Below are 57671 nucleotides of genomic sequence, written 5' to 3' on the forward strand. Positions count from 1 at the left end.
CACCCAGACATCTTCGATCCGCCCGTGCAGCCCTTCGCCGTTGACCCCGAACTGCAGAAACGCCGGTTGGCTGAGCAGGCTTTCTATATCGAAATCCGGGTGTTCGCTGACCAGCTCAATCTGGATCGCGTACAAGGCGCTGATCGCCTCGGTGCCGGCAAACGCCAGCACCTTTAAATCATGACGAACCGCGGGAATGTGCAACGAGAAATGCGCCGCATTGGCCGGCCGGAACATACGCTTATCCTTAAGCAAAGAGGAAATGAGCGCGATATCCAAACCGTCCGTGGTCTGTGCACGCGAAAACTGGCGGGCACGTTATCAACGGGGAAAAAGTATTGATGTAGGAAGGATCGTCAACCTCAGTCAGACCCTTCCTATATTGAAAAACCTACGACAGCCAAATCACGAATCAGAAGTCGTAGCGACCGGTCAGGCCGAGGGTGCGCGGGGTTCCGAGCAGGCCTTCATAACCGCCGTTGCCGCCGGTCCAGAGGGTCGTGTAATAGGTTTTGTCGAAGGCGTTTTTCAGCCACAGCGAGACGTCCCACTGGCCTTGGTTGAAGTCGCCGCGCAGGCCGGTGGAGAGGTTGACCACGGCGTAACTCGGGATCTGCCCGTAGTCGGAATCTTCCACGGTGCCGACGGCTTTGGAGCGGAACGCGTAGCTGGCGGTGACGTATTCTTCGAGGCCGCTGCTCAGGTTCCATTTGTATTCGCCGTTGGCGTTGCCGATCCATTTCGACGCGCCCACCACCTGGTGGCCGCTGAGGTCGCACGACGCCGGGGCGCCCGGTGCCTGGCTGATTTCCGGCGGGCATGGCGCGTCTTTGTACGAGAGGTAACTGACGTCGTTGTACGAGCCATTGATGTTCAGCGTCAGGCCCCGCAGCGGCACCAGGGTGCTTTCGAATTCGACGCCGCGTGAGCGCACCGAGCCGGCGTTGGTCAGGTATTGCACGCGATTGTCGGCGTCATAGGCGTTGGTCTGGTAGGCGTTGACCTGGGTCCAGAACACGTTGGCGTTGAGTTGCAGACGGCGGTCCCACAGGGTGCTTTTGAAACCGAGTTCGGCGTTGTTCGCGCGCTCGGTGCCGATCAGCAGCGAGTCGGCGCCCGCCGTCGGGGCAGAGCCGACCGCGAGGTTGACCCCGCCGGCCTTCTCGCCGTGAGACAAGGTGGCGTAGCCGAGCACGTCATCGGTGAAGCGATAACTGAGGTTCAACAAGCCTGAAGGGCTGGCGCTGTACTGATTCAAATCACCGGAGTCGTAAGCGCCGGTACGCCCACGTCGCGCCGTCGCCGCTGCGCCGGTCACTGCGGCGCCACCGACCGGTGCCGCGCGGGTCACCGAGGCGTTTTTCTCTTCATAAGTGCCGCGCACGCCGGCAGTGAAATCCAGGCGTGGCGTGAGGTGCCAGGTGCCTTGGGCAAACAGCGCAAAACTGTCGGTCTTGATGTGGCCCTTGCCGACGCTGTCGACGTTGGCCAGTGCGCCCGCCGGGGTGCCGTTCCAGATGTCCGCTTGCGGGCCGTAATTGGCGAAGGATTTGTTGTCCAGATCGTTGCCGAAGTAGTACGCGCCGAGCACGTAATCGAAGAATTCACCCTTGGGCGAAGCCAAGCGAAATTCCTGCGAATACTGTTTGTCTTCCACCGAAACCCCGGCGTTGTAGCTCGCCGGCACGTTCAAGCCATCGTCGTTGCGCGGGGTGAAATTCCACCAGCGGTAGGAGCTGATCGAGGTCAGGGTAAAGTCGCTCGGCAAGCTCCAGTTTGCCTCCAGCGAGGTGCCGCCCTGATGCACGGTGACGTGTTGATCGTTGTCCAGATTGACCTTGCGATGCGAGCCGTTGACCAGCGTCGCGCCCGCCGCAGCGGCGCGTGATTCATAAAGGTTGACGCCATTGATGGTCGGCCCGGTGTTGTACAACACGCGGGTGCCGGCGCTGGAATCCTCTTCGTTGTAATCGCCGATCCAGCGCAGGTTGAACGACTCGTTGGGCTTGTACAGCAACTGTCCACGAAAGCCTTCGCGCGAGCCGCCGTTCAAGTCGTGGCCATTGAATTCGTTTTTGATGTCGCCGTCGCTGCGCGTGCGATAGGCCGAAAATCGTCCGGCGAGTTCATCGTTGAGCGGTCCGGAAATCGTCCCTTTGGTCTGGAAATAACCGTCCTCGCCGACCGACGTTTCGATGCTGCGCTCCGGGGTGAACGACGGCGCGCGCGTGCTGATGTTGATCACCCCCGCCGTGGTGTTCTTGCCGAACAGCGTGCCTTGCGGACCGCGCAGCACTTCGAGCTGTTCGATGTCCATCAAGTCGAACACCGCCATGCCCGGCCGCCCGAGGTAAACGTTGTCGATGTAGAGCCCGACGCTGCCCTCCAGACCGTCGCTGGCCGGGTTGTTGCCGAGCCCGCGAATCGACACGCTGGATTGCCGCGCATGCATGTAGGCAACGTTGACGCTGGGCACCAGTTGCTGCAGATCCTGAATGCGATAAACCCGCTGGGTTTCCAGCGCCTGGCCGCTGACCACGCTCATGGGTGTCGGCACATCCTGCGAACTTTCTTCGCGGCGGCGCGTGGTGACAGTGACGGTTTCCAGTTGCGCACTGTCGGCGGCGGTTTTGCCGGCAGGCGCTGCGGCGGTAGTTGCCGGCTGCGCTGCGTAAGCCTGGGCGCTGCTCGCCAGTAATAGCGCCAAGGGCAGGCGTTTGAGCCGTCGGGGGGATACGGGTGAAGCGAGGTTCAACGGACTCATGAGGCGGCTCCTGATCAAAAAACACGCAACGACGTTCAGCACTGCATATTCTTTTAAGTTATTTATTTATGTTTTTACAAAGATTTACTGCATAAGAGATTGCCTTTATAAGGAGTCCACCTGATGCATATCCAATGCATTCGCCCGATATTTTTTATGTGAAAAATGCATATCGATCTGCGCCAACTCCGACACTTCATCGCCCTCGCTGACCAGCGCAGCTTCGTCGCGGGGGCGTTGGCGGTGAACCTCTCGCAATCGGCCTTCAGCCGCAGCATCCAGGCGCTGGAGCACAGCGTCGGCTGTCAGTTGGTCGATCGCGGCCGCAAGGATCTGGCGCCGACCAAGCAGGGGCAGATGCTGCTCGAACATGCGCGGCGACTGGTCAGCGGCGCGCAGCAAATGGCCAACGAGATCAGCCAGTTCAATGGCCTCGAGGCTGGGGAGTTGCGCTTCGGTTGCGGCCCGGCACCGGCGGCGGGCTTGATCCCGCGCGCGATCGCCAGTTTTATCGGGCGCTACCCGAAAGCGCGGGTGCAGTTTCAAGTCGATGACTGGCAGAGTCTGAGCAAGCGGCTGCTGAGTGAGGAGTTCGAATTTTTCGTCGCCGACACGCGTTATTTCGAGGCCGATCCGGACTACCTGACCCAGCGTCTGCGCCCGCGCAAATGGCATTTCTGCTGCCGCGCCGGACACCCGCTGGCGGCGCGCGAACGTATCAGCGCGGCGGAGTTGATGAGCTATCCGATGGCCGTGAGCATCCGTCCGCCGAACCTGCGCAAAGTCATCGTCGACTTGAGCGGCCGCCCGGATTTCACCCCGAATGTGGAATGCGAAAACAGCTATAGCTTGCTCAGTGTGGTGATGCGCTCTGACGCCATCGGCATCGTCGGCGCGTACTCGGACGCGCTGCATCACGCGAAGGGTGAATTGGTCTGTTTGAGGATTGACGGGCTGGCCGATGACCTGGAGGAGCTGTATACGCGCTACGGGATTGTCAGCCGCGCGGGGTATCGTTTATCGCCGCTGGCCGAGGCGATGATTGCGCAGATCAAAGAAGTGGATGCGCGGGATGAAGAGGTGTGTTCGCTGGAGAATCTGGCTGTCTGACATACCGCTATCGCGAGCAAGCTTTGCTCCTACGGTTTTGTGTCGTGCTCGGACCTGTAGGAGCAAGGCTTGCCCGCGATGGCGATTTTCTGGCCGCCGATGCAATCCCTGCATAAAACTCATTCCCCAAATGCACTTGCCTCAACCCCACCGCAACAGCGAAAAACCTCGCCTGTCTTCTGATTGGTGAACCCCATGTCCAACCCCGAAAAACCCGTGCGTAACGTGCTGTACATCATGTGCGACCAGCTGCGCCGCGATTACCTGTCGTGCTACGGCCATCCGCATTTGCACACGCCTAACATCGATCGCCTGGCCGCGGCCGGCGTGCGTTTCAGCCGTGCCTACACCCAAGGCACGATCTGCGGACCCTCGCGCATGTCCGCCTACACCGGCCGTTACGTCAGCAGCCATCAAGTGGCGTGGAACGCGGTGCCGTTGCCCCTCGAAGAATTGACCATCGGCGACTATCTGCGCCCGCACGGCATCCGCACCGCGCTGGTCGGCAAGACCCACGCCACGCCCAATCTGGAGGCGTTGCAACGCCTGGCCATCGACCCTGACAGCGCGCAAGCGGAGGATTTGAACGAGGTCGGCTTCGAGGCGTTCTTGCGCCACGACGGGATCTTTCCCGACGACCCGATTTTCGCCGACAAACGCGAGTCCGCGCCCTACACGCATTACCTGCGCGAACACGGTTTTGACGGGCTCAACCCATGGCACGACTGGGCGAATGCCGCCGAAGGAGATAACGGCGAAATCCTCAGCGGCTGGCAAATGCGCAACGCCCATCTGCCCGCGCGCGTCCCCGAGCAGCATTCGGAAACGGTCTACACCACCGACCGCGCCATCGACTTTATCGCCGAGCAAGGCGCGCAGCCGTGGTGCCTGCACCTGTCGTACATCAAGCCGCACTGGCCATACATCGCCCCGGCGCCGTATCACGCGCTGTACGGCGCCGATCAAGTGATTGCGCCGGTGCGCGCGGCGGCCGGTGAAACCAGCGATCACCCGGTGTACGAGGCGTTTCGCCAACATGAGGAGAGCCTGAATTTTTCCCGCGACGAGGTGCGGTTGAACGTGGTGCCGACCTACATGGGTTTGATCAAACAGGTGGATGATCAGCTCGGGCGCCTGTTCGATTTTCTCCAGAGCAACGGGCGCTGGGACGACACGCTGATTGTCTTCACCAGCGACCACGGCGACTTCCTCGGCGATCACTATTTGGGCGAGAAAGAGTTTTTGCTCGAGCCCGCGGTGGGCATTCCGCTGATCGTGCGCGACCCGAGGGCGGCGGCGGATGTCACCCGTGGTTCGGTGGATGATCGACTGGTGGAAACCATCGATGCCTTGCCGACATTTCTTCAGGCCCTCGGTTTGCCCAGCGCCGATCACCGGCTCGAAGGCCGTTCGCTGATCCCGTTGCTGCACGGCGTCGAAACCGATTGGCGGCGCTATGCGATCAGTGAATACGACTACGCGTTTCAGGCGCCGGCGCGCGAGCGACTGGCGCAACCGATCGACCGCTGCCGCATGACCATGGTCCGCAGCGAGCGCTGGAAATACCTGGCGTATGACGGCTTTCGCCCACAGTTGTTTGACCTGCTGAATGATCCGCAGGAATTGCACGATCTGGGCGCGGACCCGGCGTTCGCGGCCGTGCGCGAGGAGCATGCGGGGTATTTGTTCGAGTGGCTGCGCGGGTTGAAACGCCGGACCACGATCAGCCATCAGGAGATTGACCTGCGCGGGCAGCGCTTCCGTTATGGCGAGCCGGAAACCGAGAAAATGGTCCAGATCGGCGTGTGGTAAGCCGATCAACTGTGGGAGCGAGCTTGATCGCGATGGCGCAGTGTCAGTCGATAAACAGGTTGATGGATACGCCGCTTTCGCGAGCAAGCTCGCTCCCACAGGGTTTGTGCCTATTCACTGATGTTGTGGCACACACCAATCCACTGTGAGAGCGAGCCTGCTCGCGATGGCGACGGATCAGACGCCGGCGATTTCCGCTCCTTTGATCGTCTGGCTACGCTGCCCCGCGACGCCCACCGGCACTTCACCTTTCAACGTCACCCGGCGCACCACGCGGTCCTGAGTTCCGTAATCATCCACCGCGTAATGCTGGGTCGAACGGTTATCCCAGATCGCCACATCACCGGCCTGCCAGCGCCAGCGAACGGTGTTTTCCAGACGAGTGACATGGCTTTGCAGCAGCCCGAACAAGTGCGCCGAATCCGCTTGCGAGTAACCCTTGATGCGCTTCACAAAATGCCCCAGCAGCAAGCTCTTTTCGCCGCTGATCGGGTGCACACGAACCACCGGGTGCTCGGTCTCGTAAACGGTGGAGGTGAAGACTTTGCGGTAGCGCTCAAGCTTCTCCGCCGACACGTCGGGCTTGGCGCTGGCGTAGTCATATTCGTTGCTGTGCACCGCGGTCAGCTTGTCGGCGAGCTCACGCAGTTCCGGCGCCAGTTCGTTGTAAGCGGTCGCGGTGTTGGCCCACACGGTGTCGCCGCCGTAAGCCGGGGCGACCACCGAGCGCAGGATCGAGGCTTTCGGGTACGCGTCAACGAAGGTCACGTCGGTGTGCCAGGAGTTGGCGCGCTGACCTTCAGCGCCGTCGAGTTCGAGCAGGTAACGGGTGCCGTCGCGCACCGGCACGGTCGGGTGCGCCACCGGCTCGCCGAGCAAGTGCGCAAAGGCTTCCTGACGTTGATCGTCGAGGTGCGTCTGTTCGCGGAAGAACACTACTTTGTACTCGACCAGCGCTTGCTGAATGGCTTCGACGGTGGCGGCGTCCAGTTCACCGGAGAGGTGCACGCCGCGAATCTCGGCGCCGATACGACCGGCTACCGGGTGGATTTCGAGTGCGTGGACAGCGGGTTTTACAGCTAAAGCGGCATTGCTCATGGGTAGACCCTCGATCGGACTGCTGACGGTTGAGCGCCAGCGAAACAACGCTCTATCTATATTCAATTTAGATCTAACAGATATTTGCATGCTTCGTTGACGGAATAAGAGCTTGCATTTAAAACCTCATGCAACCCTCGTCGCAAATGCCTTCGAGCTATTTTTAGGATGCCGGAAAAGCATATGGATCTTCGCCAGTTGCGCTACTTCATCGCCCTCAACGAACACCGCAGTTTTGTCCGCGCGGCCGACGCCATGGGCATCACTCAACCGGCGTTCAGCCGCAGTATTCAAGGGCTGGAGCAAGAGTTCGGCTGTGTGCTGGTGGACCGTGGCAACAAGGATTTGCGCCCCACGCCCGAGGGTCAGGTGGTGCTGCAACACGCCTTGACCCTGGTGCAAGGCGCGGCGCTGCTCAGCGCGGAAGTGACGCAGATGACCAAGCTCGATGCCGGCGAATTGCGCTTCGGTTGCGGCCCGGCGCCGGCGGTGAAACTGGTGCCGGATGCAGTGGCGCAATTCATCAACGCGCACCCGAAAGTGCGCACCTGTTTTCAAGTGGATAACTGGGAAAAACTCAGCCGCGCGTTAAGCCGCGAAGAGATCGAATTCTTCATCGCCGACATCCGCCATTTCGAGGCTGACCCGAACTTCCAGACTCAGGCACTGACGCCCAAGCGCGGCGTATTTTTTTGCCGGCCGGGGCATCCATTGCTGGTCAAGGACAGCCTCTCGACCAACGACATGTTCGACTATCCGCTGGCGACCACGCTGATCCCGCCGGGCATCCGCAAACTGCTGGCGAACCTCAGTGGACGGATGGATTTTTCACCGACCATCGAGACTGAACACTTCCCGGCGCTGGTGAAGATCGTGTTGCAGTCGAACGCGATTGGGATTGGCACCGAAGAGGCGTTTATCGAGGACGTGGCGCAGGGTTCGCTGGTGCTGCTGCACTGGCGCAATTTGCCGCAGAACATCGAAAGCATGAACGCGCGATGCGGGATTGTCAGCCGCACCGGGTTCAGACTGTCGCCGGCCGCAAGGGCGATGATCGAGACGTTGGTGGCTGTGGATAAACAGCAGATCAGCGTCGCGGTTTAGGGCCTCTTCGCGGGCAAGCCTCGCTCCCACAGTGCTTGCGCAAGCCCTGTAGGAGCGAGGCTTGCCCGCGAAGATGTGAGAACAGACGCTTAAAATCTCAGAGCTTCGCGGCTGCCAACTCCGGCGCCACCCAGTCGCTCACTTTGAACGGCTTGCGGATCAGCCGCTGCTGCGCCGCCAAGTCCACCGAATCCTGCAATTTGCCGAGGAACACCGGGTCCAGCGTCGAGGGGAAAACTTCGCTGAGTTTCTGATCCTCCAAATCCTGCTGAAGAATGATCGGTGGATAACTCGCCAGCCCCGAAACCAGCTGAATGTAGGCGTCCTTGTTGGCGTCCTGGGTCAGCCAGTCCACCGCTTGCTGCTGCGCCTTGAGCAATTTCGCAACCGCTTCCGGGTGTTCGTCGACAAACTTGCCACTGCCGACCAGCACCGCTTGCACACTGCCGGCGCCGCCGAGGTCCTTGGTGTTGAGCGGCAACTCGGCCAGCCCTTTGGCCTGCAACGCGGTCAGCCCGGAGCTGCCCCACGACGCGTCGATCTGCTTGGCCGCCAACGCCGCTACCGCGCCGCTGAAATCGAGGTTGATGACCTTCACATCCTTCTCGCTCAAACCCTGACTGGCCAACGCCGCATCGAACGACAACTGCGTGGCGGTGCCACGGAAGATCGCCACGCGTTTGCCTTTGAGGTCTTGCAGCGTCTTGATCCCCGAACCGGGGACCACGCCCAGATACTGTTTGACCCCGCGAGCGGTGGCGCTGAGCAGCCGGGTGTCGAGGCCGTTGGACCTGCCGATAATCGCCGCCAGATCGCCGAGGTAGGCGAGGTCAACCTGGCCGTTGGCGAATGCCTCGTTGATCACCGGGCCGGCGCCCTTGAAGAAGCTCCACTGAATCTTGATGCCTTGATCGGCGAAGGCCTTTTCGAAGATCTGCTGGTCACGCAAAACATCGGTAATCCCGCCGCCGCTGTTCTGCGTACCGGCGCTAAGGTCGGGCACAGCGATGCGAATTTCCTTGAGTTCAGCGGCCTGCGCGCTGAGTGCGATTAACCCTGCCAGCGCCGGTGCGGCAAACAGATTGATGACACGTTTGAAGGGACGATTCATGGGTGCGGCTCCTGGTGACGACGGCGTTGAGGAGCAGAACGTAGGCTGAATCGGTCGCGACACTTAAATACTATAAATTCACATTTTTAGATCATCTGGATCTATGCGGGGGAGAGCGTGGCTCTGCGGAGGGTATGCATAAACAGCATCGAAAATATTCTTCGAATGCATTGGATGCGGGTGGGCTGGAAGCCTTAAATGGTCTCGCTTATCTCCCAATAGCATTGATTCAATTTTTTATAGATCAATTTTGCATACATCGAAGCCCTGTAGGAGCGAGGCTTGCCCGCGAAGAGGCCGTCACATTCAACATTGATGCTGGACCGTCACATCGCCTTCGCGGGCAAGCCTCGCTCCTACACAAGGTCAAAAACGGAGGTCACCCATGGCCCGTGTTTCCCTTCTCAGCCTGCCGCTGGCCGCGCCGCCGCTCAATCGTCGGCGCTTGTGGCCCAGCGTCAGCCAACGCCTGCTGCCATGGTTACTGCCCATCAGCCTGTTTGCCCTTTGGTGGCTGGCCAGCCGCAATCACTGGATGAGCGAGCAAATCCTCCCGGCGCCATCGCTGGTGTGGAGCAGCGCAGTCGAACTGGCCCAAGGTGAAATTTGGGGGCACTTGTGGATCAGCCTGCAACGGCTGTTCTGGGGTTTGCTCGCCGGGGTCAGCGCGGGCGCCGCGTTGGGTGCAGCGCTGGGTTTCAGCCGACGTCTGGAGCGTCTGGTGTTTCCGTCATTTGCCGGGTTGGCGCAGGTGCCGACGCTGGCGTGGATTCCGCTGTTCATGGTGTTTTTCGGCATTGGCGAAACGCTGAAACTGGTGGTGCTGGTGAAGGCGATTGTGGTGCCCGTGACCCTGCACACGCTGGTCGGCGTACGCGATGCACAACCGAAATTGCGCGAAGCCTCTGCCGTCCTGCGCCTGCCGACTCACGTGTTGATCCGGCGCCTGGTGCTGCCCGCCGCGCTGCCGGCATTCATGGCTGGCGTGCGTTTGGCGTTGGCTGCCGGTTGGACGTCGTTGCTCGCGGTGGAGTTGCTGGCCTCCAGCGAAGGCATCGGTTTTCTGATGGTGTGGGCGCGGCAGTTGTTCATGCTCGACATCGTTTTTGTGGTGATCGTGGTCATCGGTTTGATCGGCGTGACGATGGATCGCGGCATCGGTTGGCTCGACAAAAAACTGGTGCACTGGCCACACCCGGCGACCGCAGAGATTCGTCGCGGCCCGCGTTATGCCGGTTGGCAACGGCTGCAACCGTGGCTGCTGCCGTTAGCGCTGCTGGCGCTGTGGCAAGTGGCGTCGGATCAGCAATGGGTCGACGCGAACATTTTGGTCAGCCCACTGGTGGTGCTGGAAACCACTGGGCATGGCTTGCTCGATGGCACGTTGATCGGCGGCATGGCCCTGAGCCTGGGACGCACGCTCGGCGGTTTGCTGCTCGGTGGCGGTCTCGGATTTGCCGTCGGTTTGCTGCTCGGGTTGTCGCGCAGCAGTGAACGGGTGCTCGGCCCGACGCTCGCGGCGATCCGCCAGATTGCGATTTTCGCCTGGGTGCCGCTGCTGACCGCGTGGTTCGGTCTGGGCGAATTGGCCAAGTGGGTGTTCGTCGCGCTCGCGGCGTTTTTCCCGCTGTTCATCGCCACCCAACGCAGCGTCGCCAACCTCTCGCCGCAACTCAATGAAGCGGCGCAAGTGCTGCGCCTGACCTTGGCACAACGTTTGCGCCGCTTGGTCTTGCCGGGCGCCGCGCCAGGGATTTTCGCCGGCCTGCGCCTGAGCCTGATCTACGCCTGGCTCGGCAACATCGGCGCCGAATATTTCATGCCGTCCAACGGCGGCATCGGTAGCCAGATGATCGGCGCGCAACAACTGCTGCGCATGGACCTGATCATGGCCGGCATGCTGCTGGTCGGCCTCACCGGCGCGCTCCTCAACCTTATTGGCCAACGCCTGGAAATCCGCGCCACTCGCTGGAGACACGCATGAACGCACCGATTGTCAGCTTCAACCATGTCGGCAAATCCTTCGACGTCGACGGCTTCGAACTGGAAGCGATTCGCGAATTCAACCTGGACATTGCCGAGGGCGAATTCGTCGCCATCGTCGGTTCCAGCGGCTGCGGCAAATCGACTTTGCTGCGATTGCTGGTCGGGCTCGACACCGAATTTCGCGGGCACATCAGCGTGGACGGCAAAGCCGTCAGCGGCATCGGCAGCGAACGCGGGATCGTCTTCCAGGAACACCGCTTGTTCCCGTGGCTGACGGTCGCCGACAACATCGGTTTGGGCCTGGTCAACGAGCCATTGAGCGCCGAGCAAAAACACCAGCGCGTGAACGATTTCATCGAACTGGTGGGCCTCACCGACTTCACCCGCGCCTATCCGCATCAGCTCTCCGGCGGCATGGCGCAAAGGGTGGCAATCGCCCGCGGACTGGTCGCCAGCCCACGGATCCTGCTGCTCGACGAACCGTTCGGCGCCCTCGACGCGCTGACCCGCCAGCAGATGCAGGACGAGCTGCTGGCGATCCGCGCGCGGGCGAAAATCACCACCATTCTGGTCACTCACGATGTCGAAGAAGCCATCTTCCTCGCCGACCGCGTGGTGGTCATGGAGCCGCGCCCCGGCCGGATCAAACAAGTGGTCGACATCGCCCTGCCCCACCCGCGCCAGCGCAGCAGTTTCGACTTCCACCAACGGCGCGAAGAACTGCTGCACGAACTCACCAGCGACGACCATTACCAACCGAGCGCAGCGGTGCAGATCCGGGATCTGCCGCTGTCGTTTATTGCTTGCTGAAGGATCGGACGCCTTCGCGGGCTAGCCTCGCTCCTACAGGTGATGGAGGTTCACGTGGGAGCGAGGCTTGCCCGCGAAGAGGCCATCAGACCCGCACACCGTCTAGCGGTTGCGACTGTGTTTCTTCCTTGCGCACAAAGCGGTTCGCCCGGGCAAAGGTGCCGAAGTCATTGAACCGAACGCCCATCTCGCGCATGACTTTATGCGCCACCGGCACGGTCATCTGGCGGATGTAGAAGGGTTCTTTCACCACGAAATGATGAATCCCGTGGCTGCTGCCGAAGTTGAAGCAGAACGCCTGCAGCGGCCACATCCACCATGGGTTCAGCACTTGGGTTTGCTGGATCACATTGCCCGGCTCGATATCGCCGTAGTAGTGCATGTTGGAGCTGACAAAGTGCAGGCAAAAAGTGCGCAGCACGTTCGGGCCGATGATCACCACTACCGCGATGTCGATGACGTGCATCACTGACAACGTGGTCGCCGACCATTCGATCGGTGCGCCGAGCAAGTGGGCGACGCCGTTGGCCGCATGGAAGCCCAGAAACACGTACCACGCGCCCCAATGCAGCAACGCCAACGGCGCGTAAACCTTGAGCACGCGCTCCAAAATACTCAGCTTGTGCGCCAAGGTTTTCGCCCGCAGCAGGCGGATGAACGCCGACATCATGTTGTCGCCGACCATCAATAATCGCGCGATGCCCCACGGCTCGCCGTTGGTGATGGCGCGTTCTTCCATGTCGCTTTCAGTGCCGGAGACTTTGTGATGGTTGAGGTGCAGATGCCGCCGAATCCACGGGTTGATCGTGCTCGGCCGCGCCAGCCACACCAGGCCCATCATCAGGTTGTGCGGCACGCGTTGTTTGCGGAAATACATGCTGTGGATCAGGTCGTGCTCGAGCTCGTGGGTCAACGACGCGAAAAACGCGTTGAGCAGCAGGCACACCCACCACGCCATGTGGCCGTTGATGTAGAGCGCCGCCGAACCGATCATCCCGGCCAGCGCGAAGGCCAGAATGCCGGCGCCCAAGGCGTCCTGATGATCAAGAATCGGGTAGCGTTTGCGCAGTTCAACGCCTCTGGCCAGCACCACTTCGCGAATATGCGCTGATCGCTGGCCTGCATTCAGTCGCTGGGGACTTGCAGAAGTACCGTCCATGCTTCCATCCTCTGGTTATTGATGCTCACATCCTCGCTTGTGAACTCTGCAAGTGTAGTAGCTGTGAGCGCCAACCTGTTGACCGGAAGCGCCAATCAACATGACTGAACCGACCTCCCTCGCCAGTTGGACCCGCGCCCTGCGCAAGCAGCTCGATGCGCTGGGCCTGGACAGCACCGCTCTGTGCCAACAGGCGGGGCTCGACCCGCAGTTGATGGACGACCCTAACGCCCGTTATCCGTTGTCCAACACCACGCGCCTGTGGGAAATCGCCGTGCAAGTCAGCGGCGATCCGGCAATCGGCCTGCGCGTGTCGCGTTTCGTCAGCCCGACCACCTTCCATGCACTCGGTTATGCGCTGGTGGCCAGCGCCAGTTTGCGTGAGGTGTTCGAGCGCATCGTGCGTTATCACCAGGTGGTCAGCGATGCGCTGGAACTGGAACTGATTCGCGCCGAGGACCGCTACCGTTTTCATCTGAAAGTTCCGTCAGGCAATCCCGCGCCAGCGTTTGAAGCCATCGATGCTTTCGCCGCGATCTACGTGCGCACCTGCCGCAATCGACTGGGCCGCGAATATGCGCCGCTGGCGGTGTATTTGCGCCGGCCGGAACCGGCGGACCCGCACCAATGGCACAAGGTGTTCCGCTCGCCGGTGCATTTTGCTGCCGAGGAGGATCGCCTGGAATTCGCCCTCATCGACTTCGAAAGTCACCTCGACGACGCCAACCCGGAACTCGCCGAACACAACGAAACCGTGCTCAAACGCACCCTCGCCCAGCTCAAACCGCTGACCTGGGAACGTAAAGTGCGCGACGCGATTGAAGAGCAACTGCCCGAAGGCGAACCCAGCGCCGAACGCATCGCCCAGACCCTGCACCTGAGCCTGCGCAGCCTGCAACGGCACTTGGCCGACGAAGGTTGCCGGTTCGACACGCTGCTCAACGAAAGCCGCGAAAACCTCGCGCTGCTGCACCTGCGCGATCCGCAATGCTCATTGAGTGAAGTGAGTTATTTGCTCGGGTTTGCCGATACCAGCAGCTTCAGCCGGGCGTTCAAGCGCTGGACGGGGATGACGCCGGGGCAGTTTCGGGATGGGTTGCGGTGAGGGATCCAGAAGGTGTGTTATTGATTGACCCCTTCGCGAGCAGGCTCGCTCCCACATTTGATCTTCAGTGGAAGCAAAATCCACTGACCTCGCAAAGCCACTGTGTGAGCGAACCTGCCCGCGAAGGCAATTTTTTGCAAACTGAAGCCATTACTCAACAACAAAAAAACTAAGTTCCGGTGTGTACTCGGAGCGCTGGCGATTGTACTCCTGGAGTGCACGGACAGTGTATCGACCGGGAGGCAGTGTCACCGTTCCTTCCCATCTCACTTCAGGCCGTACGGGCTCGTAAATATTGGCTGTCTCAGAAAATTTGATCCATACCCACCATTCGTTCATACCCGTGCCCCCAAATTTCACGGGGCTTTTAACAACAGCATCGTTCTTTGGAAACTCAATGACGGGAGCAGGCGGAATCTGATTATTTCCTTGTTCAGTGCTCATGATGAAATCTCCGAGAAATGTCGTATCGACATTTGGATTTTTGCATCGTCGCTCTGAGGTTATCTACTGTCAGATCTGACAGTAGGCACAGCGCTAGCACAGAAAATGTTGGCTTTTCGTCGTCCCACGAGCCGCGTTACGAGCGCGCAGCCTTTCGATCTTTGTATCTCTCACCGCCCGCGATCACGCCGCAGCAACTTGCGCACTCGCGCCACCAGAGCACTCATTGCGAACGGTTTGAGCAGGTAATCATCCTCGTGCAATTCCAAGCCGCGCAGGCGATCTTCGATGCCGTCGGTGGTGGTGAGGAACAGCACCGGGGTTTCGCCGAGTTTGCGGATTTGCTGCTGCAGCTGCCAGCCGTTGAGGCCCGGGAGCATGACGTCGAGGATGATCAGGTCGTATTCGCCCGACTCGATCAGGCGTCGGGCATGCATGCCGTCGTTGGCTATGTCCACCGAATAGCTCGCCTCGCCCAAGGCATTGGCCAGTTGTTTGGCGACGGCTGGTTTGTCTTCCACTAACAGGACACGCATGGCACACCTCGATTGATCAGAGCAACAGGCTAGGCGCCTTCGGCGATATTTCCCATTACAAACTTGTAATCATGCTGACGGAGTTGTGCAAAAAAGCCTGGATAAGGTGGCCTCCTGATTTTCTGGAGCTGCCCCCCCATGCTGTTGAGAACCCTTGTCTTGAGCCTCGCCACCGGGCTGACCGGCAGCGCATTTGCCGCCGCCGAACTGCCGCGCCACGCCGACCTTGATCTGCGCACCGCGCGCCAATTGGCCGATGCCACGTTGGCCAGTTGCACCGGCACGGTGTCGGTGCTGGACCGTGGCGGCAACCTGCTGGTGACCTTGCGCGCTGACGGTATCGGCCCGCACAACACCGCCGCCAGCCAACGCAAAGCCTACACCGCGCTGTCGACAAAAAACCCGACACGATTGTTCGCCGAACGCGCGCGCAGCAATCCTGAAGCGGCCAACCTCAATACCCTCGACGAATTGCTGCTGCTGGGCGGCGGTGTGCCGCTGTTTGCCGGCGATGAGCTGGTCGGCGCGCTCGGCGTAGCCGGTTCCGGTGGCGGCGAGCAAGACGAAAACTGCGCAATCAAAGCGGCGACAGTCGCCGGCCTGCAGATCAAACCTTCAAACCAAGGAGCTTCAAAATGAACCTGTTCCGCATGACTTTCGCCGCCCTCGCCCTCGGCAGCCTGTCGAGCCTGGCCCTGGCGGCCGGCAATCCGTTGAGCGTGCATGTGCTCAATCTGGAAAACGGTCTGCCGTCACCGGGCGTCAACGTGACGCTGGAAAAACACGTTGGGCAGAATTGGCAGCCACTGGCTCAGGGCACCACTAACGAACAGGGGCGTATTGGCGAACTGTTTCCGGCGGACAAACCGTTCGAGAAGGGCGAATACCGGGTGGTGTTCAAGACTGGCGAGTATTTCCAGAAGACTAAACACGAGACGTTTTTCCCGGAGATTCCGGTGATTTTCGAGGTCAAGCAGACGGACCAGCATTACCACATTCCGTTGCTGCTGAGCCCGTATGGCTTCTCGACGTATCGCGGTTCGTAGGTCAACCGAAAACCGACTTCAACTCAAACTCTCCCCGAACCCTGTAGGAGCTGAGCTTGCTCGCGAAGGCGTAGTGTCAGTCACCTTCAACGTTGGCTGACCCGACGCCATCGCGAGCAAGCTCAGCTCCCACAGGGGCGGGGTTGGCAGTGAGATTTGAGGCAAGGGCCGGTTTGTTGATCAGATCGCAGTCAACGCGCGCAGTCGCTCGGCGTCGAGGATTTCGATCTCGCCATACCTCAGGCCAATAATGCCCTGTGCCTGCAGCTCTCTGAGCAGTTGATTGGTGGTCTGGCGCGACAGCGACAGCATCGACGCCAGTTGCTCCTGCGGCAGTTGCAAAACCCGGCGCGGCGGATCGATTTCGCCGTAGCCCTCGGCGATCATCAGCAAGCGATGGGCCAGGCGGGCCGGGGCCGGCATCAGGCTCAGCTGTTCGAGGTTGATGAACGTCAGGCGCAGTTTGTGGCTCATCAGCAGCGCCAGTTGCCGCCAGTACAACGGTTGCTCATCGAGCAATTTCAGCAGCGTGGTTTGCGGGATGTGCAGCAAGGTGCACGGCCCCGCGCTGAAGGCATCGTGAGTACGTGGCTGGCCATCGAACAGGCAGATTTCGCCGAACCAGTGCGGCGCCTCGACCAGACTCAGCAACGCCTCTTTGCCCTGCTCGCTGACCGTGCCGATGCGCACCGAACCTTCAAGCACCGCGTACAAACCACACGGCGCATCCCCGCGTTTGAACAGCAACTGCCCCGCCGTCAGGCGCCGCAACCGCGCCGCCGCCAGCAGACTATCCTGTAACAGAACAGGTAAATGGCTGAACCACTGCCCACTCATCAGGCGCGCACGCCAAACCTGCATGTCCATTGAATCTCCTGGAAATTGTCGCCTGGCTGACAGAGCGAGCACTGAACCCGGCGCATGATCCCTCACCCTACAGGAGGAATAACAATGAAAAGCCTCGTTGACCATCTCAGTCAATACGCCGCCTACCACCGCGACCCGCGCAACATCGTCACGCACTTTATCGGCATTCCGCTGATTGTGCTGGCCGTCGCGGTGTTGCTCTCGCGGCCGCAATGGGCCGGCGGCTGGCTGTCGCCGGCGATGCTGGTGGCGCTGGCATCAGCATGGTTTTACCTGCGCCTGGAGTTGCGCCTCGGCGTATTGATGACGTTTTTGCTGGGGCTGTGCGTGTGGGCCGGACAAGCGCTGGCGCAGCAAAGCACCCTGCTCTGGCTGAGCAGCGGCGTGGCGATGTTTGTGATTGGCTGGGTGATCCAGTTTGTCGGGCACCACTACGAAGGACGCAAACCGGCGTTTGTCGATGACGTGACGGGGCTGATTGTCGGGCCGTTGTTCGTGGTGGTTGAACTGGCGTTTTTGCTGGGGTTACGGCATGACCTCAAAGAGCAGATCGAGGCGCGGGTGGGGGGTGTGCGGGTCAATCCGAAGCGTGCTGCTGTTTAGATCGCTTTCGCGGGCAAGCCTCGCTCCTACAGGTTTTTTGTCGGTCGTGATGACAACGCTGACCTGTAGGAGCGAGGCTTGCCCGCGAAGCTTTTGATCTTAGATATTGGCAACTTTCTGCCAGACCTTGGGTTTGAAAAACAGTGTCTCACCCTTGGCCAGACCGACCAGGCTGTCGTGGTCCTTCACCACTTCGGCCTCGATCAATTCGCTCTGCCCTTCGACTTTCAACGTCACGCGCGTGGTCGCGCCCAGCGGCCGGATGTCGCGCACTTCGGCGGCGTGGTGGTCTTCGATCTCATGGCGCGACAGCGACACTTCGTGCGGGCGGAACAGCACGTGTTTGTCGTCGCCCAGGTGCAGCCGGTTCGAGTCGCCGAGGAAGTGGTAAACAAAATCACTGGCCGGGTTCTCGTAGACTTCACCCGGCGAGCCGATCTGCTCGATCACGCCTTTGTTCATCACGACGATGCGATCCGCGACTTCCATCGCTTCTTCCTGGTCGTGGGTGACAAACACCGAGGTCAGGTTGATGTCTTCGTGCAGGCGCGCCAACCAGCGACGCAGCTCTTTACGGACCTTGGCATCCAGCGCGCCGAAAGGCTCGTCGAGCAGCAGCACTTTCGGCTCGACCGCCAAGGCACGGGCCAACGCGATGCGCTGACGCTGGCCACCGGACAGTTGCTCCGGGTAGCGATCCGACAGCCAATCGAGTTGCACCATGTTCAGCAGTTCATGGACTTTCACCGCGATCTGGCTTTCGCTCGGGCGCTGGTTTTTCGGTTTCATGCGCAGGCCGAATGCGACGTTGTCGAATACGGTCATGTGGCGGAACAAGGCGTAATGCTGGAACACAAAACCGACGTTGCGATCACGCACGTCGTGGCCGGAAACGTCTTCACCGTGGAACACGATGTTGCCCTGATCCGGCGTTTCCAGCCCGGCAATGATCCGCAACAGCGTGGTTTTTCCGCAACCGGACGGGCCGAGCAGCGCCACGAGTTCGCCGCTCTGAATGTCCAGGCTGATGTTGTCCAGCGCTTTGAACGCATTGAAATTCTTGCTGACGTTACGCACTTCGATCGACATGAGTTATTCCTCCGCGGCGCTGGCGCGCAGGCGGTTAATGCGGTTTTCGCTCCACTGCTTCAGCAGCAGGATGAAGAGCGCCATGATCAGCAACAGGCTCGCCACAGCGAACGCGGCCACGTGGTTGTATTCGTTGTAGAGGATCTCGACGTGCAGCGGCAAGGTGTTGGTCACCCCGCGAATGTGCCCGGAAACCACCGACACCGCACCGAACTCACCCATCGCCCGCGCGGTACACAGCACCACGCCGTAGATCAGGCCCCATTTGATATTGGGTACGGTGACGTGCCAGAACATCTGCCAGCCATTGGCACCGAGCAGGCGCGCGGCCTCTTCTTCCTGCGTGCCTTGTTCCTGCATCAGCGGGATCAATTCACGCGCCACGAACGGCACGGTAACGAAAATCGTCGCCAGGACGATGCCCGGCAGGGCGAAGACGATCTGGATGTCATGGTCCTGCAACCACGGCCCGAACAGGCCCTGAGCGCCGAACATCAACACGTAGACCAGACCGGCGATCACTGGCGACACCGAGAACGGCAAGTCGATCAGCGTCACCAGCATGCTCTTGCCGCGGAACGAATATTTGCTCACGCACCACGCCGCGCTGACGCCGAACACCACGTTCAGCGGCACCGAAATCAGCACGGCGATCACGGTCAGTTTCAGTGCCGACAAGGCGTCGGGTTCAAAGATCGCGGCGAAGAATGTGCCGAGGCCATTCTTCAATCCCTGCGACACGACGATGAACAGCGGCAGACCGAGAAACAGGATAAACACCAGCCAGCACAGGCCGATCAGGATGCGCCGCGAGGTTGCGCTGCCACGGCGGGCGGCGTTGGCCGAAGAGGCGGCCGCAATAGACGATTGGGACATGGTTCGCGCCTCCTTATGGGGTTTCGATGCGCCGCTGCAGCAAGTTGATCAGCAGCAACAGGACGAAGGAAACCACCAGCATCAGCACGCCGATGGAAGTGGCGCCGGTGTAGTCGTATTGGTCGAGTTTGACCATGATCAGCAGCGGCAGGATCTCGGTTTTCATCGGCATGTTGCCGGCGATGAAAATCACCGAACCGTACTCGCCGACGCCACGCGCAAACGCCAGGGCAAACCCGGTCAGCCACGCGGGCAGCAGGGCCGGCACGAGGATGTGGCGGAACACTTGCAGCGGTTTGGCGCCCAGGCACGCGGCGGCTTCTTCGACTTCACGCGGGATGTCGGCCAGCACCGGTTGCACCGTGCGCACCACGAACGGCAGCGTGACGAAGGTCAGCGCCAGGGTGATGCCGAGCGGGGTGTAGGCGATTTTGAAACCCATGTCGGCGGCGAACTGCCCGACCAGGCCGGTCGGCGTGTACAGCGCGGTCAGGGCGATACCGGCCACCGCCGTCGGCAGCGCGAACGGCAGGTCGATCATCGCGTCGATGATCTTGCGACCGGGGAAGGTGTAGCGCACCAGCACCCAGGCCAGCAGCGTGCCGATGATGCCGTTGATGATGGCCGCGTACAGCGCGGTGCCGAAGCTCAGCTTCAACGCCGCCAGCACCCGTGGCGCGGTGATGATCGTCCAGAACTGATCCCAGGTGAGTTGGGCGGCATGCACAAACATCGCCGCCAGTGGAATAAGCACAATCAGGCTGAGGTACACCAAGGTGTAGCCCAGCGTCAGCCCGAAGCCGGGTATGACGGGGGAGATACGACGCGACATAAAAGTCCTTGGTCAATAACGCATCAATGTGGGAGCAGGCACTGTGGCGAGGGGATTTATCCCCGTTGGGCGGCGAAGTGGACCCAGAAAACGGGCCTGCTGCGCAGTCCAACGGGGATAAATCCCCTCACCACAAAAGTCCGCTCCCACATGTTTCGTGCCTGGGCATAAGGCCCGTTTTGAATCAGCTTACTGCTTACTGCGCCTGGTAAATCTGGTCGAACACGCCACCGTCATTGAAGAATTTCGGTTGCGCAGTTTTCCAGCCGCCGAAGTCTTTGTCGATGGTCACCAGGTCCAGCGTCGGGAACTGCTTGGAATACTTCGCCGCGACGTCTTTGTCACGCGGACGGTAGAAGTTTTTCGCAGCGATTTCCTGACCGGCCGGGCTGTACAGATGCTTGAGGTACGCCTCGGCGATTTGCTCGTTGCCCTTCTTCTCGGCGTTCTTGTCGACCACGGCCACTGGCGGCTCGGCAAGGATCGACAGCGACGGCACGACGATGTCGAATTTGTCGGCGCCACCGTCTTCTTTCAGCGCCAGGAACGCTTCGTTTTCCCAGGCCAGCAACACGTCGCCCTGACCGTTGTTGACGAAGGTGATGGTCGAACCGCGAGCGCCGGTGTCCAGCACGGGCACGTGCTTGAACAGGGTTTGCACATATTCTTTGGCTTTGCCTTCGTCGCCGCCATTGGCTTTCAGACCATAGGCCCACGCCGCGAGGAAGTTCCATCGCGCACCGCCGGAGGTTTTCGGATTGGGTGTGATCACCGAAACGTCGTTCTTGACCAGATCGCCCCAGTCCTTGATGCCTTTCGGGTTGCCCTTGCGCACCAGAAACACGATGGTCGAGGTGTAAGGCGTGCTCGCATCCGGCAGACGTGTCTGCCAATCGGCCGGCAGGGTTTTGCCGAGTTTGGCGATTTCGTCGATGTCACCGGCCAGCGCCAAGGTCACGACGTCGGCGCGCAAACCATCAATCACCGCACGCCCCTGCTTGCCGGAACCGCCGTGGGATTGCTGGATCTTGACGTTGTCGCCAGCGTGCTCTTTCTTCCAGAAGTTGATGAATTCGGCGTTGTAGTCCTGATACAGCTCACGCGTCGGGTCGTACGAAACGTTGAGCAGCTCGTAATCCTTGGCAACCGCGGTACCAGCAAAAAGGGCACTGGCCAGCGCGGCCAAAGCGAAATGACGAATCGACGACATGGTGAAAGCTCCTGGAATTCTGTGGTGTTGGCTTTTTCTTATGAGGTGCTGGCGTTGCGGTTGCCGGTCAGCAAAATCGCAGCATGAAGCCGCGATTTTCGGGTGTTGCGAATAAGGCGTCTCAGCTCGGCTTGTGGGCCGGGTTTTGCAGGCGGAATTTCTCTTTGCGTTCGATCTGAACCACCTGCGCGTTGTGCACGGTGATTTCCACCGCGCCGAAACGCAGGTCGCGCAATGCGCTTTGGATCTCACGCAAAATGGTTGCTTCGTCCTGGCCGTCAACGCTACGTAGGGATGCGCTCATGGTGCTGCTCCTTCGACTGAGAGGTTGCCTGGCAGTGGCGGCACTGCTTGCGGCGTGGGACCAATAGTAGATAGGCGCGGATATTCTTAAAAAGACTATTTAAGAATGTTTATATAACCAGAAAGTATTATTTGAAGGGACAAGGGCTTGCGCGGGATTTCACATTTTCGAAAGCCCCACAAAACCCCGTGGCGAGGCGGCTTGCACCCCGTTCGGCTGCGAAGCAGTCGTAAATTCTGCTAGCGCGGTGTATCAGGCATTTTGGGACGGCTTCGCCAACCGACGGGGGCAAGCCCCCTCGCCACACAAGCCCCCTCGCCACATATCAGCCAATCACCGGAGCCCGCGCCCAATCCAGTTGCTCCGCCGGCACCGGCCGGCCAAACCAGTAGCCCTGGCCGAGATCGCAATCCTGATCGAGCAGGAACCGCGCCTGTTCCATTTGCTCGATGCCCTCGGCGTGCACCTGCATGCCCATGCTTTTGGCCAGCGCGATGATCACCCGCACAATCGCGCCGTCGTCATCGTCCCACGGCAACCCGGCGACGAAACCCTGATCGATCTTGAGCTTCTGCACCGGCAAGCGCTTGAGTCGCAGCAATGATGAATACCCAGTGCCGAAATCATCGATGGCCAGCCGCACGCCCAACTCGCGCAAGCGATGCATCTGCTCCAGCGCCACTTCCGGGTCGTCCATCACCGCGCTTTCGGTGACTTCCAGTTCCAGAAACGCCGGATCCAGGCCAGTTTCGTGCAGCACGTGCGCAACCTGCTGATACAACTCACGGCGCGCAAACAACCGCGACGACACATTCACCGCGACAAACGACAGCGCCACCCCGGCGCGCTGCCATTCACACATGTGCTGGCAGGCCTGCTGCATGACCCAGGCGTCGATCTCGGAAATCAGCCCGGTCCGTTCGGCGACCGGAATAAATTCTGCTGGCGAAATCAGCCCGCGCTGCGGATGCTCCCAGCGCACCAGCGCCTCGACGCCGATCAAGCGACTGCTTTTGAGGTCATGCACCGGCTGGTAATGCACGCGCAACTCCTGCTGCTCCAGCGCGCGGCGCAGCTCAAAAGCGATTTCGACGCGTTGCTGGGCATGCGCGGTCAGCTCCTCGGTGTACAGCGCGTAGCCGTCGCGCCCGGCGCTTTTGGCTTTGAACAACGCCGAGTCGGCATTGCGCAGCAATTGCCCGGCGCTCAGGGCATCGCTGGGGAACAGGCTGATGCCGACGCTGGCATTGATGAACAGCTGATGGCCGTCGATCTCGAACGGCTCTTTCAAGCCGTCGATGATCCGTTGCGCCAATCCTGCCGCCAGCACTGGTTGCGGACAGTTTTCGGCGAGGACGGCGAATTCATCGCCACCCAATCGCGCCAATGTCACGCCCGGCGCAAACAAACCCATGAAGCGTCCGGCGACGCTTTTCAGCAACTGATCGCCGATGTTGTGGCCGAGGCTGTCGTTGATCATCTTGAAATGATCCAGATCGATCATCAGCAACGCGCAACCGCGCTTGTGCAGCTGCGCCGAGGTCAGCGCCTGCTCGATGCGATCGGAAAACAGCAGCCGGTTGGGCAAGTCGGTCAGGGGGTCGTGGTGCGCGAGGTGCGCCAGCTCATCCTCGGAGTTCTTGATTGCGCTGATGTCGGAAAACACCGCCACGTAATGACTGACGTGGCCGAGATCGTCATGAATGACCCGAATGGTCTGCCACTGCGGATAAATCTCGCCGCTTTTGCGCCGGTTCCAGATTTCGCCGCTCCACCCGCCGTTATCGCCGAGCGTGGCGAACATTTCCTGATAGAAGGCTGGCGGATGGTGGCCGGACTTGAACAGGCTGGGCTGCTGGCCGAGTACTTCGTCTCGCTGAAAACCGGTGATTTCGATGAACGCGCGATTGACGTGGACGATCAGGCCCTGGCGGTCGGTGACCAGCACGCCTTCACGGGTGCAGTCGAACACAGCAGCGGCCTGGCGCAGGCGCTCGCGGTCATCGCTGCGCTCACGCAATTTGGCGCCGATGCCCAGGCATCGGAACAATTTGGCACGCGCCAGAAAGATCAGCCCGGCGCTGAGCACCACCCAGGCGTAGCCGTTGATCAGTTGCCAGCGCAGCTGTTCGCGGGAGCTATCGAAGAAACTGTTCAATAAATAACCACTGAACTGCAGCCAGATGACTGAAAGCACCAGGTAAAGCAGCGCTGCACGCAAGGCATCGCGATATGTGGCAGACATTCGGCCGTCCATGTCCCTACAAAAAGGTTGGAATTATAGGCGAAAGAAACATCCAGCCACTCTTATCTGAAAGGGCGACTGGTTTTATCTGTGAGCTTAGTGATAATGCATCGGCTGTTTATTTATTTATCGAGGGCCCTATAGCCTATGTGGTACGAAGGTTTTCTCGGCTTGTCACCCTGGTCTCTGGTGGCAGTCACCCTGCTGATGACCCATGTCACGATTGTTGGCGTCACGGTCTATCTGCATCGTTATTCAGCCCATCGCTCCCTGGAGTTGAATGCCGGGCTGAAACATTTCTTCCGCTTCTGGCTGTGGTTGACCACGGCGCAGAACACCCGCGAGTGGACCGCTATCCACCGCAAACATCACGCCAAATGCGAAACCGTCGATGACCCGCACAGCCCGGTGATCAAGGGCCTTTCCACGGTTCTGCGCAAAGGTGCCGAGCTGTATCGCACTGAAGCGGAAAACCCGGAAACCCTGCGCATTTACGGCAAGAACTGCCCTGAAGACTGGATCGAACGCAATCTCTACAGCCGTTATCCGCTGTTGGGCGTAGCGATCATGGGCGTCATCGACCTGCTGCTGTTCGGCACCATCGGCATCACCATCTGGGCGATCCAGATGATGTGGATTCCGTTCTGGGCTGCCGGCGTGGTCAATGGCCTGGGTCATGCCATCGGCTACCGCAACTTCGAATGCCGCGACGCGGCGACCAATCTGGTGCCTTGGGGCATCCTGATCGGCGGCGAAGAACTGCATAACAACCATCACACCTACCCGAACTCGGCAAAACTGTCGGTGAAGAAGTGGGAATTCGACCTCGGCTGGGCCTGGATCAAAGTCTTCAGTTTCTTCCGACTGGCCAAGGTGCAGCGTGTTGCGCCGATTGCCCATCGGGTCGAAGGCAAGGGCAGCCTGGACATGGACACCGCCATGGCCATCCTCAACAACCGCTTCCAGATCATGGCTCAGTACCGCAAATTGGTCATCGCACCCCTGGTCAAGCAGGAGCTGGAAAAGGTCGATCACTCGGTCCGTCACCAGTTTCATCGCGCCAAGCGGCTGCTCTCGCGGGAAACCAGCTTGCTGGATGACAAGCACCATGTGCGCATCCAGAACATGCTCGAGCACAGCCAGGCGCTGAAGGTAATTTACGAGAAACGTCTGGCGCTGCAGCAGATCTGGGTCAAGACCAGCTCAAATGGTCACGACATGCTCGCCGCGATCAAGGATTGGGTGCACGAAGCGGAAGCGAGCGGGATTCAATCCCTGCGCGATTTCGCCAATCAGCTGAAAACCTACTCCCTGCGCCCCGCCGCTGTCTGACTGAAATCGCACGCAGGCCTCTACCCAGAGGCCTGCCTGTTTTTAAACAGCCTTGCCGTTACACCTTCGCTCGCTCACGCGACATTTCCGCAAAAATCATATCGCCACTACCGCCCGGCGGGAGCCTTCTCCCCAGCCGCAACGCGCGGGAACTAAGCTCAAAATCGCCTATCTCAAAGACACTTCGCCATCCTGGCGGGCTGAGACCTGTTATCAATTATTTCCCACCAACGCGTGAATCGCCTGCTGTGGCACAAGAAATAATCGATAAAAGGCCCCCGTAGTCGCCACTTTGAAACTCGAGTGGCGCACGCCTTTTTGAGATTTGTGCCGATGGTCAATAAAAACCTACAAGACTCATCCCTCCCACAGTGGCCTGAAGCCGCGCAAACCCTGATGGCGCTGATGCACGCGCAAGGCGAAGTCGCACGCCTGAGTGAACGCGAACAGTTGTTCAGCTCGCTGCTGGTCAGCGTCAACGCGGTGCTTTGGGCATTCAACTGGGAAACCCGGCAGGTGCTCTACGTCAGCCCTGCTTATGAACGGATTTTCGGCCGATCCGCCGGGCTGCTGCTGGCCGACTACAACGAATGGCGCGACAGCATTTACCCCGATGACCTGGATTACGCCGAGCGCAGCCTCGCCGAAGTGCTGGACAAGGGCGCCGTCGAAGATCGTGAATACCGGATCATCGCGGCGGATGGCCAGGTGCGCTGGCTCAGCGACAAATGCTTCATCAATCGTCAGGCAGACCCCGGGCAACCGGTGATCATCGTCGGCATCGCCGAGGACATCACCGAAAAGAAGCAGATGGAAGCCGAGCTGCAACGCCTGGCGACCACTGATGTGCTGACCCAGAGCAGCAACCGTCGACACTTCTTCGAATGCGCTCACCGCGAGTTCGAGCACGCACGACTGCAAGGCGCGCAAATGGCGTTTCTGCTGCTGGATATCGATGACTTCAAACAAGTCAACGACACCTACGGCCATCAGGGCGGCGACACCGTGCTGCAACGCATCGCCGAGAGCGGCCGCGCGGCCCTGCGTCGGGGTGACTTGTTCGGGCGAATCGGCGGCGAAGAGTTTGCCGCGGTGTTCCCCGGTTGCGCGCCGGACATGGCCATGCAAGTGGCTGAGCGCCTGCAACGGGAGATCCAGCGTTTGAGCTTCAGCCATGACGACCAGACGTTCGGCATCACCGTCAGCCAAGGCCTGACCAACCTCACCCACGACGATGACAACCTCGACAGCCTGTTCGCCCGCGCGGACGCGGCCATGTACGAAGCCAAACGCCAAGGCAAAAACCGCATCATCTCCGCGTAAGCCTAAGCACAAATCCCCATGTGGGAGCGAGCTTGCTCGCGATAGCGCACTGTCCGCCACCACCGATGCTGAATGTCAGTGCCTCATCGCGAGCAAGCTCGCTCCCACAGGTATTTGCGAACGATCGGGTGGTGAATCCAAGGCTGGCTACTTTTTGCGCAGTCGCATCAATTCCGGCAGGCCGATCTTCAGCAGCCGTGCGGTCCGGCTCTTGGCCAGTTCTTCAATGCCCTCATGCTCGGTCAACCGTGCCAGTTGCGCCGCCATGTTCATCACCAGCGCCTCGCGGGAATAAACCCCGCCACCGAGCTGATACACCGCCGCGATCAAATCGCGCAGCTCCAGCGGCAAACGCCAGCGCGCTCGCAGCGCCGAGCCATAACTCGCACCAAACTCATCCAGCGCCTCGCCCACCTCGTCCCATTCGTTCAGCTCGCCGCCCGCCTGCTTCCATTCCTGCAAACAGCGCAGCAACGCCAGATCGCCGAGGCGATGCAGCATGCCCGCGCAATAACAGCGCTCCTGATCCAGATCGAGCAAGCGCGCCAGCGTCCGGCCGTATTCGGCGGTGCGCAGCGACATCTCCCAGTAGCGTTCGGCGTAATCGGCCAACTGCGGATCGCTCAGGCGCGCGCAGCGCTTGAGCGCCAGGCCCAGAATCAGGTTCATGCTTTGCCCGGTGCCCAAGCGCTGCAGTGCTTGCGCCAAGGTCTGCACGGCGACGCCATGGTGCTGCGCGGCACTGTTGGCCGCAGCGATCAGCACCGCTGTGACTTGCGGATCATTGCGGATCTCGCTTTCCAGCCGCGTCAGGTCGAGGCCGTTGGGATTGAGGCTGCGTTTGACCGCTAATTGCACGTCAGTCATCAACGGTGCGCCGTCGGTCGATTCACGCCGGCGTTCCAGATACACCGACAACGTCATGCCCGACGCCAGCGCCGGAATCTCGCACGACACTTCCTCGCCTGCGTTCAGCAGCAAATCCTGCAGACGTTGAGTCAGGCTTTCCATGTTCAGCGGTTTGGTCAAATACGCGGTGGGCGCCAGCGGCAAGGCTTCGCGGACACTGGCGCTGTCGTTGCGATGGCTCATCAAAATAAACGGCAGCGGCGGATTGCGTTTGCGCTGGCGGACGCTGCGCAACACATTGAGGCCATCGATGCCGGGCAATTCCCAGTCAACGATTACCAGATCGTAAGGCACCTGTTCCAGCAGCTCCATGGCCTGCTGGCCATCGGCACACAAATCCAGCCGCGCGTCGCAACGCACATTCAACAGCACCTGTTTCAACAGGTCGCGCGACCAGGGATCAGCCTCGGCAATCAGCACACGCGGTACGGCGGGCAAAACCACAGCGGTCATTCGCACACTCCATTGGCAATGCGTGAACCTTAGACAATGCTGGCCATTCGATACAGCGCATTTATCCCTGATGTGTTTCAAGGACATAAAAAAAACCCGCCGAAGCGGGTTTTTTGTCGATCGGGTCACACTCGGCGATCAGAGCTCGGAGAAGCACTCTTCGATGATTGCCAGACCTTTGTCCAGTTGCTCGTCCGGCGAAGTCAGCGGCACCAGCACGCGCAGAACGTTGCCGTAAGTGCCGCACGACAGCAGGATCAGACCCTTGTCACGTGCCTTGGCGACTACCGAAGCGACCGCCGCAGCGTTCGGCTTGTGGCTGTCGCCATCAACGAACAGCTCGACCGCGATCATCGCACCCAGCGCACGGACTTCGCCGATCACCGGGTATTTCGCCTGAATGCCTTTGAGGCCAGTCACCAGACGCTCGCCGACTGCCTTGCAGCGATCCAGCAGGTGTTCTTCTTCGAACACTTCCATCACGGCCAGGGCCGCGGCGCAAGCAATCGGGCTACCGGCGTAGGTGCCGCCGAGGCCGCCCGGCGCGATGGCGTCCATGTATTCGGCTTTGCCGCAAACACCGGCCAACGGGAAACCGCCAGCGATGGATTTGGCGAACGTGGTCAGGTCGGCGGAAACGCCCATCTGTTCCATGGCGAAGAAAGTGCCGGTACGGCCAGCGCCGGTTTGCACTTCGTCAGCGATCAACAGGATGCCGTGCTGGTCGCACAATGCACGCAGACGCTTCATGAACTCTTTCGGCGCGACGTAGAAACCACCTTCGCCCTGAACCGGCTCGATGATGATTGCAGCGATATCACGCGGCTCGGCGTCGTTCTTGAAGATGCGTTCGATGCTGGCGATCGAGTCGTCGACGCTCACGCCGTGCAGCTCGTTCGGGTACAGCGCGCGGAACACGCCGCCCGGCATCAGGCCCATGCCGGCCGAGTACGGCACGACTTTGCCGGTCAGGCCCAGGGTCATCATGGTGCGACCGTGGTAAGCGCCGGTGAACGCGATCACGCCGGCACGACCAGTGGCGGCACGGGCGATTTTCACGGCGTTTTCGACGGCTTCGGAACCGGTGGTGACCAGCAGGGTTTTCTTGTCGAAATCACCTGGGACCTTGGCGTTGATTTTCTCGCACAGCTCAACGTATGGCTCGTACGCCAATACCTGGAAGCAGGTGTGGGTCAGCTTGTTCAGTTGCGCAGTCACGGCAGCAATGATTTTCGGGTGCACGTGACCGGTGTTCAGCACGGCGATACCGCCGGCGAAGTCGATGAACTCGCGACCTTCAACGTCAGTCACGGTGGCGTTCTTCGCGGACTCGGCGAAGATCGGGTGAATCTGGCCAACACCGCGTGGTACAGCGGCTTCGCGGCGTTTCATCAAAGAAGCGTTAGTCTTGCTCATAAAGTCCTCATTCGCCGCTCATCGGGCGGCGTTGTTCAAGGAAAATGCGGCGGGGAGGCAACGGCGGCAGCATGCGATGATCGACTGCCACAGCGTTCCCGGCCACAGAGAAAATACCGGTTGAAACGCAGAAAGGGTCAGCGCTCTCGTGCCCTTTCTGCTTGAAGCAAAACGCCTCGCCGAGCTTAGATGCCCAGGCAGAGGTATTTGATTTCCAGGTAATCTTCGATGCCGTACTTGGAGCCTTCACGGCCCAGGCCCGACGCCTTGATGCCGCCGAATGGCGCGATTTCGTTGGAGATCAGCCCGGTGTTGACGCCGACCATGCCATATTCCAGCGCTTCAGCGACACGGAACACACGGCCCAGGTCACGAGCATAGAAGTACGAAGCGAGGCCGAATTCGGTGTCGTTGGACATCGCGATCACTTCGGCTTCGTCTTTGAAGCGGAACAGCGGCGCCAATGGACCGAAGGTTTCTTCCTTGGCCACGGCAGCGTTTTTCGGCACGTTGGTGAGGATGGTCGGCTCGAAGAAGTTGCCTTCCATGACCTTGCCACCCGCCAGCACGGTCGCGCCTTTGCTCACGGCGTCAGCGATGTGTTCCTGAACCTTGGCCACGGCTTTTTCGTCGATCAGCGGGCCAGTGGTGGTGCCGTCTTCCAGACCGTTGCCGATCTTGAGTTTGGCCACGGCCACTTTGAGCTTCTCGGCGAACGCGTCGTACACCGAATCCTGAATGTACAGACGGTTGGCGCAGACGCAGGTCTGGCCGTTGTTGCGGTATTTGGAGATGATCGCGCCTTCGACGGCCTTGTCCAGGTCCGCGTCGTCGAACACGATGAACGGCGCGTTGCCGCCCAATTCCAGGGACACTTTCTTGATGTCCTTGGCGCATTCGGCCATCAACTGACGACCGATTTCGGTCGAGCCAGTGAACGACAATTTACGCACGATCGGGTTGCTGGTCAGCTCGCTGCCAATGTCGCCGGCGCTGCCGGAAACCACGCTGAACACACCGTTCGGGATGCCGGCACGCTGGGCCAGTTCAGCCAAAGCGAATGCGGAGAAAGGAGTTTGCGAAGCAGGCTTGAGCACCATGGTGCAACCGGCGGCCAGCGCTGGACCCGCCTTGCGGGTGATCATCGCGGCTGGGAAGTTCCACGGGGTGATTGCAGCGGTCACGCCGATTGGCTGCTTGATCACGATCAGGCGCTTGTCTGGCTGGTGGCCCGGAATCACATCACCGTAGACGCGCTTGGCTTCTTCGGCGAACCACTCGATAAAGGAAGCGGCGTAAACGATTTCGCCCTTGGCCTCGGCCAGTGGCTTGCCCTGCTCGAGGGTCATCAGGCGCGCGAGGTCGTCCTGGTTTTCGATGATCAGTTCGAACCAGCGGCGCAGCTTGTTCGCGCGGTCCTTGGCGGTCAGTGCACGCCAGGCCGGCAGCGCCTTGTTAGCGGCTTCGATGGCACGGCGGGTTTCGGCAGCGCCCATTTTCGGCACAGTGCCCAGAATTTCGCCGGTTGCCGGGTTGTTGACCTTGATCGTCTGACCGTTGTCCGCATCAACCCAAGCGCCATCAATAAAGGCTTGCTGGCGGAACAACTGGCTGTCTTTAAGCTGCATGTCGGCTTTCCTTAACAGCACCGCGACCAGCGCGGAGCAAATTATGATTGTAGAAAGGCGCCTCGTAGGCTGCCGTCAGGGAAATCATTCACCGGGCTGAAGCACATAAATAGCGCACTGATCGAATCTCGTGCGGTTCAGCACCCAGGCAAGAGCGTTTGAAATCTCGAACGAATCCTAGGATCAATGCCGATAAAGGACAATAGGCCGTTCGAAAAAAAGAACGAAAACGGCGCATTTGCCGTTTTTTTCTGATCAACGTAGCAAACGGGTGTTACAGGTTAAAAAAACACAGGCTATTCAGCAGCATGGACGCCCGCAGTGCATATGAGTATCATGGCGCCCGCTTGCACCAGTAGCTCAGCTGGATAGAGTACTGCCCTCCGAAGGCAGTGGTCGTGGGTTCGAATCCCGCCTGGTGCACCATATAGAAGAAACGAGAAAGCCTCAGGCCGTTAGGGACTGGGGCTTTTTTGTGGGTGCTCGTTAATAAGCAATTCGTAACACAGTGCAGCGCCGAGAGCCGCATTCGGTGTGGCTTTATTCAGTTAACATCGCCGGCTATTACTTGCTCGAGGAACGAGCTTGCCAGCATTCCACGTGGACTCCATCCAACATTGGAAACCTTTCGGCCATGACGGGATATCGTATGACTTGGGCCATTTAGACAGCCACGAAGTCACTTTCCGGAAGGATGAAGCCAGGGAAGCAATCCGCTTCGTCGTCACCTATGGCTTGCACTGTTTCACTAAAGACAACACCGAGCACAATATTCCACTGATGTACGCAGACGGCCGTGAAAGTCAGTTTATTTGCCTTGAGCGCTACGAAGCCTCTAAGAAACTGCGGGGTTTTCTGGAAAAACTCGCCAGCGCTACGGTCTATCTGACGCAAGGCGAAAGTTTTTTCACACTGGATGTGATGAACAACGCCAGCGGCGAGATTGAGCCGTTCAAGATCTGCATGGCCATCTTCCGGGAAAACCGCGTATTGCGAATCCATGTGACCAGCGCGTTCTTTGTACGATTGGGCGAAGGTTCGCCTGGAGTGCGGGTCAAAAAGAAGGGATTCAGCATTTTCAAGGTGGCTGCAGACACTCAAGCAAAGCCGAAGGGCCAGTGTCCGAAAGAAGTCCGGAACCGGCATGCAAAATAAAAACCGACAGTCCAGAAACGGCGAATCCCTCTCGAGGAGGGATTCTCAGCCGTCGAAAACACATGGATTTCGACGGGGCAGGTCGTTCTCGCGTCGCGCTCGGCGAACTGGTTTCCCAGTAACGGGGTGCGATCCTTTCGGATCCCTGTAACCACCCTGCGGTACACGACTAAGTCGCCGGCCAATGGTAGAGAAACCACAGTGACTATGTCAACCAAGCCGAATAGTCGGCCGAAGCCGTTGACCGAATCCCTTTCCGGGAAGCGACGCTACGATGCTCAAAAAGCCCTGACTTGCCAACCGTGGATTCCCCGAACCTGATAAAAAACCGCCTAAGCGGTTTTTTTATCATTCAGTCGTCCAATCAAACTCGTCATATTCCTCATCATCTTCATCCCCCTCCTCCAACACCTCTTCCTCAACGGCATCTTCCTCGGGAACGCTTCCTTCCTGCTTGTTCAGCAGAAACTCCTTGCGACTCTCAATTATCCCCCGCCTCAACTCTTCCCCTTTCTTCGGGCAGTTGAGCATTTGGGCGATGCGATCGATTTTTTTCGCCACGGCTTCCTCCAACGCATCGGCTATGCCCCGATAGTGCGCGCTTTCGGGGCTTGATGCCAAATGGCTGGAGGGGCCGGGCCTCAGTTTTTCTTCAGGGCTTTGAGTCTGGCGGTGAGGTTTTCGTCCGGGAAACGCTGGTGCAATGTCTTCAACAGCTCATCGGCAGCCTGGGTTTGACCCGCGTTTTGCAGGCGAATCACTTCACGCAGTTGCTCGTCGAGCGGCTTCAGCGGCGCAGTCGCACGTTTGCTGACTTTGGCCTCGTCAGCCATGGGCGCGCTGAGCGATTCACTTTGCGCAGGCGCGGCGAGTTCGGCCATTGGCGCAGCGGGGGCCGGCGCGGCGATGGAGCGTGCGACGGGCGCTGGAGCCTCTTTCCTGGCCGAAAACGATGAGGTTTGCGGCGCGGGAGCAGCGTCGTACTGCAGTTCTTGCTCCGGTGTGCGCTGCACCAATGTGACCATCAACGCCACGCCGACGAGGCTGGCAAACGCCACTTGCCAACGGGGTTTCTGGCAGGCCTGGACCCAGCGCTGCCACAGACTTTGTTTCTGTGGCGGGACTTCGCGATGGGCGGTAGCAAGGATGAAAGCATCCAGATGCGACGGCGGTTCGCCAGTCGTGTGTTGGCGAAAGTGCTCGATCACAGGATCGTCTTTAGGGGAGCGGGCGTCAGTCATGTCAGTACCTCCTCGGCCAGCAGCCGACGCAGTTTTTGCTGGGCGTAGCGCAAGCGGCTTTTGACGGTTTCCAGCGGTGTTTCGGTGAGGGTGGCGATTTGCGGCAGGTCGAGGTCGCCGTGGGCGCGCAGCAGGAACACTTCGCGCTGGTCGGCGGGCAAGGTTTGCAGGGCGGTTTCGAGGCGCTGGGTGTCGCGGCTCAGGCTCAGCAGTTGTTCGGGGTCGGTGGCGGTGTCGATCACGGCGTGGGCCTGTTCGTCGTAGCTGTCGTGCAAAGGGTTGTGGATGCCATGTTTGCGCCAGTGATCGATCAATCGGTTGCGGGCAATCTGGTAAAGCCATGTACGAAAGTTCGCCCGGCCTTGTGGCTGACTGGTACTGCGGATCAGGCTCAGCCAGGTGTCCTGGTAAACCTCTTCGGCCAGTTCGGCTTTGCCGCTGAGGCCGAGGAGGAATCGATAAAGTCCCTGGCGATGGCGCGCGTACAAGGTTTCGAACGCCGGGCCGTCGCCGCTGCGATAACGCGCCAGCAGCGATTCGTCGCTGCTGGCGGAAGTGCTCAATTCAGGAGCGGTCATTTCGCTGAGGTTCCTTTCACTCGATGCGGGTGGCGTTGGCGTTGGCGGATGCGGCCGACGCCGTGGACGTGCGCAGGCTCTGCGCCAACTCGACCAATTGCACAAACTCGGCGCGCAGGCCAAAGCGATCATCGCCGCGAGCGCCACGGGCCAGGGCCTCGGTGTCTTTGAGGGTGAAATCGCCGGTGTAGCGACCGTCCTTCAATTGCTGGGAAAACGCCGCCACGGCCGCCGCGAAGCGCAGGTCATCACTGGCGGGCGCTGAGCTAGAGGTAATCGGCCGCTCGATCAAGCGACTTTTCCCACCGTCTGGCAACTGATATCGCACGCGCAACATGGCCATTTCCTCGGATTTCCCGGCAACAGCGGCTGCAGAATTGCCATAACGCAGCGGCTCCAACCACCCTTTCTCGCCCGCAGGAACAATTTCATACAACGCCGTCACCGTATGCCCTGCACCAATTTCACCGGCATCGACCTTGTCATTACTAAAATCCTCACGCTTCAACGCGCGATTTTCATAGCCCAACAGGCGATATTCGCTGACCTGGGCCGGGTTGAACTCGACTTGCAGCTTGACGTTTTTTGCCACCACGTCGAGGGTCGAGCCGAGTTGGTCCACCAATACTTTGCGCGCTTCGCGCAGGTTGTCGATGTAGGCGTAATTGCCGTCGCCGGCATCGGCCAGTTGTTCCATCAGGTGTTCATTGTAGTTATCCACACCAAAACCCAGGGTGGTCAGGGAAACACCAGTCTTGCGTTTATCCACAGCCATTTGCTTGAGGCTGTCGAAGTCGCTGATGCCGACGTTGAAGTCGCCGTCAGTGGCCAGCAGGATGCGGTTGATGCCTTTGGGGATAAAGGCCTGTTGCGCCATCTGATACGCGAGCTCGATGCCTGACGCGCCAGCGGTTGAGCCACCGGCGGTTAATTGGTCGATGGCTGTACGAATTTTCGCTTTGTCGCGTCCGGAAGTCGGTTCGAGGACAACGCGCGATTCGCCGGCATACACCACTAGCGACACCCGATCTTGTTCGCGCAGTTGATCGACGAGCAATTTCAGCGTGCTTTTGACCATCGGCAGGCCTTCGCGGCGGTCCATCGAACCGGACACATCGACCAGAAACACCAGGTTGGCCGGCGCCAGTTCGGCGACCGCGCGGTCCGAAGCCTTGATGCCGATGCGCAGCAACCGCGTGTGCGGGTTCCACGGCGACGGCGCCAGTTCGGTGGTCACGCCGAACGGCGAGCCATCGGTGGGCAAGGCGTAATCGTAGGGAAAGTAATTGACCATTTCCTCCAGGCGCACCGCGCCGTCGGGCGGCAGGCGTCCCTGATTGAGCAAGCGGCGCACGTTGGCGTAGGCGCCGGTATCGACGTCGGCGCTGAAGGTCGACACCGGATTTTCGGCGACGCTGTGAATCGGGTTATCGGCCAGCGCTTGATATTGCTCGCGTTGCTCATCGCGATAGCCCGGCGCAGCAGGCTCGGGCGCATACGTCGCCATCGGCGCCGCGCGCACGCTGCGTTTGGCCACGCTGACATCCGCCATCACCGCCTCATGCTGCACCGCCGGTTGAGTTTTCGACTCAGCCTGCGCCGGTAACGGTGACGGCGGCGCAACGACCGCCGAATCAGGTTTGGAAGAAACACCGCAACCGGCAACGGCCAGCAGCAAACCGATGGCGAAACCGTGGGTGGCCGGGCGCAGGAAGTGCAGAGGGAGGGACATGGTGGGCTGACCTCAGGAGGAAATTGATCCATTCATCCTCTGAGACGGAGCGCCCGACCGGTTCGGGTTAAAGCGCTGAAAAAGAATTTCAACGCCGGCCATAGGCGACGCGAGCTAAAACAGCGTGAACGGCACATTCGCCACCAGGCGAAACTCGTCATAGCTGCCGTCAATCTGCCCGCCACTCTCTCGATGGTTGTAGACGATGCTGCGCAGCACCGCGTTTTTCAGCGCGCCGGATTGCACCACGTAAGCCAGCATCAGACCGTTTTCGTTGTGTTTGGCGCCGTCGAGTCCGCGCACGTTGTAGCCGGTGTTGCGGCCGTCGCGGTCGCCGTTGTAATGGCTGCCGTCGATGCCCCAGCCCTTGGCGTGCCAGAGGCTGGCGGTCAGTCCCGGGATGCCATACGCGGCGAAGTCGAGGTCGTAGCGCAGCTGCCAGGATTTTTCGTTCGGGCCGTTGTAGTCGGAGTACAGCGAGTTAGCCATGTAGTTGCCGGTGGATTCCCAGACATAGTCGAAGTATTCGTCGCCGAACACCTGCTGCCACGCGGCGGTCAAGCCATGCGCGCCGTGGGACGCAGTGACGGCGAGGCTGTAGGCGTCGTTGTCGATGAAACCCAGGTGCTGTTCGCCCTGATCGCGGGTGCGGTAATAGTTGAGGCTGGTCTTCAGCGCCAAGTGCGCGCGGTCGCCTGCCAGGTGAGTCGCGCCCAGATAATATTGCTGCCACATGTCTTCGAACCGCGAACCGTAAGCGCTCACTGTCAGGCCGTAGGGTGACTTCGCGGTGGCGCCCAGGTAACTGATGCGCGAGCCGCTGTAGGCGCGGTTACCGAAGGTGGTGGTCAGCCGTTCGCTGCCGGTGCCGGTGCGCGGGATGGCGCGCTCGAAGCTGCCTGCCTGCAGCGCCAGCCAGTCGAGTTCGTTGCTGTTCAGCGCGATGCCCTGAAACGTCGAGGGCAAGGCGCGGTTGTCTTTGTAGCGCAGCACCGGATTCTCGGTGAGCATCCGCCCGGCCTTCAATTCGGTGCTCGACACCCGCAACCGCAGATCGCCGACGCCCAAGCGGCTCCAGGTCGGCACGGCGTCGCCATCGCTGTCGACCAGCACGCGGTCCCCGCCGTTGGCCACCGCGCCGTGGCCGCGCTCGAGGGTCACGGCGCTGAACAGCGAGGCATCGACGCCAAATCCGACCAGGCCTTGGGTGTAACCGGAGCTGTAATTGAGCATGCCGGTTTGCACCCACGTGTCGCGCTCGCGTGTCGGTTGGGCGACGCCGTGCTTTTTGATCACCAGATGCGTGCTGCGCTGCGTGTGTTGATTGGAATAATAGTGACGCAGGTTCAGGCCCAGATGGCTGCCGTCGATAAAACCCGGCGCCTGATCCTGAGGCGCCACCGGTTCAGCGGCCCAGCCTGGCTGAACGACGGCCAGCAGCAGGGGCAACGTGCGAAAGAAATGTGCGTGCATGAAAAAACGCCTGTAAAGAAATCCCGCGCCGCTCACGCACCTGGCGTTCGAGCGGTCGCGATTCAGAAGGGATCAGCTTGTGAGGAATCAGCCAAAGAGCGATCAGCGGGACGGCGCAGTCGGCCAGTGCTTGATCGGCCCGCGCCAGTCTTCGTAAGCCTTGGCGCATTGCAGCAACCATTGATCGGCGAAGCGCGGCGCGATCATTTGCAGGCCGATCGGCATGCCTTGGTCGGTGAATCCGCAATTGATCGACAACGCCGGTTGCTCGCCCATGTTCCACGGCAAGGTGAACACGATGTGCTCGAACGGCTGACGCGGATCGTTGCTCGGCGACGGCCAGTGCGCGGGGAAGCTGCTGACCTGATTGGTCGGCGACAGCACCAGGTCCAGATCGCCGAACAACCGTGCGCAGCGGCGGCGGATTTCGAAGGTCTGATTGAAGCCTTCGACCGCTTGCACCGCGCTCATCGTCGCTGCCGGCGCCGCCCAGTCTTTGATGTACGGCAAGACCCGTTCCCGTTGCGCCGCGCTCAGAGTTTGCAGTTGTGACAACTGCCGAGCGCGCCAGAAATCGTCGAGACCGTCGAGCAGTTGGCGATCCATCAACGGCCCGATCAAACGCACCTCGGCGCCATGTTCCGCGAACAACTGCGCGGCATTGCGCACGGCGTCGCACACCTGCGCTTCGGGCTGAAGGCCGCAGCCGGGGTCGAGCATCAAGCCGATTTTCAAGCCTTTGAACGATGGCGTTGCCTGGCTCCAGTCCAGTGCCTGCGGCGGCAGGCTGGTGGCGTCGCGCGCATCCGCCTGCGCCAGAAAACGCATCATCAACGCGCAATCATCGACGGTGCGGGTCATCGGCCCGGCGCAGCGTCCGGTGTAATACGGGTCGATGGGAATTCGCCCAAGGCTCGGTTTGAATCCGACCAAACCGCACCAGCCTGCCGGCAGGCGGACCGAACCGCCGATGTCCGTGCCGACGTGCAACGGACCGTAACCAGCGGCTGCGGCGGCGGCTGCACCGGCACTCGAACCGCCGGGGTTTTGCTCAAGATCCCAGGGATTGCGGGTGATCCCGTGAAAACTCGAAAGCCCCGACGACAGCATGCCGAAGTCCGGCACCGTGGTTTTGCCGAGAATAATCGCCCCCGCCTCACGCAAGCGCGCGGCGGGCGGCGCATCTGCGGTTGCCGCGACCAGCGCGGTGGCGGCGCTGCCCTGAGGAATGCAATCGCCGACGGTGGCGATCAATTCCTTAAGTGTCACCGGCACGCCGTCCAGCGCTCCGTTTGGCGAGCCTCTGCTCCAGCGCTCGCTGGATGCGCGCGCCTGCTCAAGTACGCGCTGCGGATCAAACGCATAAAGTGCCGCGATACTCGGCTCCCAGCGCTCAATGTGCGCCAGCAGGTGGTCGTAATATTCCAGCGGCGACAACGTGCGGCTGGCATACATCGCCAACAGTTGCGCGGCGGACAAATCCTGTAAATCGCTCATCGAATAGCCATCCTTGCCAAACTTTTTTTGCGCTTCTGCGACGTGCTTGCCTTAGCGCTCCGCCAGCAACGCCTGGCCGTTATCGGCAGATTGCCGTCCGCCAAAAAACCCGGCGCACGCGACGCCGACCGCGCCCATCACCACGCAATACGCCACGCACACCCACGGGCTCCACGGCATCAGCGCGATCAACAGCAACGGCGTGGTGCTCGCCCACAACGCGTAGGCAATATTGTAGGTAAAGGAAATGCCCGACACGCGGATGTGCGCCGGAAACAGGCTGACCATCACCGACGGCACCGCGCCGACCACCCCGCAGCTCAAGCCAGCCAGCGCATACGCCAGGCCCAGCCACGCACCGCCGCTGATCAGGCAGGCATAAAGCAGGGCGATGCCGATCGGCAACAGCACGCTGTAGAGCATGACCGTGCGCCAGGCGCCGATACGGTCGACGATCAGCCCGGCCAGCACGCAGCCAATGTTGAGGAAAACGATGCCCAGGCTGCTCAGCGCGAAGGTATGGCTGGGGCTCATGCCGAAGCTTTTTTGCATGACCGTCGGGGTGATTACCACCAGCACCACCACCGCAGACGTCAGCACGCAAGTGAGGATCATCGCCGGCAGCAGCATGTGCCGGTGCTCGCGCAACACCGTGCGCAACGGCAACTCGGCGTCCGCCTCGCGGCGAGCCTGCAGGGCCATGAACACCGGTGTTTCACTGAGCCAGCGGCGCAACCAGACGCCGATCACACCAAACACACCGCCCAGCAGAAACGGCAGGCGCCAGGCGTAGTCGAGGATTTCCGCGGCGGTGAACACTTGCGCCAACAGGGTCGCGGTCAACGCGCCGAGCAGATAACCAAACGTCAGCCCGGCCTGCAAAAACCCCAGCGCATAACCACGATGACCGGCAGGCGCGTGCTCGGCGACGAACACCCACGCGCTCGGCACTTCGCCGCCGACCGCCGCGCCTTGCAGCACGCGCAGCAACAGCAGCAGCAACGGTGCGAAATAACCGATCTGTTCGTAGGTCGGCATGATGCCGATCAACAGGCACGGCAGCGCCATCATCAGAATGCTCAGGCTGAACACGCGTTTGCGGCCCAACTGATCGGCGAAGTGCGCCATCAGGATGCCGCCCAGCGGACGCGCCAGGTAACCGGTGACGAAGATGCCGAAGCTTTGCAGCAAGCGCAGCCATTCGGGCATTTCCGGCGGGAAAAACAGTTGGCTGAGGGTCAGCGCAAAAAACACGAAAATGATGAAGTCGTAGATTTCCAGCGCGCCGCCGAGGGCCGCAAGCCCGAGGGTCTTGTAGTCAGCCTTGGAAAACTGATGGGCTCGCGAATCAGTAAGGGCAGTCATGGGCAAACTCTGAACAGTCTATAGAGGACGACGCCCGGCAATTTCAGCAATCGCTCAAGCCGGTTCACGGGTGCGTCGTCGGATCAATTTCAGCAGCGCGATATGGTCTACACAAAAGCCTGTGCGGACAACCGGCCTGTGCCTCTGTGTTGCTTTTTAGCTGGAATCTGTACATTGAGTTTTCCTCGGTTTAAACAATAATCAGGGCCTCCCAACTCCCTGAATATTTGGCCAATCATGGAAGAAATAGCACGTAACTTCGCCGATTTTGATCATCCTGATACAGAATCCATCGCCATCATCCGGGGCCGCGTCCTACAGGCTTTGCAGCATTATTTGCTGGATCGTGATTTCAAACAGCTGATGCCGATTCTGATGTCGCCGATCACTGATCCACTGAACCACGCGGTGTATCCCGCCGAGATCCAGTACGAAGAGCGGCGGCTGAAACTGACCGCGAGCATGATCTTCCATAAACAGTTGGCACTGACCGCCAAGGGCCACGACAAGATCTTCATCGTCGCGCCGAACATTCGCCTGGAAAAGGCCGAAATCAAGGATTCCGAGAACCACTTGCTGGAGTTCTCGCAGTTCGATTTCGAGATTCGCGACGGCGACATGCATCAGGTCATGGCGCTGATCGAAGGCCTGATCAAGCACGTGTTCAGCGAGGTCAATCAGCATTGCGCCGCCGAACTCGTGCAGCTCAACCGCCAACTGCCGCATTTCACCAGCGCGTTCCCGATCTACAGTTCCGACGAGTTGCGCGCCGAGCACGGCGACGACTTCGAAAAGATCATGTCGGCCAGCGCGCAAACGCCGTTTTTCGTCACCAACTACCGTCGCGAATTCTACGACCGGGAAACCCCGGGCAAGCGCGGCGCGTACAACAACTATGACCTGATTTACCCGGATGGCTACGGCGAGGCGCTGTCCGGTGCGGAGCGCGAGTTCGAATACGAGCAGATCGTCTACCGCATGAACGAGCTGTCGATGGACCTGCAACCGTTCGCCAATTACCTGGAAGTCGCGCGGCGCGGCTTGCTGCACCCGAGCGCCGGCGGCGGTCTGGGGATCGAACGCCTGCTCAAGTTCATCTGCGGCAAGCGACGCATCCGCGACGTCGCGCTGTTCGATCGCACCGTTGGCACCAGCTTCCTGTTCTGACCAAGGACCTGTCTTGCGACGCCTGCCCCGCTGGTCGCGGCGGCCGGCGTTGCCATGGAGAAACACAATGCCTGCACTGCGTATTCACTGGTGTTCGCCGCTCGACAGCGGCCAGCAAAAGGCTTCGGAAAAATACGACACCGGCGCGCTGGATTTTGCCGGCATCGTCGACTTTGCCCAAGAGGCCGACGAGCTGGGAATCGACTCGTTGCTGATGGGGATCAGCTATCACATGCCCGATCCGCTGCCGATGATCGGCGCGCTGGTTCGCGAGACCGAACGGGTCAAGTTCATCCTCGCGTACCGTCCCGGCCTGGTGCCGCCGACTCTGTTCACGCAAATCGTCAACACCGTGTCGTGGATGTCCGACAAGCGCATTTCACTGAATCTGGTGGCCGGGATTTCACCGGACGAACAGGCGTATTACGGCGACTTCGTGGCGCACGACGGGCGCTATGAGCGCACCGGCGAATTCCTCGACATCCTGCATCGGTTCTGGAGCGGTGAATCACCGCTGACCTACCACGGCAAGCATTACCGCATCGAAAAAGCCCAGCTCGGCTTGCCTTTCAAGGACGCCGAGCGCCCGCGCATCTACCTCAGCGGCGCGTCCGACATCGCCCAACAAATTGCGATGAAACACAGCGATTGCTGGCTGCGTTATGGCGACACCCCGCAAGGCATCGCCGAGGCCAGCCGCACCGTGCTGGAATCGGGCTGCTCAGTGGGGATTCGCATGCACGTGCTCGCTCGCGAAACCCGCGCCGAAGCCTTGGCCGCCGTCGAAAGCATGATGGAAAACCCGGACGAGCAGCACCGCGAATGGGTTCGCCAATTCGTCGGGCGTTGCGACTCGGAAGCGGTGAAAACTTCGTTCCGCCTGGCCGACAAGGCTGAACACGACTGGCTGTCGCCGATGCTCTGGTCCGGCGCTGTGGCGTACCGTGGCGGTCCGGCGTTGTGCGTGGTCGGCAGCTATCAGGAGGTCGCCGAATACCTGTTCGAGTACAAAAAAGTCGGCGTCAGCGAATTCATCTTCTCCGGTTGGCCGACCCGCGACGAGATGCGCCGCTTCTGCACGTACGTGCTGCCTTACCTGCGCGAACTGGAAACCGTCTGGGATCGCGATCATGCGTGAAACCGGCCTCGACGCACGACACAGCGCCGTTCGCTGGTTCGGCGCCGGGCTGCTGTGTGCGCTGCTGGCCGAGCAAACGGTGCTGTTCGCCGTGCCACTGATGATCTATCAACTGACCGGCAACGTGCGCTATTCCGGCGTCGCGTTTGCGCTTGAGTGGCTGCCGGCGCTGATCGCTTATCCATTTGCCGGGCTGCTGGCTGATCGCTTCGGCGGTCGCCTGCTGTTTCGCAGCGCCAACACCGCGCGCGCCTTGAGCCTGGCGCTGACGTTGGGGATTTGCTGGTACCAGCCGCACTGGATGGTCTGGGCGCTGATCGGCAATGGCATTGTCCTGTCGGTGTTGATGGCGCCGGTGCGCATGGCGGTGGAGAAAAGCGTGCCGCTGATCGCCGGACCGCAGCGTCTGGCGCACTGCCAGTCGCTGGTGCAAAACATGGAGCTGCTGGCCATGGCACTCGGTCCCGCGCTGGCCGCCGGGCTGGCCATGTACGCCGACAAACGCTGGTTGCTCGGTCTGGCGGCGGTGGCATTGTTCGCCGCTTCGATGTTCTGGAAAGGCTTGCCTACCGCCCGAACCGCCAACCACCCGACCAGCATTTTCAAGGATCTGGCCCTCGGCTGGCGCCTGCTGCTCGGCAACCCACCGGTGGTTTCCCTGGCCGCGCTCAACTTCACCATCAACCTCGCGTTTGCCGCTGTGCTCAGCGCCAACGCGTTTGTCATCAGCGGTGTTTTCAGCGCTGCCGACGGTGTGTTCGGGCTGATGAATGCCGGCGCTGGCGCCCTCGGTCTGCTGAATTTTGTGCTGGTGCCAAGGCTGCTGGCGCGGATGTCGATCTATCGCCTCGGCGCACTGGGTTTTGCCTTGTTGTGCCTGGGTTTGATCTGCATGGGCGTGGCCGGTGGCGTGCTGCTGTATGCCCTGAGTTTTCTCTTGGCGATGGCCGGTTGCGCATTGTTCAACGTGTTCAACCGCACGCAGCGAATCAAGGCGATTGGCACCGCGCATTTGGGCAAAGTCATGGGCCCGTTCTATCTGGTCAACCTGCTTTCGTACCCGCTCGGCGGCCTGCTCACCGCCACTGTCGGCCACGTCTACGGCGTGCAAGTGCTGATTCTGGTGCTCGCGCTGGTGCTGACGGTGCCCGGCACGCTGCTGTTCATTCTTACCACTCGGCGTTTTCGTCTTGCCCTGGATGGTCCGTCACTCGCCATGGAGGCTTCCCAATGAAAACCTTGCCGCACTGCCTGATCGCCACCGTCGAATCCGACTCGCACATGTGGAACCTGGTGTACCTGCAACTGTGGCTGGCCGAACACGGTTTCAGCGTGAAAAACCTCGGCAGTTGCACGCCGGTAGACGCCGTGCTGGCCGCGCTGCAACAGCGGCGCACGCAATTGCTGGTGGTCAGCAGCGTCAATGGCCACGGCTATTCCCAGGGTCTGGAACTGATCCGCCAAGTGCGCCGATTGCACCCGCACCTGCCCTGCGTGATCGGCGGCAAATTGACCACCTCCGAGGACGAAACCCTCGCGATCCGGCAACCCCTGATCGACGCCGGTTACCAGCAAGTATTCGTCGGCGCCGATGCCATTCAAGCGTTCAGCGCTTACCTGGGCACGTTGCACAGCCAGCACGACGCCGAACCCGCGCCTGCCAACAGCGTGCCGTCCTGGGGCTGAGCCCGGCCACGCCTGTTCTTCTCATTCAAAGGATCACTACGATGCACATCGTTATCGTCAACCGCTGGCCGCGCTTTCGTGACGAGCGCCGCTGGGACAATGAACTGACGCGCTACGAAGATTTCTTCGACCATCAGCAGCACCAGATCAGCTACGTGGTCGATGCGCCGGGTGCCGAAGGCGTGCTTGCCCCGGCGCAGCAGATTGCCCATCAAGTGCAGGTCGGCGACGTCAATCAATACGAGCAGTTGCTCGCGGCGGTGGAAGAAGTCATCGCGCATGTCGGCCCGGTCGATCAACTGATCGCGCTGTCGGAATTCACCCTGGAAATCGCCGCCCACGTGCGCCAGACCCTGAACATTCCGGGGCACGGCCCGGACGAAGTGGCGGTGTACCGCGACAAGGCGCGCATGAAAGAAATCCTCCAGGCCAAAGGCCTGCGCGTGCCGCCCTTTGCCCGTTGCCAGTCCGTGGAGCAGGCTCTGCACTTCGCTCGCGAGATCGGTTTTCCGCTGATCGTCAAACCTGTGGACGGCGCCGCCAGCATGGGCGTCGAGAAGGTTGAGGACGAGCCGGCGCTGCGTAATCTGCTGAATGACATCGAGCTGTCGCGCTATGAAATCGAAGGTTTCATGCACGGCCAGACGTATCACATCGACGGTTTTGCCGACGTCGACGGCAGCGTGCCGTTCCAGGTGGTTTCGCGTTACATCAACAGCTGTCTGGACTTCGCCAAGGCCCAGCCGCTGGGTTCGGTGATTGTGCAGAAATCGGCGCTGCGCACGCGCATCGAAGCGTTCAGCAAACAGATCCTGCAAGCGCTGAACCTGCGCTGCACCGCGTTTCATCTGGAGATATTCGTCGAGCCGGACGACTCGCTGGTGTTCCTCGAAATCGGCGCGCGGGTCGGTGGCAGCGAAGTGCCGCACCTGATCAACAAGGTCTTCGGCGTCAACTTGTACGAGCACTGGCTGCGACGTCTGGCCGGCGAGCAAGTGCCGGTGCCGGCCGTCAGCCACGACCCGAGCGGCGGCTGGTTGGTGATTCCGAAACCGGCGCGCTTGCCGTGCCGGGTGCTGCGCGCCGATTCATTGCGCGCCGAGTTGCCCAACCTCTGGCGCGAATTGTTGCCCGAGCCAGGGCAGATTCTTGAGGCCGGCGGCAGCTATGACGCGCTGCACAGCGGCCGCTTCATTTTTGTCGGCGGCAGCGAAGTTGCCACTGAAAACGATATCCGCCACGCCACCCAGACCTTCCAATTCCAGGCCGAACCGCTATGAACTCCACCACGTCGCAGCCCTTCAACGACGAGTCGTTGCTCGGTCAGCTCAATCGCTATTTCTGCGCCGATGAACGCCGCGCAGTCGCCACGCTGGGTGAGCGGCTGACCGACGCCGCCGGTGGCCTCGACGGGCTGACCCGCTACAAATTGATGGTCGCTTACGGCGGCGGCAAAGACAGTTCCTACACCGTCGCCATGCTCCGCGCCGCGCAATTGCACTTGGCGGTGCTGCATGGCCGCACGTTCCAGTTGCGCATCGCCAACATGCGCCATGCCGGCGTGCCGGATGCGGTGATGGCCAACATTGACCGGGTCTACCGCGCGCTGCATCTGTTCGACGATCCACGGGTGGAAATGCTCGTGGTCGATCACCGGCAGATCCGCCCGTTCGAGCGGCATTTGCCGTTCCCGGACGACGTCCAAGCCATGAACCGCTTCGACGTGTTGATGAACGGCCACCGCACCGCTGGCGATGGCCGGCCGACCTTCTGCAACAGCTGCAACCTCGCGGTGGCGGATTTCTACGGCCGGGCCGCGTGGTGGCAGGGCGGCGTCAACGCGGTGGTCACGGGCGATTCGCGCAAGGAACAAAAGCACTATTTCACCTGGATCATGCGTTTGGCCCAGCGTTTGGGGCTGAACGTCGATGAATGCCGGCGTCAGGGTTTTCGCGGTTTGCTGCAAGCGCTGGATGGCGTGGCGCAGGTGTATTTCGTCGAACTGTTCGGCGAAGGTTTTGACCACCAGCGTGACGAGCGCCGTGTGGCTTGCGGTGATGACCAGGCGGATCCGGCGTTTATCAGCATCTACGATCTGGTCAGCTACAAGGTTGAGGATCATTGGGAACTGATCACCGAATTCCTCGATTTCCGCTTCGAAGAACTGGCGTTCAGCTTCACCGAATCTGACTGCGCCAACCCGATGTTGATGGCGCACTTTCGCGGCCTCAAAGCGCAATACGTGCAGGGTCGCAGCTACAACCAGGGCATTGCTGAATACCTGGAACTGGCGCAAGCGCTGATGCGCAAGAAAGAAATGCCGCAGCGCCTGATCGACTTGGCGATGGCCGCGTACGCCGATGCCGAGGGCATGCAGGCACGGCGCACGCTCGCGACGAATTTCGCCGAGCAGGCTTTCGGGCTCGATGAAGCGCAACTGGTGTGCATGCAATTCGCGCCGTTCGTTGACCGCGGTCGCGAACTCTCAAGTTTCCTCGGGCTCTGCCATCCGCAGCGTTTGCCTGAACTCGACGCCTTGCATCAGTTGCTCGGCGGTGAACGCGAGGATGCGGCGCTGAGCCAGTGGCTGACTCAAGTCAGCGGCCTGCCGTTGCCGGCGTTGCGCAGTTTGTACGCGCACCAGCGCATCGACTTCGACAGCGACGCGACGTTGATCGCACGGGTTCGCGCCGGTGATCCGCACAAGGGCCGCATCAGCCGTTATGACCCGGCGACCGGCGAAACCGTGGTCGAACTGGTTTCGGGACGCTGAAGGCATGAGTGCTTTTCAGGGCGGCCATTTTCAACAATTCATCGAGCGCGCCCGCGCCCGCGACGAGCTGGTGGTGCAACCGCGCATGGGTTTCGGCGCGCTGACGCAAATGCGCGCGGGGCTGGAGCGAGTTGCCGCCCTGCCCTGCGCGGCCATCGGCACCATCACCCTCGACAGCTACACGCGCGTCGGCGACTACCAAAGCGCGCTGCAATGCCTCAACAGTTCGAGCCCGATGAACGGCTTTCCGATCATCAGCCACCCGGTCGAAGCCGTGCGCGGCATGCTTGATGGCGTGTACGGCGCGCAGTTTCCGATTCAGATCCGCCACGGTACGGCCAAGCCGCAGAACGTCTTTCAGCGCTTGGCGGCGTTGGGTCTGGATGCCACGGAAGGCGGGCCGGTGTCGTATTGCATGCCTTACAGCCGTTTGCCGCTGGCCGAGGCGGTCAGTGCCTGGGCGCAGAGTTGCCAGGTGCTGGCCGCCGCCACCGAGCACCCGCATATCGAGAGTTTCGGCGGCTGCCTGTTGGGGCAGTTGTGCCCGCCGTCGATGCTGATCGCCATGACCTTGCTCGAAGCGCTGTTTTTCCGTCAGCACGGCGTGCGCGGGGTGTCGCTGAGTTACGCCCAAGGCACCTCGATGGCCCAGGATTTCGGCGCGCTGCAAGCGTTGCGTGAATTGGCTGGGGAGTATCTCGCCGGCGACCACTGGCATGTCGTGGTGTATTCCTACATGGGCGTATTCCCGACCACGGCGCACGGCGCTCGTCGGCTGATTTGCGACAGTGCGCGCCTGACCCGCGCCGCCGGTTGCGAGCGGCTGATCGTCAAGACCGTCGCCGAATCGCGGCAAATCCCTTCGGTTGACGACAACCTCGATGCCTTGCGCATGACCGCCGACGTCGCCGCCGGTGAGCTCACGCCGATTGATCCGGCGAGCGCCGTGTATTACGAGGAAATCGTCTTCGAAGCCCGGCGCCTGATCGAAACCGTGCTCAACCTGCACGTCGACATCGGCGTCGCGCTGATCCAGGCGTTCGCCCGTGGCTTGCTGGACATTCCCTACTGCCTGCACCCCGACAACCCTGGCCGCGCTACCACGCGCATCGACGAAAAAGGTGCGTTGCGCTGGGGCAATATCGGCGGCCTGCCGCTGCCGCGCGCCAGCGGTTGGTCGGCGAATGGCCCGGGCATCAGCTCCTCCGAACTGTTTCAGATGTTGCATTACACGGTGAACCGTTATGACCAACCCTTGCATTGATAACAGCGACGCACCGTTGATTCTGGTGGACGCCTATTCGACCGGCGCCCTGCTCGCTCACTCGCTCGCCGGGCAGCGCCGTTTGCTGCACGTGCGCTCGCGCGCGGACATGCCCGCCGCGTTCGCCGCCAGCTGCCCGAAAAACCTGTTCGCCGAGGATTACAGCGTCGCCGAAGAAGGCCTCGAACCGTTGCTGCGAAAACTCGCCGCACAGCACCCGGCGGCGGTGTTGACCGGCAGTGAGTTCGGCGTCGAACTGGCGGATTTGCTCGCCGCGCGCCTGGGTTTGCCGGGCAACGACCCCGCCACCTCCGCCGCGCGCCGCGACAAGTCGTTGATGGCCGAACGCGTCGCCGAGGCCGGCCTGCCGGTCGCCGCGCAACTGCGCACGCACTCGATGGCGCGGGCGCTGGCGTGGTTCAAGGCACGGGGCGGCGCCAGCGTGGTGGCCAAACCACTGGACAGCGCCGGCTCCGACAATGTGTTCATTTGCCACGATGCGCTCCAGTTGCAGAACGCCATCGAGTCGATCCTCGGCGCGACCAACCTGATGATGCTCAACAACGAATCGGTGCTGTTGCAGGAATACCTGACCGGCGCCGAATACGTGATCAACAGCGTCAGCCACGGCGGCCAGCACTGGATCACCGACGTCTGGAAGTGCTCCAAGACCTTCACCGCCGACGGCCGCAAAATCTACGACCGCGAAGACCTGCTGCCGGCAGAGGCGCGCGAGTTGCCCGAGCTGATTGAATACGTGCAAGGCGTGCTCGATGCGCTGGGGATCGTCCACGGCCCGGCGCACACCGAGCTGATCCTCACCGCCAACGGCCCGCGCTTGCTCGAAACCGGCGCGCGCCTGTCCGGGCTGGCCTGCCCACCGGCGCTGCACGCGGCCACCGGCAATGATCAGGTGGCGCTGACGTGCCTCAGTTATCTCGACCCGGCGCGCCTGGCCGACTGGCCCAAGCGCTACCGATTGCTGCAACACGCGCGCGGTCTGAACCTGATTGCGCACCAGCCTGGCTTGTTTGCCCAGGGCCACGTGCGCCGTCGCCTCGAAGCGTTGCCGAGTTTTCATAACGTGCGTTTTCGCTGCGCGGAAGGGGCAAGGATTGCGCCCACCATCGACCTCAACAGCTCACCGGGCGCGGTGTTTCTGCTGCACCCGCAGAGCGCCCGCATCGACGCCGACTATCACGCCTGGCGTGACTGGGAAAAGGATTGGTTGTAATCGTTGGTTGCAATCGTCGGTGGAAACCACTGGCGGAAACCTCGGTTGCAACTGCACACAGCCCCGCCAACGGGGCGTAACAAGGAAGAGCGCCATGAGCCTGCATACCCGAACCAAACGACTGACCGTTCCTCAATTGGTCGCTATGAAGGGGCAACAGAAAATCGTTTCCCTGACCGCGTATACCAGCTCTATCGCGAAACTGATGGACCCCTTTGTCGACTTCATACTGGTCGGCGATTCAACCGCGATGGTCGGCTACGGCCGGTCGTCGACACTCGACATGAGCCTGGACGAAATCATCGCGCATACCCGCGCCGTAGTCAGCAGCACGCGCCAGGCCTGCGTGATTGCCGACATGCCGTTCGGCAGTTATCAGGAGTCGCCGCAGCAGGCCTACCGCAACTGCGCGCAAATGCTGGCGCGCACCGGTTGCGATGCGATCAAACTTGAGGGCGGCGCGGTCCTCGCCGAGACCGTCGAGTTTCTGGTCCAGCGCGGCATCCCGGTGATGGCGCATATCGGCCTGATGCCGCAATACGTCAACGCCATGGGCGGTTTCAAGGCCCAAGGCATGAACGATGCCACGGCCCGGGCCATCGAGGCCGACGCCCGCGCGCACCTGCAGGCCGGCGCCTTCAGCTTGCTGCTGGAAGGCGTGGCCGAAGGGGTGGCGCGCAAAGTGACGGAATTTTCGCCGATGCCCACCATTGGCATCGGCGCTTCGCTGGCGTGCGACGGCCAAGTGCTGGTGACCGAAGACATGCTCGGGCTCGGCGGTGATCACGTGCCGCGCTTCGTCAAGCAATACGCCGATGTCGGCGCGCTGATCAGCCAGGCGTGCGAAGAGTTCGCGGCCCAGGTGCGCGACGGCACGTTCCCCGAGCCCAAGCACTGTTATGGCGTCAACTGAGCGCCTGGCTCAACTTTCATCCTGAATAGCCTGGGTGAGCATCTTCAGGGCGTGGACGATGTCCTTGCTCCAGTCGATGGTGTAGCTCAGGCGCAAATGATGCTGCCACGCGCCTTGCTGACTGAAGATCTCGCCGGGCGCGATGACGATGCGTTTGGCCAACAGGCGCTCGAAGACCCGGCGCATGTTCACCGGGCGCGTGGACTCGATCCAGAACGCCGCGCCGCCCTGTGGCGCCACCACGCGCAATTGGCCTTCGGTGTGCTCGTGCAACAGCGCTTTCATTCGCTGCATGCGGTCGATCAACATGCTGCGCAGCATCTGCGTGTGCTGGTCGATACGCCGCGTGGTGAATAGCTTGGCAATCGCCTTTTGCCGAATCGGCGACAGACGAAAAGCGCGGTCGAGGAACAAGCGGTGCAGCTCCGGCCCTTGAAAACGGCTCAGCACATAGCCGTAAGGCGCTTCCGAACCGATGATCTTGTCGAACGTGGAAAACACCAGCAAACGCTCCGGGTCGGCGAAGTCGCGATAGCGCGTGGCGCTGGGCTCGAAGCTGAATTCGCCATAACTGTCATTCTCGAACAGCCAGACGCGCCGTTCCGCCAACCAGCGGCAAAGGGTCTGTTTGTCCTCCGCCGGCATCAGGCTGCCGTGCGGAATATTGACCGTCGACGACAACACCGCGAGGCTGATCGGCTCACGCTGCAATAACGCCTGGACGTGCGCCAGATCGAAGCGACCGTCGTCGCCCAACGGCACTTCGATCACGCGGATTTTCGCCGCGTGCAGTTGCCGCAAAATCGCCCACGAACACGGCGATTCCACCAGTGCCACGGTGCCGACCAGGTTCAGCGCTTCGAGGGACAATTCCAGCACGCTACGCAGGTCCGAGCCGATGTACACGTGCTCGGCGCGCCAATAACAGCGGGTCGAGCGCGTGTAACGATCAGCCAGAACGCTGCGCAATTCAGTCTCGCCAAAAGGCTGGTAAAGCGGCGCATGCGAGCGCGGGTATTGGCGCGCCAATTCGCGTTCGGTCATCAGCAGCGGGTTTTCCAGCGACAGCAACATCGCTGGCGCATCGCTGCTGAGGGCGAGCATGCCCGGCTGCCGGGCATTGGCGAACACATTGTCGAGCAGGTTCGGCGAACCCTCGTTGAGCAGCGCGGCGGGCATTGCCTTGGTGTAATAACCGAGTTTGGGCCGGGCGTAGATTCGGCCCTGATCTTCGAGCAGTGAATAGGCGTATTTGGTGGTCGACACGGACACGTTCAAGCGCTGCGCCAACTGACGCAGCGACGGCAGTTTTTGCTCGCCCTCGGGGTTTGCGGCTTCGATCAGTTCGACGAGGTAGCGGTAGACGGCCTGGTAGGCAAAGGTCGAATCTTTAGTTGGGTTCATGCTCAATCGCTTCAATCCTGGTGCGTTGGGTACTGCGTTTGCCCAGCGAGGTGATGCCTCTTGGTAAACGCCTGCACTCGGCCATCCCTGCCGACACTCGGGCTCGAACTGATGCCGGTCGGTCAAAAAGCGTAATTAGCGGTGAACATGGTGGGTCGTCAAGCAAGGACGGCGCTGCCTCGGCACTCGTCGTGCCGTCGGCCGATCAGAAAGTGGCACGATAGTGCTCGATTTCAGGGAATGACGCCAATCGCAACCGCGCGTTTCGGACGAAACGCGCGGGCTCAACACCTGCGATCAGCGGTGGTAACGGCGCACCACGCTGCTGTTTTTCAGTACATGACCTTTGATTTTTTCCAGTAACTGCGCGCGGGTCAAACCGGCGGGCAACGCCTCTGGGGCGAGGTCCAGCGCGTACAACTGAATGATGTAATGGTGCGCGCTGTCGCCGACCGGTGGGCAAGGGCCGACGTAGTGGGTCGAGCCTTTGCTGTTGGTGCCGCCGACGCCTTCGAGCGCGGATTTGGCGCCAACCCCGGCCGGGATCTGATGCGTGGTCGGCTTGATGCCGTAATGCACCCAATGGTCGACGCCCTGACCTTTGCCGCCGTCCGGGTCGTGCATGACGATCGCGTAACTCAGCGTGCCGGCCGGGCCGGCGTTCCAGTTCAGCGCGGGCGACTGGTTATGTCCGCCGCAACCGGAAGCGTCGCTGGCGGCAGCCGAGGTGAACAAACGGTCGTCGGTGACGCCGGGGATATTCAGGGTGAAACGTTCCTGGGCCTGCACCGGCATTTGCACGCAGAGGGCGACTGCAACGGCCGCCAGCCAAGGGTTCAGAGAGGTCAATCGGGTCATACCGGAGCACCTTGTGCGGGTTGGGCCGTCGTCGGCTCGCGAACTATAGCCGGACCGTTCGCGCGGTGGCAGTGGCAATTGGGCTGAACCTCGGGATACGCCGCAAACTCCATAAAGAAACACCTGTTGGAAGAAGCACCAGCCTGGAGAGCGTTCATGACCCTGCACCGCGTCGCCCGTTTCGCTGATGTGCCGGATAACCGCGGCTTGGAAGTGCGCATTGGCGAGACCAAAATTGTCCTGCTGCAGGTCGGCGAGCAATTGCGCGCCTTCCAGGGTGAATGCCCGCACGCCGGGGCGCCGCTGGCCGAAGGCGCGCTGTGTAACGGCCGGCTGATTTGTCCGTGGCACAAAGCGGCTTTTCGTATCGAGGACGGCGCGTTGTGCGAACCGCCGGCGCTGGACAGCCTCAAGCGTTATCCACTGGAAATTCGCGACGACGAGGTCTGGGTCGACGATCAGCCGCTGATCGACGCGCACACGCCGCCGGCCGACGATGAGCGAGTGTTCGTGATCATTGGCGCGGGCGCCGCAGGCACTGCAGCGGCGTGTGCCTTGCGCGAGAAAGGCTTCGGCGGGCGGATTCAGCTGATCGACCGCGAGCCCGACGCCGGTTACGACCGCACGGTGTTGAGCAAGTTTGTGCTTGCCGGGGAAATGCCGCCCGACCAGGTCCCGCCGCTGCGCGAAGAGGATTTCTATCGCGAGCAACGCATTGAACGTGTTCGCGGCGAAGTCACCAGCCTCGACGCGCCGAACAAAACCGTGCATTTGGTGGATGGGCAAACCCTGAATTACGACGCCGCGCTGCTCGCCACTGGCGGCATTCCGAAACCGCTGAAATTGCCCGGCGCCGACCTGCCACAGGTGTTCTTGCTGCGCTCGAAAGATCAGGCGCAGCGGATTGTCCAATCAGCCAAACCCGGGCAGCGCGCGGTGGTGATTGGCGACAGTTTTATCGCCATGGAATCGGCGGGCGCCCTGCGCCAATACGGGCTGGAAGTGACGGTGCTGGCGCGTCACGCGATCCCGTTCGCCAAGCAATTCGGCGACACCGTCGGCAAGGCAATTCGCGCCCGCCACGTGGCCAACGGCGTGGTGTTCCACACCGACGGCGAGGCGGCCTCGATTGCCGGAACGGACAAGGTTGAAGCGGTGCTGCTCGATAATGGACAGCGTCTGCCGGCGGATCTGGTGCTGGTCGGAATCGGCGTCAGCCCGGCGACGCAGGTGTTTGCCGACTTGCCGAAAGAGCAGGACCAATCGCTGAAAGTCGACGGTGGCATGCGCGTCAGCGAGGATTTGTGGGCGGTCGGCGACATCGCGACGTTCCCGCTCAACGGCCAGCCGCAGCGCATCGAGCATTGGCGATTGGCCCAGCAACAGGCGCGGATCGCTGCGGCGAACATGCTCGGCGGCGATGAGCATTATCTGGATGTGCCGTTTTTCTGGACCTGGCATTTCGGCAAGAATTACCACTACCTCGGGCACGCCGAAAGCTGGGACGAAGTCGAGTTCAAGGGTGATCCCTGCCATCCGCCGTTTATCGGGCTGTTTGGCAAGCACGGCGTGGTGGCGGCGGCAGTGGCGTGCGATGAGGATCGCGCGATGGCGATGCTGGCGGAGCGGATGAAACAGCCGCTGCCGATGGACGAGGCCTGGATATTAGTTCGCGATATCGGCTGAAGCCGATCATCTGGCGAACTCGATTCTGACCTTGTAGGAGCGAGGCTTGCCCGCGAAGGCGATCTCAAGGACGCCTTCGCGGGCAAGCCTCGCTCCTACAAGGGGTCATTTGAAAGATGACTCAGCGGCGCCCGCTCACGTCATCTTCGGCCGGCAAGCGAATCACCAATGGTCGCTGCAGCGGCGCATTCAGCGGCAAATAATGCGGGACCACATGGCTGACGTCGCCGTCCTGATTGTTGTGAATCGTCATCGAACCCGGTGCGCGCAATTGCGCCAGACCATCGCCGGTGATCTTGAAGCTCTTGCTCAAACCGTGGTCATCGACCACCGGCGCGGCGAGTCGGCGCTGGGCGTAACTTCGGCTTTTGCGATGCTGATAACGCGCCCAGGTCACCAGGATCAGCGCGTTGACCACCGCCACCCACAAATAAATCTGCAAGGTGCCCAGCGCGTCAAACGCCGACGGCTCGATCAAGGCGCCGCCGCGAGTATCAATCAACGGCCACAATCCGCGGATCAGCATATACAGCAGGCCGACCCACGCCAGCACGGTGAACAATGCGTCGATAACCAGCAGGATCGGGCGCTGTCGGGTTCTGATGATTTTCATTTGATGACCTCTTCTTCCTCATCAACCAGCGGTTTGATGCCCCGGTCCGGACTGACCCAGCGCGCACGTTTTTGATGCTGACCAAACAGCACCTTGGGGAAACTCACCAGCGTCGTCAGCAGGCTGACGAACCAGAACACCAGCGGATACCAGATGACCCAGAACATCGTCTTGCCCAGGCCTTTCTCATAACGCCGGTCGATCAGGATGCTCACCGCAAATTGCATCAGGCACACCAGCGCCAGCAGCAACCCGGTGAAGGCTGGCGGCAACAGGTTATGCACGGCGATGGCTTCCGGCATTTCAACGTATTTGCCGACCACCCAGAACACCACCGACAGCAGAAACGTGAAGGCCCAACCGGTGGACAGGCAGTATTCGAACAGCAGCGGCCACAGGTAACGGTGGCGGTATTGCCAGATGCCCCGGATGTTCTTGAACAGCACTTCGGCGCCGCCCTGAGCCCAGCGCAGACGCTGCTTCCACAGGCCGCCGAGGGTTTCCGGCATCAGAATCCAGCACAACGCGCGCGGCTCGTAAAAGATGCTCCAGTGGTCCAGTTGCAGCTTCCAGCTGATGTCGATGTCTTCGGTGATCATGTCGGTGCTCCAGTAACCGACACGGTGCAGCGCCGAACGGCGGAACGCGACGATCACCCCGGACACGGTAAAGATCCGCCCGAACACCCGTTGCGTGCGCTTGATCAAACCGATGATCGAGGAGAATTCACCGACCTGCACCCGCCCGATCAAGGTTGAACGCGTACGAATGCGCGGGTTGCCGGTCACGGCGCCGAGACGCGCGTTGTCGAGCATTGGCGCGACCAGATACGCCGCGGTGTTCGGCGCCAGCAGCGCGTCACCGTCGATGCACACCAAGTATTCGCTGCGCGCGGCGATGGCACCCATGCGCAGGGCCACGGCTTTGCCCTGGTTTTCCGCAAGGTGCAGCACGCGCAAACGCGGGTCTTGTTCGGCCAAGGCGTCGAGCACGGCGGCGGTGTTGTCCTTGGAACCGTCGTTGATCGCGATCACTTCGATGTTCGGGTAATGCTGGGCCAGCGCCGCGTGGATGGTGTCGGCGGCGTTGTCACCTTCGTTGTAGCAAGGGATCAGGATCGAGATCAGCGGCTCGCCGGCCAATGGCGGCGGCAGCGTGTCGTCCTTCCATGGCCAGTGACGCTCCCAGTGCAGCCAGAAATACAGGCCACCGGCGATCCACAGCGCCGACATGAACAGTGGATAAAAGAACACGAAGTCCATCAGGAATTGGCCGGTGACCAGGAAGATCAGCCCCAGGGGTATCCCGAGGACGATCGCCAGTACCAGCAGGGCCAGCAGTCTGTCCAGCATGTTATGGATTCCACTTGTTGGAGAGCGCGGGCCGCACGGCTTTCAGGTCCGGCTGGTTCTCGAGGAAATTGTCCGGGTAGTAACCAAAACTGACGGCGCCCTGACGCTTGAGGCGGCCCATCCAGTCGGCGAGTTGCGCGCCTTTGATGTCGGAATCGGTTTGTTTGGTCCAGTCTTTGGCCTGCAACTCGAACACCGTGCGATCGAGCGCTCCGGGACGTGCCTTGACCGTCGCCACCAGCGCTTCGAGCCAAGGCCCGGATTGCGCGTAGGTCTGTTTTTCCATCAGCGGCATGGCCATCGGCGCCGTCCAGTCGTAGGTGCCGAGGAAGTCGTCGAGGTTCTGCGCGAACCACGCTTCGCTCTCGGGATTGAGCATCGGTTCGGCAAAGATATTGCGCGCGGTTTGCACCTGCGGGCCGCGAATGGCACGGACCTTGGCCGTCAGTTCGTTAGTGAAATCGATCAGGTAACGGCTCTTGAAACGCGTCCAGCGTTGCAGCGTCGCAGGGTCATCGCGCAGCGCGGCAATCGAGCCCGGCAAGCCGTTGGCGGCGTAGACCTTGAACGCGTCGGGGCCGGCGTCTTCGAAGTCCGACATCACCGCATCGTCGTGGTAAAGAATGCCGTCGACCGAAGTCAGGCGGGCCACGTCTTCGTAGATTTCACCGATGATCCGGCGCACGTTCGGGTCGTACGGCGACAGGCGTTTGTACTGGTCCGGGTCGACCGAAGTGGCGCCGGTTTTCGGGTCCCAGCGGGTCACGCGCGGCAGCTTCGCATCGAGGCCGAAACTCAGCACCGGCATCCACGCATAGACTTTGACGTGAGCGCGAGTGCGCAACTGCCAGGCGACCCGATCAAAGATGTCGGCGCGCACCGGCAAGTGGCGGTTGGGGAAGTACAACGCGTGCACCAGGCCGTCGCCCTTCGGGTCGGCGAAGGCTTGCAGGAACACAGTGTTGGCGCCCATGTCGGACATGCGCTGGATCAGTTTGCCGAGGTTGACTTCCTGTTGCGCCGGGTCCGGGTCGTAGACGTTATCCAGGTCGACGTGCACCACGCGCATCGGCGACGTCGATTGCACGCCGACGACGCTGTTGGCGAAGCGTTCGCTGTCCGGGTCTGAGGCCACCAGAAAACGTGGGCCGCTCATCAGGTTGTCGAGGGAATCGAGGCCGTCGTCGAGCGTCAGGGCCATTTGGTAGCCCTGCTCGTTGACCACTTGCAGCGTGCTGCCGTCCGCCGCGCCATACGGCCAGACCCAGACACGCGGTTTGTAGCCGGTGACTTTGCGGATTTTCTCGGTGATGGCGGCGACGTCGGCACGCATCCGCGCCTGGAACTCGGCTTCGCTTTCGTAGCGACCT

Annotated in this window: 49 protein-coding genes, 1 tRNA gene and 2 pseudogenes (1 of these 52 running past the window's edge); 23 read left to right on the forward strand and 29 right to left on the reverse strand. The window is 61.0% G+C overall.

The features are described from left to right. A pseudogene (locus BI292_RS09685) lies at positions 1-237 on the reverse strand (phage late control D family protein); the annotation flags it as partial. 175 nt (positions 238-412) lie between these two features. After that, positions 413-2764: a TonB-dependent receptor gene (locus tag BI292_RS09690; RefSeq protein ID WP_101207742.1), complete on the reverse strand. Its 2352-nt coding sequence runs from the start codon at positions 2762-2764 to the stop codon at positions 413-415. Between the two features lie 165 nt (positions 2765-2929). Here BI292_RS09690 and BI292_RS09695 point away from each other — a divergent pair, with 165 nt between their 5' ends. Further along, complete coding sequence (locus tag BI292_RS09695) at positions 2930-3874, forward strand: LysR family transcriptional regulator (RefSeq protein WP_101207743.1); 945 nt, start codon at positions 2930-2932, stop codon at positions 3872-3874. 195 nt (positions 3875-4069) lie between these two features. Then, positions 4070-5686 (forward strand): alkaline phosphatase family protein, encoded by a 1617-nt coding sequence (locus tag BI292_RS09700; RefSeq protein ID WP_101207744.1) that lies wholly within the window; start codon positions 4070-4072, stop codon positions 5684-5686. 177 nt (positions 5687-5863) lie between these two features. On the opposite strand, the gene BI292_RS09705 is transcribed toward BI292_RS09700, so the two are convergent. Then, positions 5864-6784, reverse strand: coding sequence for a TauD/TfdA family dioxygenase (locus BI292_RS09705; protein ID WP_101207745.1), 921 nt, complete (start codon positions 6782-6784; stop codon positions 5864-5866). 183 nt (positions 6785-6967) lie between these two features. Here BI292_RS09705 and BI292_RS09710 point away from each other — a divergent pair, with 183 nt between their 5' ends. After that, positions 6968-7888 (forward strand): LysR family transcriptional regulator, encoded by a 921-nt coding sequence (locus tag BI292_RS09710; RefSeq protein WP_101207746.1) that lies wholly within the window; start codon positions 6968-6970, stop codon positions 7886-7888. 97 nt (positions 7889-7985) lie between these two features. On the opposite strand, the gene BI292_RS09715 is transcribed toward BI292_RS09710, so the two are convergent. Continuing rightward, on the reverse strand, positions 7986-8999 hold the full coding sequence (locus BI292_RS09715; RefSeq protein ID WP_101207747.1) for an ABC transporter substrate-binding protein: 1014 nt from the start codon (positions 8997-8999) through the stop codon (positions 7986-7988). A gap of 385 nt (positions 9000-9384) precedes the next feature. Here BI292_RS09715 and BI292_RS09720 point away from each other — a divergent pair, with 385 nt between their 5' ends. Both BI292_RS09720 and BI292_RS09725 read left to right on the forward strand, forming a co-directional pair. Next, a complete protein-coding gene (locus BI292_RS09720; RefSeq protein ID WP_101207748.1) occupies positions 9385-10983 on the forward strand; it encodes an ABC transporter permease in 1599 nt (532 codons plus the stop codon). Continuing rightward, complete coding sequence (locus BI292_RS09725; RefSeq protein ID WP_101207749.1) at positions 10980-11795, forward strand: ABC transporter ATP-binding protein; 816 nt, start codon at positions 10980-10982, stop codon at positions 11793-11795. The genes BI292_RS09720 and BI292_RS09725 overlap by 4 nt, the downstream gene beginning before the upstream one ends. An 85-nt stretch (positions 11796-11880) precedes the next feature. Here BI292_RS09725 and BI292_RS09730 read toward each other — a convergent pair whose 3' ends face one another. After that, the gene (locus tag BI292_RS09730; protein ID WP_101207750.1) at positions 11881-12954 is read right to left on the reverse strand and encodes a fatty acid desaturase; all 1074 of its coding nucleotides are present in this window, start codon (positions 12952-12954) and stop codon (positions 11881-11883) included. Positions 12955-13054: 100 nt separating this feature from the next. Here BI292_RS09730 and BI292_RS09735 point away from each other — a divergent pair, with 100 nt between their 5' ends. Next, entirely contained in the window at positions 13055-14059 is a 1005-nt protein-coding gene (locus tag BI292_RS09735) for an AraC family transcriptional regulator (protein WP_092275098.1), read from the forward strand. A gap of 150 nt (positions 14060-14209) precedes the next feature. Here the strand turns inward: BI292_RS09735 and BI292_RS09740 are convergent, their stop codons facing one another. Continuing rightward, positions 14210-14503, reverse strand: a complete 294-nt coding sequence (locus tag BI292_RS09740; protein ID WP_101207751.1) for a hypothetical protein — start codon at positions 14501-14503, stop codon at positions 14210-14212. A 170-nt stretch (positions 14504-14673) separates the two neighbouring features. Continuing rightward, positions 14674-15039 carry a response regulator gene (locus tag BI292_RS09745; RefSeq protein ID WP_092275101.1) on the reverse strand — a complete coding sequence of 122 codons (366 nt, stop codon included), beginning with the start codon at positions 15037-15039 and terminating at the stop codon, positions 14674-14676. A gap of 138 nt (positions 15040-15177) precedes the next feature. On the opposite strand from BI292_RS09745, the gene BI292_RS09750 reads away from it, so the two are divergent. Further along, complete coding sequence (locus tag BI292_RS09750; protein WP_092275104.1) at positions 15178-15678, forward strand: heme-binding protein; 501 nt, start codon at positions 15178-15180, stop codon at positions 15676-15678. Next, entirely contained in the window at positions 15675-16085 is a 411-nt protein-coding gene (gene uraH, locus BI292_RS09755) for a hydroxyisourate hydrolase (protein WP_092275107.1), read from the forward strand. Before BI292_RS09750 ends, uraH begins: the two co-directional genes overlap by 4 nt. 180 nt (positions 16086-16265) lie before the next feature. Here the strand turns inward: uraH and BI292_RS09760 are convergent, their stop codons facing one another. Beyond that, positions 16266-16952 carry a Crp/Fnr family transcriptional regulator gene (locus tag BI292_RS09760; protein ID WP_101207752.1) on the reverse strand — a complete coding sequence of 229 codons (687 nt, stop codon included), beginning with the start codon at positions 16950-16952 and terminating at the stop codon, positions 16266-16268. Positions 16953-17036: 84 nt separating this feature from the next. Here BI292_RS09760 and BI292_RS09765 point away from each other — a divergent pair, with 84 nt between their 5' ends. Beyond that, positions 17037-17555, forward strand: a complete 519-nt coding sequence (locus tag BI292_RS09765) for a DUF962 domain-containing protein (protein ID WP_101207753.1) — start codon at positions 17037-17039, stop codon at positions 17553-17555. A 99-nt stretch (positions 17556-17654) separates the two neighbouring features. On the opposite strand, the gene BI292_RS09770 is transcribed toward BI292_RS09765, so the two are convergent. From BI292_RS09770 to dibA, 6 genes are all read right to left on the reverse strand, one after another. Continuing rightward, positions 17655-18644 (reverse strand): sulfate/molybdate ABC transporter ATP-binding protein, encoded by a 990-nt coding sequence (locus tag BI292_RS09770; protein ID WP_092275116.1) that lies wholly within the window; start codon positions 18642-18644, stop codon positions 17655-17657. Between the two features lie 3 nt (positions 18645-18647). Then, positions 18648-19520, reverse strand: coding sequence for a sulfate ABC transporter permease subunit CysW (gene cysW / locus BI292_RS09775; protein WP_092275119.1), 873 nt, complete (start codon positions 19518-19520; stop codon positions 18648-18650). Positions 19521-19533: 13 nt separating this feature from the next. Next, positions 19534-20352 (reverse strand): sulfate ABC transporter permease subunit CysT, encoded by an 819-nt coding sequence (gene cysT, locus BI292_RS09780; RefSeq protein WP_092275122.1) that lies wholly within the window; start codon positions 20350-20352, stop codon positions 19534-19536. A gap of 196 nt (positions 20353-20548) precedes the next feature. Further along, positions 20549-21562 carry a sulfate ABC transporter substrate-binding protein gene (locus BI292_RS09785; RefSeq protein ID WP_092275124.1) on the reverse strand — a complete coding sequence of 338 codons (1014 nt, stop codon included), beginning with the start codon at positions 21560-21562 and terminating at the stop codon, positions 20549-20551. A 121-nt stretch (positions 21563-21683) separates the two neighbouring features. Next, a complete protein-coding gene (gene oscA / locus BI292_RS09790; protein ID WP_092275127.1) occupies positions 21684-21866 on the reverse strand; it encodes a sulfur starvation response protein OscA in 183 nt (60 codons plus the stop codon). Between the two features lie 325 nt (positions 21867-22191). Then, the gene (gene dibA / locus BI292_RS09795) at positions 22192-24111 is read right to left on the reverse strand and encodes a phosphodiesterase DibA (RefSeq protein WP_101207754.1); all 1920 of its coding nucleotides are present in this window, start codon (positions 24109-24111) and stop codon (positions 22192-22194) included. 147 nt (positions 24112-24258) lie between these two features. On the opposite strand from dibA, the gene desA reads away from it, so the two are divergent. Together desA and BI292_RS09805 are read left to right on the forward strand one after the other, a co-directional pair. After that, on the forward strand, positions 24259-25443 hold the full coding sequence (gene desA / locus BI292_RS09800; protein ID WP_092275133.1) for a delta-9 fatty acid desaturase DesA: 1185 nt from the start codon (positions 24259-24261) through the stop codon (positions 25441-25443). Between the two features lie 333 nt (positions 25444-25776). Beyond that, positions 25777-26766 (forward strand): sensor domain-containing diguanylate cyclase, encoded by a 990-nt coding sequence (locus tag BI292_RS09805; RefSeq protein WP_092275136.1) that lies wholly within the window; start codon positions 25777-25779, stop codon positions 26764-26766. A gap of 147 nt (positions 26767-26913) precedes the next feature. On the opposite strand, the gene BI292_RS09810 is transcribed toward BI292_RS09805, so the two are convergent. The 3 genes from BI292_RS09810 to gabD all read right to left on the reverse strand — a co-directional run bounded on the left by BI292_RS09810 (position 26914) and on the right by gabD (position 31172). After that, positions 26914-28128 (reverse strand): response regulator, encoded by a 1215-nt coding sequence (locus BI292_RS09810; protein WP_101207755.1) that lies wholly within the window; start codon positions 28126-28128, stop codon positions 26914-26916. 138 nt (positions 28129-28266) lie between these two features. After that, entirely contained in the window at positions 28267-29544 is a 1278-nt protein-coding gene (gene gabT / locus BI292_RS09815; RefSeq protein ID WP_092275142.1) for a 4-aminobutyrate--2-oxoglutarate transaminase, read from the reverse strand. A 185-nt stretch (positions 29545-29729) separates the two neighbouring features. Then, the gene (gene gabD / locus BI292_RS09820; RefSeq protein ID WP_101207756.1) at positions 29730-31172 is read right to left on the reverse strand and encodes an NADP-dependent succinate-semialdehyde dehydrogenase; all 1443 of its coding nucleotides are present in this window, start codon (positions 31170-31172) and stop codon (positions 29730-29732) included. Positions 31173-31521: 349 nt separating this feature from the next. On the opposite strand from gabD, the gene BI292_RS09825 reads away from it, so the two are divergent. Both BI292_RS09825 and BI292_RS09830 read left to right on the forward strand, forming a co-directional pair. Next, positions 31522-31598 (forward strand) — tRNA-Arg (locus BI292_RS09825). Between the two features lie 159 nt (positions 31599-31757). After that, entirely contained in the window at positions 31758-32327 is a 570-nt protein-coding gene (locus tag BI292_RS09830; protein ID WP_092275188.1) for a hypothetical protein, read from the forward strand. A 348-nt stretch (positions 32328-32675) separates the two neighbouring features. Here BI292_RS09830 and BI292_RS09835 read toward each other — a convergent pair whose 3' ends face one another. From BI292_RS09835 to BI292_RS09865, 7 genes are all read right to left on the reverse strand, one after another. Then, positions 32676-32948 carry a hypothetical protein gene (locus BI292_RS09835; protein ID WP_101207757.1) on the reverse strand — a complete coding sequence of 91 codons (273 nt, stop codon included), beginning with the start codon at positions 32946-32948 and terminating at the stop codon, positions 32676-32678. A gap of 20 nt (positions 32949-32968) precedes the next feature. Beyond that, on the reverse strand, positions 32969-33568 hold the full coding sequence (locus tag BI292_RS09840) for a hypothetical protein (RefSeq protein ID WP_101207758.1): 600 nt from the start codon (positions 33566-33568) through the stop codon (positions 32969-32971). Continuing rightward, a complete protein-coding gene (locus tag BI292_RS09845) occupies positions 33565-34146 on the reverse strand; it encodes an RNA polymerase sigma factor (protein ID WP_101207759.1) in 582 nt (193 codons plus the stop codon). Before BI292_RS09845 ends, BI292_RS09840 begins: the two co-directional genes overlap by 4 nt. A gap of 16 nt (positions 34147-34162) precedes the next feature. Further along, on the reverse strand, positions 34163-35878 hold the full coding sequence (locus BI292_RS09850; RefSeq protein WP_101207760.1) for a VWA domain-containing protein: 1716 nt from the start codon (positions 35876-35878) through the stop codon (positions 34163-34165). Positions 35879-35992: 114 nt separating this feature from the next. Beyond that, positions 35993-37351, reverse strand: a complete 1359-nt coding sequence (locus BI292_RS09855) for an OprD family outer membrane porin (RefSeq protein WP_101207761.1) — start codon at positions 37349-37351, stop codon at positions 35993-35995. A 102-nt stretch (positions 37352-37453) separates the two neighbouring features. Then, positions 37454-38848 carry an amidase gene (locus tag BI292_RS09860; RefSeq protein WP_101207762.1) on the reverse strand — a complete coding sequence of 465 codons (1395 nt, stop codon included), beginning with the start codon at positions 38846-38848 and terminating at the stop codon, positions 37454-37456. 51 nt (positions 38849-38899) lie between these two features. Beyond that, positions 38900-40213 carry an MFS transporter gene (locus BI292_RS09865; protein ID WP_101207763.1) on the reverse strand — a complete coding sequence of 438 codons (1314 nt, stop codon included), beginning with the start codon at positions 40211-40213 and terminating at the stop codon, positions 38900-38902. Between the two features lie 237 nt (positions 40214-40450). Between BI292_RS09865 and BI292_RS09870 the strand changes: the two genes are divergently transcribed. The 9 genes from BI292_RS09870 to panB all read left to right on the forward strand — a co-directional run bounded on the left by BI292_RS09870 (position 40451) and on the right by panB (position 50388). Further along, the gene (locus tag BI292_RS09870; RefSeq protein ID WP_101207764.1) at positions 40451-41380 is read left to right on the forward strand and encodes an asparagine synthetase A; all 930 of its coding nucleotides are present in this window, start codon (positions 40451-40453) and stop codon (positions 41378-41380) included. Between the two features lie 67 nt (positions 41381-41447). After that, positions 41448-42518: an LLM class flavin-dependent oxidoreductase gene (locus tag BI292_RS09875; RefSeq protein WP_092275214.1), complete on the forward strand. Its 1071-nt coding sequence runs from the start codon at positions 41448-41450 to the stop codon at positions 42516-42518. Next, positions 42511-43752 (forward strand): MFS transporter, encoded by a 1242-nt coding sequence (locus BI292_RS09880; protein ID WP_101207765.1) that lies wholly within the window; start codon positions 42511-42513, stop codon positions 43750-43752. Before BI292_RS09875 ends, BI292_RS09880 begins: the two co-directional genes overlap by 8 nt. Beyond that, positions 43749-44204 carry a cobalamin B12-binding domain-containing protein gene (locus BI292_RS09885; RefSeq protein ID WP_101207766.1) on the forward strand — a complete coding sequence of 152 codons (456 nt, stop codon included), beginning with the start codon at positions 43749-43751 and terminating at the stop codon, positions 44202-44204. The genes BI292_RS09880 and BI292_RS09885 overlap by 4 nt, the downstream gene beginning before the upstream one ends. A 41-nt stretch (positions 44205-44245) precedes the next feature. Beyond that, entirely contained in the window at positions 44246-45484 is a 1239-nt protein-coding gene (locus tag BI292_RS09890; RefSeq protein WP_101207767.1) for an acetyl-CoA carboxylase biotin carboxylase subunit family protein, read from the forward strand. Beyond that, entirely contained in the window at positions 45481-46977 is a 1497-nt protein-coding gene (locus BI292_RS09895; RefSeq protein WP_101207768.1) for a hypothetical protein, read from the forward strand. Before BI292_RS09890 ends, BI292_RS09895 begins: the two co-directional genes overlap by 4 nt. 4 nt (positions 46978-46981) lie before the next feature. Then, complete coding sequence (locus tag BI292_RS09900) at positions 46982-48241, forward strand: methylaspartate mutase (RefSeq protein ID WP_101207769.1); 1260 nt, start codon at positions 46982-46984, stop codon at positions 48239-48241. Further along, a complete protein-coding gene (locus BI292_RS09905) occupies positions 48222-49475 on the forward strand; it encodes an ATP-grasp domain-containing protein (protein WP_092275232.1) in 1254 nt (417 codons plus the stop codon). The genes BI292_RS09900 and BI292_RS09905 overlap by 20 nt, the downstream gene beginning before the upstream one ends. A 94-nt stretch (positions 49476-49569) precedes the next feature. Then, positions 49570-50388 carry a 3-methyl-2-oxobutanoate hydroxymethyltransferase gene (gene panB / locus BI292_RS09910; protein WP_101207770.1) on the forward strand — a complete coding sequence of 273 codons (819 nt, stop codon included), beginning with the start codon at positions 49570-49572 and terminating at the stop codon, positions 50386-50388. A 9-nt stretch (positions 50389-50397) separates the two neighbouring features. Here panB and BI292_RS09915 read toward each other — a convergent pair whose 3' ends face one another. Both BI292_RS09915 and BI292_RS09920 read right to left on the reverse strand, forming a co-directional pair. Then, on the reverse strand, positions 50398-51792 hold the full coding sequence (locus tag BI292_RS09915) for a PLP-dependent aminotransferase family protein (protein ID WP_101207771.1): 1395 nt from the start codon (positions 51790-51792) through the stop codon (positions 50398-50400). Between the two features lie 297 nt (positions 51793-52089). Next, positions 52090-52650 (reverse strand): YbhB/YbcL family Raf kinase inhibitor-like protein, encoded by a 561-nt coding sequence (locus BI292_RS09920; RefSeq protein ID WP_101207772.1) that lies wholly within the window; start codon positions 52648-52650, stop codon positions 52090-52092. A gap of 156 nt (positions 52651-52806) precedes the next feature. On the opposite strand from BI292_RS09920, the gene BI292_RS09925 reads away from it, so the two are divergent. After that, the gene (locus BI292_RS09925) at positions 52807-54336 is read left to right on the forward strand and encodes an FAD-dependent oxidoreductase (protein ID WP_101207773.1); all 1530 of its coding nucleotides are present in this window, start codon (positions 52807-52809) and stop codon (positions 54334-54336) included. 95 nt (positions 54337-54431) lie between these two features. Here the strand turns inward: BI292_RS09925 and pgaD are convergent. The 3 genes and pseudogenes from pgaD to pgaB all read right to left on the reverse strand — a co-directional run. Continuing rightward, positions 54432-54949, reverse strand: a pseudogene (gene pgaD, locus BI292_RS09930) (poly-beta-1,6-N-acetyl-D-glucosamine biosynthesis protein PgaD). Continuing rightward, on the reverse strand, positions 54946-56301 hold the full coding sequence (gene pgaC, locus BI292_RS09935) for a poly-beta-1,6-N-acetyl-D-glucosamine synthase (RefSeq protein ID WP_092275250.1): 1356 nt from the start codon (positions 56299-56301) through the stop codon (positions 54946-54948). The pseudogene pgaD and the gene pgaC overlap by 4 nt, the downstream one beginning before the upstream one ends. A gap of 1 nt (position 56302) precedes the next feature. Next, positions 56303-57671, reverse strand: the 3' portion of a protein-coding gene (pgaB, locus tag BI292_RS09940; RefSeq protein ID WP_101207774.1) for a poly-beta-1,6-N-acetyl-D-glucosamine N-deacetylase PgaB. It continues 629 nt past the right edge of the window; only the last 1369 of its 1998 coding nucleotides appear in the window; its start codon lies off the right edge, out of view; it ends in the stop codon at positions 56303-56305.

The sequence above is a fragment of the Pseudomonas sp. 43NM1 genome (assembly GCF_002836905.1).
GTDB lineage: Bacteria > Pseudomonadota > Gammaproteobacteria > Pseudomonadales > Pseudomonadaceae > Aquipseudomonas > Aquipseudomonas prosekii.

Excerpts from the sequence above, each read along its gene's own strand:
- BI292_RS09690 (WP_101207742.1), bottom strand. The coding sequence starts at position 2,764 with ATGAGTCCGTTGAACCTCGCTTCACCCGTATCCCCCCGACGGCTCAAA.
- BI292_RS09695 (WP_101207743.1), top strand. The coding sequence starts at position 2,930 with ATGCATATCGATCTGCGCCAACTCCGACACTTCATCGCCCTCGCTGAC.
- BI292_RS09700 (WP_101207744.1), top strand. The coding sequence starts at position 4,070 with ATGTCCAACCCCGAAAAACCCGTGCGTAACGTGCTGTACATCATGTGC.
- BI292_RS09705 (WP_101207745.1), bottom strand. The coding sequence starts at position 6,784 with ATGAGCAATGCCGCTTTAGCTGTAAAACCCGCTGTCCACGCACTCGAA.
- BI292_RS09710 (WP_101207746.1), top strand. The coding sequence starts at position 6,968 with ATGGATCTTCGCCAGTTGCGCTACTTCATCGCCCTCAACGAACACCGC.
- BI292_RS09715 (WP_101207747.1), bottom strand. The coding sequence starts at position 8,999 with ATGAATCGTCCCTTCAAACGTGTCATCAATCTGTTTGCCGCACCGGCG.
- BI292_RS09720 (WP_101207748.1), top strand. The coding sequence starts at position 9,385 with ATGGCCCGTGTTTCCCTTCTCAGCCTGCCGCTGGCCGCGCCGCCGCTC.
- BI292_RS09725 (WP_101207749.1), top strand. The coding sequence starts at position 10,980 with ATGAACGCACCGATTGTCAGCTTCAACCATGTCGGCAAATCCTTCGAC.
- BI292_RS09730 (WP_101207750.1), bottom strand. The coding sequence starts at position 12,954 with ATGGACGGTACTTCTGCAAGTCCCCAGCGACTGAATGCAGGCCAGCGA.
- BI292_RS09735 (WP_092275098.1), top strand. The coding sequence starts at position 13,055 with ATGACTGAACCGACCTCCCTCGCCAGTTGGACCCGCGCCCTGCGCAAG.
- BI292_RS09740 (WP_101207751.1), bottom strand. The coding sequence starts at position 14,503 with ATGAGCACTGAACAAGGAAATAATCAGATTCCGCCTGCTCCCGTCATT.
- BI292_RS09745 (WP_092275101.1), bottom strand. The coding sequence starts at position 15,039 with ATGCGTGTCCTGTTAGTGGAAGACAAACCAGCCGTCGCCAAACAACTG.
- BI292_RS09750 (WP_092275104.1), top strand. The coding sequence starts at position 15,178 with ATGCTGTTGAGAACCCTTGTCTTGAGCCTCGCCACCGGGCTGACCGGC.
- uraH (WP_092275107.1), top strand. The coding sequence starts at position 15,675 with ATGAACCTGTTCCGCATGACTTTCGCCGCCCTCGCCCTCGGCAGCCTG.
- BI292_RS09760 (WP_101207752.1), bottom strand. The coding sequence starts at position 16,952 with ATGGACATGCAGGTTTGGCGTGCGCGCCTGATGAGTGGGCAGTGGTTC.
- BI292_RS09765 (WP_101207753.1), top strand. The coding sequence starts at position 17,037 with ATGAAAAGCCTCGTTGACCATCTCAGTCAATACGCCGCCTACCACCGC.
- BI292_RS09770 (WP_092275116.1), bottom strand. The coding sequence starts at position 18,644 with ATGTCGATCGAAGTGCGTAACGTCAGCAAGAATTTCAATGCGTTCAAA.
- cysW (WP_092275119.1), bottom strand. The coding sequence starts at position 19,520 with ATGTCCCAATCGTCTATTGCGGCCGCCTCTTCGGCCAACGCCGCCCGC.
- cysT (WP_092275122.1), bottom strand. The coding sequence starts at position 20,352 with ATGTCGCGTCGTATCTCCCCCGTCATACCCGGCTTCGGGCTGACGCTG.
- BI292_RS09785 (WP_092275124.1), bottom strand. The coding sequence starts at position 21,562 with ATGTCGTCGATTCGTCATTTCGCTTTGGCCGCGCTGGCCAGTGCCCTT.
- oscA (WP_092275127.1), bottom strand. The coding sequence starts at position 21,866 with ATGAGCGCATCCCTACGTAGCGTTGACGGCCAGGACGAAGCAACCATT.
- dibA (WP_101207754.1), bottom strand. The coding sequence starts at position 24,111 with ATGTCTGCCACATATCGCGATGCCTTGCGTGCAGCGCTGCTTTACCTG.
- desA (WP_092275133.1), top strand. The coding sequence starts at position 24,259 with ATGTGGTACGAAGGTTTTCTCGGCTTGTCACCCTGGTCTCTGGTGGCA.
- BI292_RS09805 (WP_092275136.1), top strand. The coding sequence starts at position 25,777 with ATGGTCAATAAAAACCTACAAGACTCATCCCTCCCACAGTGGCCTGAA.
- BI292_RS09810 (WP_101207755.1), bottom strand. The coding sequence starts at position 28,128 with ATGACCGCTGTGGTTTTGCCCGCCGTACCGCGTGTGCTGATTGCCGAG.
- gabT (WP_092275142.1), bottom strand. The coding sequence starts at position 29,544 with ATGAGCAAGACTAACGCTTCTTTGATGAAACGCCGCGAAGCCGCTGTA.
- gabD (WP_101207756.1), bottom strand. The coding sequence starts at position 31,172 with ATGCAGCTTAAAGACAGCCAGTTGTTCCGCCAGCAAGCCTTTATTGAT.
- BI292_RS09840 (WP_101207758.1), bottom strand. The coding sequence starts at position 33,568 with ATGACTGACGCCCGCTCCCCTAAAGACGATCCTGTGATCGAGCACTTT.
- BI292_RS09845 (WP_101207759.1), bottom strand. The coding sequence starts at position 34,146 with ATGACCGCTCCTGAATTGAGCACTTCCGCCAGCAGCGACGAATCGCTG.
- BI292_RS09850 (WP_101207760.1), bottom strand. The coding sequence starts at position 35,878 with ATGTCCCTCCCTCTGCACTTCCTGCGCCCGGCCACCCACGGTTTCGCC.
- BI292_RS09855 (WP_101207761.1), bottom strand. The coding sequence starts at position 37,351 with ATGCACGCACATTTCTTTCGCACGTTGCCCCTGCTGCTGGCCGTCGTT.
- BI292_RS09860 (WP_101207762.1), bottom strand. The coding sequence starts at position 38,848 with ATGAGCGATTTACAGGATTTGTCCGCCGCGCAACTGTTGGCGATGTAT.
- BI292_RS09865 (WP_101207763.1), bottom strand. The coding sequence starts at position 40,213 with ATGACTGCCCTTACTGATTCGCGAGCCCATCAGTTTTCCAAGGCTGAC.
- BI292_RS09870 (WP_101207764.1), top strand. The coding sequence starts at position 40,451 with ATGGAAGAAATAGCACGTAACTTCGCCGATTTTGATCATCCTGATACA.
- BI292_RS09875 (WP_092275214.1), top strand. The coding sequence starts at position 41,448 with ATGCCTGCACTGCGTATTCACTGGTGTTCGCCGCTCGACAGCGGCCAG.
- BI292_RS09880 (WP_101207765.1), top strand. The coding sequence starts at position 42,511 with ATGCGTGAAACCGGCCTCGACGCACGACACAGCGCCGTTCGCTGGTTC.
- BI292_RS09885 (WP_101207766.1), top strand. The coding sequence starts at position 43,749 with ATGAAAACCTTGCCGCACTGCCTGATCGCCACCGTCGAATCCGACTCG.
- BI292_RS09890 (WP_101207767.1), top strand. The coding sequence starts at position 44,246 with ATGCACATCGTTATCGTCAACCGCTGGCCGCGCTTTCGTGACGAGCGC.
- BI292_RS09895 (WP_101207768.1), top strand. The coding sequence starts at position 45,481 with ATGAACTCCACCACGTCGCAGCCCTTCAACGACGAGTCGTTGCTCGGT.
- BI292_RS09900 (WP_101207769.1), top strand. The coding sequence starts at position 46,982 with ATGAGTGCTTTTCAGGGCGGCCATTTTCAACAATTCATCGAGCGCGCC.
- BI292_RS09905 (WP_092275232.1), top strand. The coding sequence starts at position 48,222 with ATGACCAACCCTTGCATTGATAACAGCGACGCACCGTTGATTCTGGTG.
- panB (WP_101207770.1), top strand. The coding sequence starts at position 49,570 with ATGAGCCTGCATACCCGAACCAAACGACTGACCGTTCCTCAATTGGTC.
- BI292_RS09915 (WP_101207771.1), bottom strand. The coding sequence starts at position 51,792 with ATGAACCCAACTAAAGATTCGACCTTTGCCTACCAGGCCGTCTACCGC.
- BI292_RS09920 (WP_101207772.1), bottom strand. The coding sequence starts at position 52,650 with ATGACCCGATTGACCTCTCTGAACCCTTGGCTGGCGGCCGTTGCAGTC.
- BI292_RS09925 (WP_101207773.1), top strand. The coding sequence starts at position 52,807 with ATGACCCTGCACCGCGTCGCCCGTTTCGCTGATGTGCCGGATAACCGC.
- pgaC (WP_092275250.1), bottom strand. The coding sequence starts at position 56,301 with ATGCTGGACAGACTGCTGGCCCTGCTGGTACTGGCGATCGTCCTCGGG.